Below are 57,671 nucleotides of genomic sequence, written 5' to 3' on the forward strand. Positions count from 1 at the left end.
CCGCCGCGTTCGCAGCCGACCCGAAGGGTTTCGCGAACAAACCGGTCGGGGCCGGCCCCTTCGTGCTCGAGGAATGGGTGCGCGACGACCATATGACGCTGGCCCGGAATCGGGCCTACTACGCTCCGGATCTGCCCTATCTGGACCGCTTGACGTTCCTTGTCGTCGCCGATCCGATCCAGCGGGTAAACCTGGTGGCCGGCGACCAGGCCCAGGCCGCGGTGCCCGGTTCCGATCTCGGTTACCGCCGGCGAGCCGCACAGAGCAGGCTCTCCGTGACCGAGGCTCCCGCGGGTGGCGGTCCCATGTTCGTCTTCAATACCCGGCAGGGGCCCTTCGCCGACGTCCGAGCGCGGCGCGCCGTCGCGGCCGCCTTGGACCTCGCGGACCTCGCGGCCGTGATCGACCCGGGCTCGTCGGCCCCGGCAGGGCTCTATGGTCAGAACTCACCGTTCACTATGCGCGGCGACGCCCCGCTGGTGCCCTACGATCGCGCAGCCGCGCAAACGCTTTTCGACGAACTGGCAGGCGAGGGCAAGCCGCTGTCGTTCACCATCACCACCGCCCAGAGTGGATTGTTCCGGCGGACAGCCGAGTATCTGCAGAGCAGGCTGGGCACCTTCCGCAACGTCACCGTGACGATAGATATCGTGGACAACGCAACCATGGACCAGCGCGTTTTTCGCAATCGCGACTACGACCTGACCGCCCAGATCGTGCCGGTCGCCGACCCCGAGCCGAATCTCTACAACCTGCTGTACACGAACGGCCAAACCAACTACTCGGGTATCAGCGAGCCGGCCCTCGACGCGGCCCTCGACGCGGCCCGCGCGGCAACCGGCCAACAGGGGCGTGCCGACGCCTACCGAACCGTAGAGACCATCGTCGCGGACCTGCTGCCGGTCCTGCCCTTCCGTGAGCAGGCGGCCTATACCGTCCATCGCCCGGAGTTGATCGGCCTCGAACTCGGCGGCGACGGCACCCTGCTGTACGACAAGATCGGGAACGCGGCCTCATGACAATTCGAAGCACCGTCCCGTCCGTGGCGTCGGCGGAGGTCTCGGGGCCGCGCCGGATACGACTACGCGGCCGCCTCGGCCGGCTCCCCCACTTCGGTGCGGTCCTGCTGCTGGTGACCTTCGGCGCGACCCTGCTCACCAGCCTGCTCCCGGGATCACCGGCCGCGGCCATCCTCGGCCCGACCGCCACCGCGGAGGATATTGCCGCGCTGGAAGCCGAAAACGGTTGGGACCAGCCGCTTCCGCTCCGCTACGTCCGCTGGCTGTTCGGTGCCGTACAGGGCGATTTCGGTACGTCCACGCAATCCGGTGAGCCGGTGCTGGGGGAGATCCTCGCCCGGGTACCGGTGACGCTGGAGCTGAGTCTGCTGGCGCTGGCGATATCACTGCTCATCGCCGTACCCGCGGCCATGTACTCGGCGTCCAAAGAAGGTGCCGCGCTGGACCGGGTGAGCTCGGGCGCCGCCTCGCTGCTCATGTCGACACCGGTCTTCGTCGCCGGTGTCCTGCTGATCTACCTGCTGGCGGTCACCACGGGCTGGTTTCCGATCGCCGGCTGGTCACCGATCGCCGACGGCCTCGGTACCAACCTGATGTTCGCGTTCCTCCCCGCCCTGGCGCTCGCGCTCGGCGAAGCGCCCGCGTTCTTCCGGCTGCTGCGGGCCGATATGATCACCACCCTCAACGAGGACTTCGTCACGACGGCGACAGCGCGGGGCCTGCCGCGCTGGTACATCCTGACCCGGCACGTCATGCGACCTTCATCGTTCTCCTTGCTGACCGTGGCTGCCGTGACATTCGGCCGCCTGCTCGCCGGATCGGTCGTGGTGGAAAGCCTTTTCGCACTACCGGGCGTGGGCAGCCTCGTCCTGCAGGCCATCCCGGCCCGCGACGTCACCCTCGTACAGGGCGTCGTCGTATTCATCGCACTCGTATACGTCCTGATCAATATGGCAGTGGACGGGTTGTACGCATTGCTGGACCCGAGAGTGAGGACCCGATGAACGGTATCGGCTCCATCCCGAAGAGCTCGCGCAAGCGGCCGTTCGTTGCCTATCTCGCACTCGCCTGGCTCACGCTCCTGCTCTGCTGCGCGATATTCGTTCCGCTCCTACCGCTCCCCGATCCGACCGCGCCGGTCGGATCGCCCAGCCTGCCTCCGTTCTCACCGGACGGCCCCCTGCTCGGTACCGACTCCGTGGGGCGATCCGTCGCGGCCCGTTTGATCCACGGCGCGCGGATCTCCCTCGCCATCGGCGTCGGTGCGACCACGCTGGCCTGTGTGGCCGGCGCGTCGCTCGGATTGTGGGCGGCCTATCGACGCGGGCGCGCGGAACGCGGCGTGGCCCTGCTGACCGATACGCTCATGGCTTTTCCGCCGCTGCTGGTATTGCTCGCGCTCGCCGTCGTCACCACGCCGGGCACCGCGACACTGGTCATCGCCCTGGGCATTCTTTTCATTCCGCCCTTTTCGCGGATCGGCAAGGCTGCCGCGCTGGCGGAAATGGGTAAGGAGTACATTCTCGCCGCGCGGGTGCTCGGTGCCACACATTTCCGGGTGATGACGCGGGACCTGCTCCCGAACTGCATGCCCGCCCTGGCGTCGTATTCCGTGGTGGTCATGGCGAATGTGATCGTCATCGAGGGATCGCTGAGCTTTCTCGGGGTCGGCATTCCCCCACCCGCGCCGAGCTGGGGATCGATGATCGCCGCGGGCGAGGACAACCTCACCGAAACTCCCTTCTTGATCGCGCTGCCCTGCCTGGCGATTTTCGCCACCGTCTTCGCGCTGAACAGCCTCGGCGATCGGGTACGCACGCGTCTGTCGGCCGAAAGGTGAACGAGAAAATGACCCCGACACTGCAGGTCGAATCGCTGTCCTGCACGATTCCCACCGCCCGTGGTGACCTGCGTACGCTGCGCGATGTCTCGCTCGTCGTGGAACCGGGCCAGATCCTCGGCCTCGTCGGCGAATCGGGCTGCGGTAAGTCCACTGTGGCGAAGGCGATATCCGGGTCGCTGCCGAAGAAGGTTCGCTGTGACGGCCGTATCCGGTTCCGCGGCACCGATCTGGCGACGCTGAGTGCGCGGCACCGACAGCAACTGCGCGGGCGCCATATCGGCGTCGTATTCCAGGACCCGATGATGGCGTTGAATCCCGTGGTGCCGATCGGCCGCCAGATCGTCGAAGTCATCCGGCACCACCTACCGCTGAACCGCCGCGCGGCCATCGACCGCGCGATCGAGCTGCTGACCCAGGTCGGTGTCGCGGATGCGGCCGCCCGCCTGCGCCTGTATCCGCACCAGTTCTCCGGTGGGCTCCGGCAGCGGATCACCATCGCCGCGGCGCTGGCCTGCGACCCGGAGTTGCTCATCGCCGACGAGGCGACGACCGCACTCGATGTCACGGTACAACGCCAGATCCTCGAGCTGCTCACCGAACTCGCGCTCGCGCGCGGTATGGCGATGATCCTGGTCAGCCACGATCTGGGCGTGGTCGCCCGGCATACGCACGATACCGCCGTCATGTATGCCGGTGAGATCATCGAGCAGGCGCCGACGAAGCAGCTGTTCGCCGCCCCCCGGCACCGGTACACCCAGGCGCTGCTGGCCAGTATTCCGCGAGTGGACCGCGATCCGACCGGACGGCTGCAGGTTATCGAGGGAACACCACCCGACCCGGGGCGGCTCCCGCCCGGCTGCGCCTTCGCGGCGCGGTGCCGGGCGGCGCAACCGGATTGCGCCCAGCCGCTGCCACCGATGAACCACCCGATCACCCGTCGGCACCGATGTGTACATCCCGCGTCCGCTGCCGGGAAGGATATGCGATGACTCTGCTCGAAGTCCGCGATCTCATCAAGAACCACACAGTCGGCGGCCGTACCCTGCAAGCCGTCTCCGGGGTCGGCTTCACGATCGCCGCCGGGGAAACCCTCTCGCTGGTCGGCGAATCCGGGTGCGGAAAGTCCACCGTGGGGCGCTCGATCCTGCAATTGCCCGGGCCGGATTCCGGCAGTGTGCTGTTCGACGGGACCGACCTGACCACGCTCGACGAACGGGCGATGCGGCAGTTCCGGCCCAAACTGCAGATGGTGCTGCAGGACCCGAAAGCAGCCCTCAATCCACGCCGGCGGGTGCGGGACCTGGTGGCGGAGGGACTCGTCATCGCGGGCCGTACGGGCGACCTCGAGGCCGAGATCGACTCCGCGCTGGCGGCGGTCGGGCTGGCCGCCGAGCAGGTCGGTGATCGCAAACCGCGCGAGTTCTCCGGTGGCCAGTGTCAACGCATCGCCATTGCCCGCGCTATCGCGCTCGACCCGGATCTGATCGTCTGCGACGAACCTGTCGCCTCGCTCGATGTGTCCATGAAGGCCCAGGTCATCAATCTCCTCGAAGATCTCAAGTCGCGGCGCAGCCTGGCACTGCTGTTCATCTCGCACGACCTTTCGGTGGTCCGCGCGATCAGCGACCGGGTGGCGGTGATGTACCTGGGACGCATCGTGGAAATCGGCCCGGTCACCGATGTCTACGAGCGGCCGGCCCACCCGTACACCCGGGCACTGCTCGACTCGAGCCCCCTACCCGATCCCGAAGCCCGGCCGCTGGGACCGCCCCTGGCCGGGGAGATACCGTCCCCGCTCGACCCGCCGAGCGGTTGCCGCTTCCGTACCAGATGCCCGCTGGTCCAGGACATCTGTGCGCGGGAAGTGCCCATACCGAGAACGATCGGCAGCGGACATACGGCGGTGTGCCATTTCGCTTCCGGGGCAGCCGCATGAGGCAGGTGACCCGGGAACTGGCCGATTTCGCCGCGACCTGGCACCGCCGCGATATACCGGCGGCCGTATCCGAGCGTGTGCACGCCCATCTCATCGATACCGTCGCCGCCGTCGTCGTGGGTTCCGACCGGCCGTGGACCGGCGCCGTCCGGTCCTACGCGCTGGCGGAATCCGCGGCGGGCCGAAGTAGCGCCGCCGGCGTGCCGACCGGTCTGCGTCCCGAATTCGCGGCCACGGTCAACGCGACCGCGGCACACGGTTTCGAAATAGACGACTACGCGCTCCCCGCACTGTCGCACCCCGGCTGCGTGGTGGTTCCTGCCGCCCTGGCGGTAGCCGAGGAGGTCGGCGCGTCGACCGGCGAGTTCCACACAGCGATAACCATCGGGTACGAAGTCGTGCTGCGCTTGGCGGCGGTCACCACCCCCGCACTGACCAGCGACCGGGGTTTTCATGTGACCAGCGTGCTCGGTGTTATGGGCGCGGCAGCGGCGGCCGGCCGGTTGTGGGGGCTCGATACCGAACGCATGATCCATGCCCTCGGCCTGGCGGCCGCCCAGGCGAGCGGGACCGCCGAGTTCACCCGCAGTGGCGGTGACGTCAAACGCGTGCACGCCGGGATCGCCGCGGCCGGCGGAATACGGGCCGCCGCACTGGCGAGCCACGGTTGTACGGCGCCGGCCCGCTCGATCGAGGGGGAACGCGGCTATCTCCGGGCGTTCTCGGTGGACGCGGACCCGGCGAAAGTCAGTGCCGACCTGGGCCGTACTTGGCTCACCGACCAACTCGCCGTCAAAGTCTACTGCGTATGCGGCGGGCTACAGGCCCCGCTGGCCGGAGTCGGCGCCGTACTGGACTCCGGTGTCACCGCCGCCGATATCGACCACATCCATATCGGACTCGACCGTGCGACCCTCGCCCACGTCGGATCGATCGGACCCCGCCCGGACACCCTGACCTCCGCGCAGCTGAGCGTGCATCACGCGGTGGCCACGATGATCGTGCTGGGCGGAAACGATCCGCACCACTACGCGGAACTGTCCGGCTCGGCCGCGCTGCAGCAGCAGGTGCACCGGCTCGCCGAGCGCGTCAGCGCCTACATCGACGACCGCGCCGAACGGAGCTTCCCCCATCGCTTGATCGCCCAGGTGCGCGTGGATTCCCACACCATGCCGGGTACGACCGTCACGGCCGAAGCACCGGGCACCCCCGCCACCCCCATGACATTCGACGAGATCCGCTCCAAATTCCGTCGCCTGACCACCCCCGTCCTCGGCGCGGAATTCGGTGCCGATCTCCTCGACACGATCGACGGGCCCGCCGGCGACACCTCGACAGGTATCGGTCCGCTCTTGCGGCGCATCCAGGAAGTGAAGGGGCTTTCATGACCGAAATCGAATTGATCGCCGTCGGCGACGTCGGCGCCGAACGCGATAATCCCGCGGAACTGTTCGACTCGGTACGTCACGATATCGCCGCCGCCGATATCGCGTTCTGCCAGCTGGAGATCGCACTGACCGAGCGCGGCACCCGGGTCCCCCATGTCCGCCACACCGCGCGCAGCAGTCCGGCGACCGCGAAGATACTGCGCGAAGCGGGGTTCGGCGTGGTTTCCTGGGCGAGCAACCACTGTATGGACTGGGGCCCCGACGGCTTCTACGACACCATCGACGCCTTGGAAGGACAGGGCACGACGGTGATCGGTGTCGGGCACGACCTCGCGAGCGCACGGCGCATCCGGGTGGTCGAGAGCAGCGGAGTCCGCACCGCGTTCCTGGCGTACTGCAGCATCCTCCCCGAAGGTTACCGGGCCACGGATCGCCGCCCGGGTTGCGCGCCGCTGCGCGCCCACACCGTGTACGAACAGATCGAACGCGATCAACCGGGGACCGGCTGCACAATCCACACCTTCCCCTTCCCCGAAGACCTCGACAATATGGCGGCCGATATCGCCGCGGCCCGCGCGGCGGCCGATGCCGTCGTCGTATCCATGCACTGGGGGCTGCACTTCGTACCCGCCACCCTCGCGCAATACCAGCGAACCGCGGCCCACCGTGCCATCGATGCCGGCGCGGACCTGATCATCGGCCACCACGCCCATATCCTCAAACCGATCGAAATCTACCGGGGCAAGGCGATCTTCTACAGCATCGGCAATTTCGCCATGGACCTGCCCATGACCGAGGAGCACGCGACCCGGCCGAGTTTTCTCGAGATCAAGGCGTTGCATCCGGGCTGGGAGGTCGATTTCGACAGTACATACAACTTTCCGTTCGACTCGCGGAAAACCATCGCCGTGACCGCCGAGATCTCCGAGGAGGGAATCGTGCGGTGCGGTTTCCGACCGGCCTATATCAGCAAGAATTCCGTGCCGGAATTCCTCGGGCCCGAGGACCCGAGGTTCGGGGAAGTCGTCGGATACCTCTCGGAGATCTGTGCGTCGCAGGGTCTGCCGCTCGAGTATTCGGTCCACGGCGATCGCGTGGTGCTGACCGGGTGAACGAATGAAGGTCGCCCACCTGCCGGGGGCCGAACGGCCGGATCTCGATATGAGGGGAGATCCGGCCGTTCGCGTTGTCCGGTCAGAGATTCTTGGTCCGCACCGTCCAGGTGGGGCGGGTGCACAGGCCGCAGGACTCGCCCACGAACTGCGCCCGGGCCTCATCGTTGCCGTGGAGGGTGTAATCGAACCAGTCGGTGACCATCGTGTAGCCCGCGATCAGCATCGGCCCGCTGCTGTCACCCGCGTCCAGGCCGTAGGTCAGACCGTTGTGCCCGGCGGTCTCCTGGGCGACCAGCACCGTCGGCACATCCAGCAGTTCGAAGTTGTCGATACTGTTCTGGCGCGCCTGGTCCTCGGTTCCACCGTTGAACAACAGTGTCGGAACCTCGATCTCGGCCAGCTCGGCACGCTCGAACCCGAAACGCCGGTGCGGGAAGAAACCGGTGTTCAGGCCCGCCACCGAATCGACCCGGGGATCGGCGGCGGCCAGCAGTGCCTCCACGCCGCCACACGATGTGCCCATCACGCCGATCTTGCCGGTATCGACCTTACCGTCGAGCTGGGCACCACCGGTATCGGAGTCGGTGGCCCAGTCGATCGCCTCGGTCAGCCGGTCCGGGCGGGCGAGGGTGTCGTCGGGTAGCTGGTCGATGGGTTGCTCGTCGGGGGCCCCGTTCGCGATCACGATGTAGCCCTGGGCGGCGATACCGGTCAGGAAGCTGGTGGTCGAGATATTGCTGGTGCGGCAGCCGCCGTTGGCCCAGGCCAGGATTGGGACGCTGCCGTCGGGAAAGGCGTCCAGTTCCGCGGGGCGGAACACGGTGTGCCCGGCCAGGCCGGCGGTCGCCTCGCGGACGGTGGGGTGATAGTCGTCTCGGGCATCGGCGACCAGTGTGGGACCGGGCGTACTCGGCTCGGTGCCGCAGGCGGTCGCGAGCCCGCCGGCCACGGCGAATACGCACAGTAGCGCGGCGCTTCGGGAAAATTTCACGGTTCGATCTTCTGGCGAGGACGGGACGATGATCAGGGCTTCACGACGGGCAGCTGGACCAGCGATGGCTGTGCCGGATCGGTGACGACCTCGATGGTCGACCCGTGGGCATCGGCCAGTGGGATGCTCTCCCGGTGGTCGTAGCCGGTGACGGTGATCTGCATCCGATGTCCTTCGCGGAACACATATGACAGGGGGAGGATGTCGAAACGCAGGCGCGCGGCCACCCCGGGAGTCAGCGGCCGAGCGTCCTCCCGGTAGGACCGGTGATACGGAACCCCGGGCGGAAGCGCGTACGGGGCCTCACCTTCCGCGCGCAACGCGGCGGTGAGCCGGCCCTCGGTGACCACCGATACCGTGCCGTCCGGTGCCACATCTTCGACGTAGGCGAAGATATGGGCGTCGGGACGGTCGACCCGGACGGTCAGATCCGCCAGCGGGGTACCGGTCACCTCGGTATCCCGGGTGAGGAGCGCGCTCGTGTACGACGTTCCCTCCCCACCGGTATGACATGGTTGAACCGTCGATCCCGAGCCGGCCTCGGGGCATTCGACCGCGGTGTTCACGGTGAACTTCCGGCTGCCGGTGGCCTGCGAGCCGAGTACCCCGTCGCCGCCGAGCACGAAATCGGTGCGGCCGGAATCGGTGGGCGGCCAGGCCTGCGCCTCCCGCCAGTCGATCGCGCCGGTGGGATTGCCGATATCGGAGACGGTGGCGTAGCGGATGGGCGGAGCTTCGTCGAGTCCCGTATCGATACCTTTGAGGTGTTCGTCGAAGAAACGGTGCGCCTCCTGGACGAGGGCGAGCCCGGGATTTTCGCAGTGCAGCCACGGACCGATCAACAGTTTCGATCCGGAGGTGTTCAGTGCAGTGACGATTCCTTGGTCCCGGAACTCGTCGCGCCAGCCGCCCACGATGTAGAGCGGGACCTGGGATTCCCGGATCTGGGCCGCGTAGGTGCTCAGGCTGCCCTCCGCCCAGAATCGGGAGCCGACCAGCGGGGAGAAGTCGTCCCGATAGGGCATCCCGGCCCACATCTGCGCCAGCGGGGTCGACTTCTGGTGTTCTTCGGCGGCCTGGCGCAGCAGCGTCTTGTCCTCGTCGCCGTCCACGGGCGTGACCTTGATATCGTCGGCCACCGTCCGAGTAGGTCCGTAGCCCCACTGGGCCGCGATCCCGCCCCGCCGCATCGCGTCGAACTTGTTCCAGGAGAAGCAGCCGGCGAAGGCGGCCTTCAGGTGCGGGGGCCGCATCGAGACCGCGTGCATGGCCGCGTCGCCGGTGTTCGAACATCCGTAGATGCCGACCTGTCCGTTGGACCAGGGCTGGGTGGCCAGCCATTCGGTGACGTCGTAGGCGTCCTGCGCCTCGACCCGGTCGTGGTAGCCGCGCCGGACACCGAACGATTGACCGTTACCGCGCCGCGCGACCTGGGCGATCACGTAGCCGTGTTCGGTCAGGGCGGTGAGATTCGAATAGCCGGCCTCCCGCGGTCCCACACCGTCTTTGGGGCTGGGGTAGATATCGAGCTTGTGATGCCAGATCACCGGGAACCGGCCATCGACCGACCGCCCGTCGGTGGCGGGTCGCGACAGCAGGACCGCCAGGCGCGTTCCGTCGGTCATCGGTAGATAGAAGGTTTCGGTGATCGCCTCGGTGTACTGCTTGCCGGGTGCGTAATCGGCGAAACCCGCCTGTACGGTATCGGTTTCCTCCGCGCGCGTGACCACTGCGAACAGCGCGCCCGCGACAACCAGCAGGCCGACGAGACCTGCGATAGGCCAGCGAAATCTGGACATACTCATCTCCTTGAATTGTCATGACGACAACGGTTCTCGCCTCGACGCGGCGGCTAGCGAAGAAGCGGAGTGTGTTCGGGCGCGGCATGCGGCTTCCGGTTGCCGCCCCACGCCAGCACGGCACCGCACACCAGACAGGCGACCGTCCCGACGAGCAGGGCCACGCGCGCCGACGTGCTGTCGATGATCGAGCCGGCGATCAGGGCTCCGATGGGGGCGACACCGACACTGCTCATCGTGAGCAGCCCGGCGGACCGCCCGAGCAGGCCGGGGGGACTCAGCAGTTGCACCGTGCTGTTCAGCGAACTCTGGAACGCGCCCAGGCCGAGGCCGATGAGCGGCGAGATCAGCAGGAACACCGCCGCATTCGGCGAGAGGGCGGCCGATCCCAGCGAGATTCCGAGCACGGCCGTGGCCAGAGCCACCACTCGGGTTCCCTGGTGCGCGGTCGCCGAGACGATCAGTCCACCGACCACCGCACCCACGGCGTTCAGTGTGTGCGCGGCGCCCAGCTGGGCCGGAGCGCCGGCGAGAGTGATGGTGACCATGGCGGTGACCACGACCATGAAGTTCATCGCCAGGACCGTGACGGCGATATTGGTGCCGAACAGCCTGCGCAGCACCGGGTCGCCGAGCAGCGTCCGCACCGCTCCCTTGTCCCCGCCGCGGGAACGGATTCGTCTCTCCGCGAGGGCTTTCGGGTCCACGATGCACAATGCGAGCAGTACACCGGAGTAGGTGAGCGCATTGACCGTGAAACAGATCACCGCGCCCCCGATGGCATAGGTCAGGCCCGCCAGTCCAGGGCCCAGTGAGCGGGCGGCGGACAGCGCGACGGTGTTCAGCGATACCGCCGGGCCCAGCTCCCGAGCGCCGACGAGTTCGTAGAGGAACGCCTGCCCCGCGGTGCGGTCGAAGGCCTGCACGATCCCGCTCAGCGCCACGAGTCCGAGCAGCGTCACGAGTTCGTCGTGACCCGAGGCGGCGGCGCCGGCCAACGCTCCGGCGCACAGCGCCATGAGCGGCGTGGTGACGAAGAGTATCGTGCGCGGCCGGAAGCGGTCGGCCACCGCACCGGCCGGCGCCGAGAGCACCAGCATCGGGGTGAACTGGCATACCGCGACCAGCGACAGTGCCAGCGCGCTCTCGGTGGTTTGCACGATCCACAGGCTCAACGCCAGATTCTGGAACCACACACCGGTGTTGGCGAAGATCTGGCCGCAGAAGTACAGCACGAAGTTCCGCCGACGCAGCGGTGGCGGTAGGAAGCGAGACATGGGCTCAGTCGAGAACGCGGTGCTTCAGGAAATCGCCGATGGCGGTTTCCAGCGCCGCCGCGGCGGCACCCCGGGAATCGGCATTGTTGGTGCGGATCTCCAGGACGGGAATACCGGCGCGCTCCAGCGCCTCGGTGGTGAACGACGATCCCGGGACATCGTCGGCCACCAGGTGCACCACTGCGTCGACACCGTGACTCTGCGCTTCCTTGACATACCACTGCGATGACCACGGTGGCGTGTAGAGCTGGTCGGTGAAGCCGGTGAAGCGGGCCGCGAGGGCGCGCATCGGATCTCCCCCGTAGCGGGCGTAGCCGTCGGCCGCGATCGCGAGGTACATCGACCAGACGAACACCGCGCCGTATTTCTCCTGGAAGCGCTGGTACAGACCGAGATCGAACCAGAGACCGCGGCCGATCCACATCAACCGCACCCGCTCCCCCGGACATACCGCGCGACCGTCGCGCACCGCCGCCTCCACCTCGTGGAACAGCTCGCGAGCCGCGTCCCGGGCCCAGACGCTCCCGCGATGCCACTGCGGGATCATCACGGCGGGAATACTGTCGTTGATGGAGACCGGGGTGGGCCGGGTGGCGGCGATCAGGTCCCGGGTCCGCTTGTTCCATTCGGCCTGCTCGTTGACCAGCGTCATCACCTCGGCGAGCCGGTCGATATCGAACGTGCGCCCGGTGCGCGCGGTGAGGAATTCGACGAGCTGCCAGTTCTCGCTGGTCATCAGGTCGAGGCGATCGCTCGCATAGACCCGTTCCCAGTCGTGCCCGACGAGCTCCCACCAATTGTCCGGAGTCGTGGTGGCCGATGAACGCTCGAACGGGAAGAACTCCGTATCGGGATGTTCGGCCCACAGGTCGAACACCTTGCGGGTGGCGTCGCCGCTGCATTCGGCGATGACGAACCGGGGCCTGGGCAGGCCGCCCCACGGTGCGTCCGCGCCGAGCAGGTCCATGGACCCGAGACCGATCGCGTCGTATTGCAGGGAATCGTCCGGGTAACCCCGCACGGCGATATTGTGCAGGGCCGTCGGCCCCATCCGCTTGGCCGACACCACCGAGGCCCACCACTGGTTCACCACATACGGGATCCCCATGGCACGCAATATTTCCTGCGGCGCGTCGGCGTTCACCAGAGCCAGCGGGGCGCCCGCGGCGACCTCCGCGCGCATCCGGGCAAACCACTGCTTCTGGTACGCGGTCGCGGCCGTGGCCGCGGCCAGTCGGTCCGGCGAGGCGGTATGCGGTGCGTTCATGGTGCCGTAGCCTCACAATCTTCACGGATGAGCAACTCGACGGCGGTGCCGAGCTCGTCCGCCGACCAGATGTGGGCGGCGACCGGCAGCCTCACCACGCGGGCGTGCGAACCCAGTTCCCGGATCAGCCCCGGCCGGTCCCATCCGGGCGCCGGATCGTGGTCGCGGCCGACCGAGAGCACCACCGAGGCGCCGCAGCGGCGGACGCGGTCCGCGCTGTAGCGCGCACGCTCGGCCAGGCCCGAGGTCTGGGCCATGGGCCCGGCGTGCAGGCGGTGGCCGGCGATCTCGGCGTAGGCGGTGGGCAGGTCGGTGACTTCGGCGGGCGTATCCCAGAGATCGGCCACCGGGTCACCCCAGTTGTGGTCCTCACCGGCCACGAACAGTCCGGCGGCTTCCAGCCGGTCGTACACCGAAACCTGGTCGACTGTGCTTCCGGTGAGGAAAACCCGGCACCGGCCCTCGGCCGGTCCTTCGGATGCGGAGTCGGGGTCCGGCCGGGAGCGGGTCGCACCGAGTCCCGCGTCCATCGACGCCAGGCAGCCGGCCGGTGTCCGGGTCTGGGCGAGTGTGTACACGCGCAGCGCGGTCGCACCGGTCACGGCGCCCGCGGCCCGGCGGGCGCGCACCGTACGCAGCGCTGCGGCGAGTTCGGCCCGGAGCTTCCGAGCGGTGTACAGGTTCTGCGGGGTGAGGCCGGTACCGGTCCAGCCGGCGACGGTATCGGCCATCTCGGCGAGCTGACCGGCGTTGTAGTCGCGGGTCGATGCCCGCGGTAGGTGCAGCAGGTCGACGAGGTGTACGTCCGGCACCGCGCGGCCCTGTTGTGCGAGCATCCGCAGCACGTAGAACAGGCGCAGTGCGGCCTGCGAGTCGCGGGAGACCACCAGCCCGCGCAGGAAGCCCGCTTCGCCGGTGAGGATACTGTCGAGAATCGAGTGGGCGACCGAATCCACGGCGGCCCCCAGTAATCGGACGGCCTCCGCACCGGCCGGGCGGTCGGCACCGGACAGCCGGAAGGCGTGCCCCCCGGCAGCCTCGATGATCTCGACCGGCACATCGCCGCCGACCACACCGATCACCGGGCGATCGGAACCGGCGGAGTCGGGCACAAGCAAACCGGAGGCCGAACCAAAGGCACCGCCGGCGGGCTGCTCCTGGTGCCCCGGCTCCGGCGGATCCGCGCTCACAGCACCTTGCTTTCCGACAAGGTGGCGATGCGCGCGGCGTCGTACCCGAGCAGCCCGGCGAGTACCTCGTGATTGTGCGCGCCCAGGGCGGGCGCGGGCCGGTCGAGACCGGTATCGCTGTCGGACATGGTGATCGGCAGACCGCTGCCCCAGAGCTCGACGATATCGCCGTAGCTGGGGTGGCGCAGCGGCACCACCTCACCGCGCTGTCGCACGAGCGGATCGCGGACCGCGGCGTGCGGTGCACGAACCTCCGCGCACGGTGCGCCGTGGTGCTCGAGTTCCGCGATAACCTTCGCCACCGGCTTGTCCGCCGCCCATTGCGCGATCATCGCGTGCAGTTCGTCGGCGTGGTGCACCCGGCCGTCCCGCTTCTCGAACCGCGGATCGGTGATCAGATCGGGGCGACCGATCGCGGTGAGCACGCCGTGGGCGAACGGGTCGGTGGGTCCGCAGATCGCGAAGTGCCCGTCCACGGCGGCGAAGATACCGAACGGCGCCAGCCGCGGCACCATATCGCCGGTGCGGATGGGGAGACCGATCATCTCGAAGGCGTCGAAGGGTTCGGCGGCGACCAGCGAGGTGAGCGCGCCCAGCATGGAGACATCGACATGCTGGCCCCGTCCGGTCTGTCCGGCCTGGATCACCGCCGACAGCGTGCCGATCACCGCGAACAGCGGGGCGAGCAGATCGCCGATCGGCAGGCCGAACCGGACAGGAGGATCGCCGGGGCCCCCGGCCGTCATCATGACCCCGCTGAGGGCCTGGATGATCGTATCCATCGCCTTGCCGGTGCCCGGACCACCTTGGCTGCCGAACCCACTGATGGAGGTGTAGACCACCGCCGGATTCACCGCGGCGACGGCAGCATGATCGATACCCAGGCGCGCGGTGACACCGGCGCTGTAGTTCTCGACAACGATATCCGCGTGCGCGACCAGATCGAAGAACACCTCCCGGCCGGCCGGATTCTTCAAATCGAGGGTGATCGACTCCTTGTTGCGGCCGCGCGCGAGCATCGACACCGACATGTCCTCATCGGAGGTGCGCCGCACCGAAAGTCCGTCGCGGGTGACATACGGGGAGTTGTTACGCGCGGCGTCCCCGCCCCGCTCCGGGTTCTCGATTTTGATCACCCGGGCGCCGAGTCCCGCGAGCAGCAGCGTCGCGTAAGGGCCCGCCAGCGCCGTCGTCAGGTCGAGCACGATCTTGCCGTCGAGGGGCCGCTGAGCCATCAGGGTGTCCTTTGCTGTGCGTCGGGCTCGGCCACGGTCACCAGATCGCCGCCGCGCTGGAAATCGGTATCGAAACCTGCTGCCCGGGTGATGTTTTCGATGTAGTCCACGACCTCGGCGCCGCGAGGATCGTCCGGCGTCAACGGGACCGGACGGGCGTCGTCGTCGATCCAGCAGGGCACGAATCCCGCACGGACCATGCCCTGCGGGCCGAAGGTGCACGACGCGATCGCGGTGTTGCGGCTTTCCGGGTGGAACGGATAGGCCGGCATGGCCGGATCCGGAACAAAACCGAACATCTGCTGCCGGCGCGCGGCCCAGGCGCGGCGCTCCGCGGAGTCACCACCGACCGGAGTCAGCGCATGCGTCACAGTGACGAAGTTGCCGAGACCGTGGAAGATCGGCTTACCCCGGTACATTTCGATACCGCGCATGATGTGTGCGTGATGCCCGATCACCATATCGGCGCCCGCGTCGACCGCGGCCTGGGCGAGCGGTGATTCGTAATCGGCGAGGACCGCGGGAGTATGACCGATCCCCTTGTGCAGAGCGACGACCACGATATCCACTTCCGCCCGCAACGCCCGGATATCGAACTTCATCTGCGCGAGACTGTCCGGTGCCACGAAGGTGTAGACCGTGGGCGGCCCACCGGGAGTCGCCGATTCGAGTTCGTAGTGGGTGAGCACTTTGACGTAGGCCGCGCCGGCTTTCTGTGATGCCGCCCATGAATCGCGCGGGCCCACGCAGTTGAAGCTGAGCACACCGATGCGCAGCATGCCCGTCTCGTGCACGGCGGGTTCGCGGGCGGCGGCGAGGTTCGCTCCCCCACCCGCGGTTTTCAGCCCGGCCGCCCGGGAGTGCCGGATAGTGTCGAGGACGCCGTCGGTGCCTACGTCGTAGAGATGGTTCCCGGCGAGGGTGACGATCGCGAAACCGGCATCGGCGACGGCATCGAGCGCTGCCGGATCGGCCGGCGGCGCCGGCACATCGGTGCTGGCCTGGACGGTGCTGGTCGAATGCGGGACCTCGATATGACCGATCGCGAGATCGGCGGCCCGCAGTACCTCCGTGCTCGGCGCGAAATAGGATGCGGGATCCGGCTCGTCGAGGACGAGGTCGCCGACGGCGAGGATCGTGCAGGTGCCGCTCATCGGGCCTCCTCGGCGAGTTCGATTACCTGTCCGGCCCCGCGGGATTCGTTGAAGCGGCTGAGGAACCGTTGCAGCCGCTCGGTCTGTGGTCGTTCGAAGAACTCTGCGGCAGCGTTCTGCTCGACGACCTTCCCGTCGACCATGAACACGCAACGGTCGGCGACCTGGCGGGCGAATTCCATTTCGTGGGTGACCACGACCATGGTCAAACCCGAACGGGCGAGATCTTTGATCACGGTCAGCACCTCCTCGACCAACTCGGGGTCCAAGGCGCTGGTCGGCTCGTCGAACAACAGCACCCGCGGCCGGGTGGCCACCGAGCGGGCGATCGCGACACGCTGCTGCTGGCCGCCGGACAGTTGCCGCGGATAGGCGTTCGCCTTGTCGGGCAGGCCTACTTTCTGCAGGAGGGTTTCGGCTCGCTCGCGGGCGGCGTCCTTCGACATCCCGTGCACCGCCACCGCGGCCTCGGTGATATTGCGCAGCACGGTCCAGTGCGGGAACAGGTTGAACTGCTGGAAAACCATGCCCATCCGGCGCCGCTGTGCGGCGATATCGTCCTCGGACAGCGGCCGCAGGGCACCGTGTTTATGCGCGAAGCCCAGGAGTTCGCCATCGAGATGGATAGACCCGCCGTCGATCTTCTCCAACTGGTCGATACAGCGCACCAGCGTGGACTTGCCCGATCCGGAGGGGCCGAGGATGACGACCACCTCCCCTTCGGCGACGGTGAGGTCCACACCGTCCAGCGCCGGACGGCCGTGATAGACCTTGCGCAGGTTCGACACCTGCACCACAGGCGTGGCGGCCTGATCGCTCATCGAACGTTCCTTCCACGATTCAGCGCGCTGCGCCACAAACCCGGCCGGTTATCGTCGCGCCGTTCACCGCGGCCGTAACGGCGTTCGAGCCGGCGCTGGAAAACCGTGAGCAGCGAAACCACGGCCAGATACCAGAGACAGGCGACTATCAGCAGCGGCACCACCTGGTAGGTGCGGTTGTAGATGAGCTGCACCGAGAACAGGAGATCGGTCATGGCGATCACCGAGACCAGCGAGGTGCCTTTGAGCAGCGAGATGAACTGGTTGCCGGTCGGCGGGACGATCACCCGCATCGCCTGCGGCAGGATGATGCGCGAGAACGTCCGCCAGCGGCTGAAACCCATGGCCATCGCCGCGTCCCGCTGGCCGGCGTCGACCGCACCGATACCGGAGCGGATGATCTCCGACATATAGGCGGCTTCGTGCAGGCTCAACCCGATCAATGCGGCGGTGAGCGGACTGATCAACTCGGTCGACGACCACGAGGCGAAGGTCGGACCGAACGGTATGCCGATCGACAGCTGCGGCAGCAGGTACGCCAGGTTGAACCAGAAGATCAACTGAACCAGCGGCGGGATACCCCGGAAAATCGCCACATACCCTTGGCACACCAGGCGTACCGGCCAGAAGTCATTGTTCTGGCCCGCGGCCAGCGCCACGCCCAGCAGCGAACCGACCACCATGCCGATCACGGTGATGAACACCGACATGGCCAGCCCCTTCAGGACCGTAGGGTAGAAAAGGTAGCCCCAGACGATATCCCAGCCGAACCGCTCGTTCGTCACGATGAAATTCACGAGCTGCGCGGCAAGCACCAGCAGGACCACCGAGACGATCCACCGCAGGGGGCGCAGGCGGGGCCTGGCCGCGGAAACATCGTCGGCGACGGATACGGTCGCCGGGGGCCGCTCGGTCAGGGATGCGGTCATCGCGTTTCCTTGTTCGTCGGACATGGGAGGGCTCGAAGTTGCCGGCTCATGCCGGCGCGGTGGGGTTCAGCACCGGCTCGGGGATGGCGATGTCTTCGAGGTTCCATTTCGCGACCAGCTCGTCGTACTGCCCACCGGAGAACAGCAGTTCGAAGGCCTCGAGGAACACCGGGCCCAGAGCATTGGTCTTGGGTGAGAGCAGCACCAGCTGGTCGGCGAGAGCACCCTGCTCCTCGGTCTGCGCGACGGCACGCCAGGTATCGGGCTGCGCGGCGGCGGTATCGATGGCACCACTCTGGGTCAGCGCGGCGGAATCGGCGCGGCCGGACTGTACGGCCAGCAGGGTCGCATTGGTATCGGCCAGGCCGACGAACTCGAGGGGCTGCTTACCGTTGCTCGCACACCAGTCCGACAGCTTGGCGGCCTGTTCCTCGGTGATCGACCCGATCACGCCCGCGGTGCGGGTTCCACACAACTCGCCCGTGCTCTGCGCGCCGATACCTCCGTTGATCGGCAGCAGATAGGAGGTGCGGCTGGTCAGCCACTGCACCCCGTCGAATTCGGCCAGACGCTGTGGTGTGGCCTTGACCGGTCCGTTGAACGCGTCGTAGCGACCGGACAGCATCCCGGACAGCATCGCCGGAAGACCACTGGAAACCTCCATGCGGATCGGGACCCCGAGCACGCCGGACAGTGCCTGCTGGATATCGGGATCCATTCCGGTGATCGTCTTCCCGTCGGCGGCGACCGTACGGTAGGGCGGATGCGAATCGCCGACGAAGACGATCTCGCCCTTGTCCTTGATCGCTTGCGGCAGCCGGTCGTACAGCACGCCGGCGTTCTCGCCCGGACCGGACAACTGTTCGGTCTCGGCTGTCTTCTCGTCGATCGACGTACATCCGGCGAGCGCCAGGGTGAACAGCGCAACGATGGCGACGAACGCCTGTGTTCGGGTCGGTCTCATCGAGTCCCTCACGTGGTGAGTGTCGAGTGGGTCTGTGCACGCTTCGGGCCTGTGACGGAAACCGCCATGGAGCAGCCGATGTGACCTGGCGAACATTAGCCGTATTCTTTGCCCCCGTCAACAAAATGACTAAGATCATTCCGGGGCAAGCGGTTCGAGCGATCGCAACTCCAACCTGCGCGCGGCCTCCGCCCTGGCGACCGTGTCCAGCCGGTCGTGCAGATCGTGGAACGCGCGCTGCGCCGGCGCCGCGGGCCAGTCCGCGGGCAGATGCTCGACGGGCAGGCGAGGATCCTGGCGGATGACATCCAGCCACTCCGTCACCAGCAGGAGCTGCACCGCCAGCGCATCGTGCGATCGAGAGCGGTCGGCGTCCCCCCAGCGCCCGAGGAAATCGCAGTACAGCGCCGCGATACCCGCGACGTCCCAGGCGTCGTGCAGCATGGCGGGAATATCGGTCTCGGCATCGGCGCGACTGCGGAAGACGCGGATTCGGTCGGCGCCCTCCACACCTTCCAGGACCTCCCGCACATTCGTCGTCGACGGCGCGATCCACAGGCCACCCTGCAACGATCCGAATCCGGCCCACTGCAACCGGGCTCGCAGATCATGCCGCTGCCGCTGCCAGGACTCCGGAAAGCTGAAGGTCAGCATGGTCCACGAACCGTCCCAGTTCGCCTCGACCGCGCCGGTCCGCCAGATACGCACATGACCATCCCGCAGGATCTCGGTCAGCCGGGCGGTCAGCACCATGTAGGTGTGGCGACCCACGCGATACCGGTCCAGCAGACCGCGTTTGACCATGCGGTTGAGCGTGGAGCGGGTAGCGTGCTCACCGATACCCAGCGAGGCCAGCACATCGATCAGGCCGGTCGTACTCACCATCACATCGCGATCGAGGACATAACGCCCCAAAACAGTCAGCAGAACGCTCTGCGGTTTCACCGACGACGCGATATCATCAGTCAAAATCTCTGCATTCGTCACGAATATGACCATATAGATGTCGGTCCGTCGGCGATAGCCCGCCGCGACCCGGGCCTACCATCCGACAACGAACCGAACGCCCGGGCCTGCTGGAGCGGGCGTCCGGCCGGCCTCACCTATCGTCCGAAGTCGACGACGCCCGGTGACAGCGGCAACGGTAGGTACGCACCCCGAGGTCCGATACCGACAGCCCACGCCTGACCAGCTCGAGGTTCACCCAGCGCAGTCGTCGAAGCCGAGCCGCCGGTTCATGGCTATCGCTGCCATGTTGTCGGATGTAGTGAAGTTGCACCCATACCCTGGCGCACTTCGAGTCGTCGAACTTGTCGATGTCCAGCCGCCGCCGCACCTCGGCCGGTTGTCGATTATTTCCGGGAGACAGCGATCAGGAACCCGTCCGTAGCTCGGACACGGTGGGCACGATCGCCGACAGTTCGCGCCATTCCCGCAACGGCACAGTGGCAGGATCGGTGCCCACAACCTGCAGACAGACATGGTCGGCGCCCGCCGACAGATGTCGGCGCACACGGTCCTCGATCGCATTCAGATCGCCATAGGCCATGATCGCATCGACCAGCCGGCCGCTGGGACCGGCGATATCGTCGTCACCGAAACCCAGCCTGCGCAAATTCGCCGCCTGATGCGGGGCGCCGGACGCGTATGCGGCGACATAGGATCGGGCAAGCTCACGAGCGCGGCCGATATCGGGGTCGAATACGATCGGTTGCTCCACGCCGAGAAACGACTCCGGCCCCATCACTTCCCTGGCATGAGCCGTATGTTCGACCGGAACGAAGTAGGGGTGCGCTCCCCAGGTCCGCTGCGCCGCCAGTGCCAGCATCTTCGGCCCCAGAGCTCCTACCACCCGCCGAACCGGAAGAGCCGGGACCGGCCCGTGCGAGGGCACCGCGTCCATCGCGTCCAGATACCCACCCATCAGGGCCAGGGGCCGACCACCGGCAGGAATCGTGAATCCACCGGCCGTGATCGGCCGGCCCCCGACGCGATGCCCTCCGAGGCCCAGGAGATAACGACCGGGGAATGCTTCACCGAGCGCCCGCTCGGCCGTGGCCATCGAGATCGGGTCCCGCAGTGCGACATTGGCGATCCCCGAGGCCACCACGATCCTTCGGGTGGCCGACAGCAACAGCCATGCCTGCCCGACGGCGTCCCGGCCGAGCCCTTCGCCATACCAGAGCGCGCCGAAACCCAGTTCCTCGATCTCCGCGGCGGCATCGCGCACCACTGCCGCCGGCTGCCGGTCGAAGGCCCACGTCCATACCCCGACGACGCCCGGGTCCTGTTGATTCATCCGATCCTCCAGAAGTCATACCGGAGAATCTCTCCGGTATTGTCCGGATAGAATATGGAGAACTTCTCCGGTTCACAAGAGGTATGGATGAGATCGCACGCACGGCGCAACTACGACCAGATCTTGCAGGCAGCGACCATGGTGTTCGCCGACTCCGGCCCCGACGCATCCCTCAACGAGATCGCCCGCCGGGCGGGTGTAGGGCCGGGAACTCTGTACCGGCACTTCCCGAATCGCCAATCTCTGCAAACCGCCGTGTTGAGAGAACGCGTCGAGAAGCTGTGCGGGGAGGGCGCCGATCTCCTGCGCCTGCCCGACGCCGACCTCGCCCTGATGCGGTGGTTGTCTTCGCTACTACTGCACGCGCGTAGCGATAAAGGGCTTGGAGCAGCGGCACTCACCGGCACCACCGAGCAGGGCGCGCAGTGCCGGACAGCCATCGTGGAAACCGCCGCCCACTTGGTCGCGCGCGCGAAGGACAGCGGCACAGTCCGAAGCGACACCTCCGCCGACGACCTCGTACACCTCGTAGCCGGTATAGGCCTGACCACCGAGCATCAGTCCGACTCCGCCCAGGCCGAACGCCTCCTCGATACCGTCCTCAAAGGAATCGGCATGTTGGCAATATCGGGCCGGGGAAGCGAGTCTCCACGGCAGGCCGGGGCGGCTACCGAGCGTTCTGCATGCGGCTCAGCGCCTCGAGTGCCGCGGTGAGGTGCCTGATGTGGCGTGGGTCGCTCGACCGCGATTCCAGGAATTCGCGATCCTCGCTCGCACCCACGACCCTCACTCCAGCGACGGCCTCGGGCGGTCCTCACCCGCTCACACGCCCGCGACCGGCACGACACCCACGCAGGTTTTCCTCCCGACGAACGCCGCGAGTGCCCACGCCATGGTCGGGCCGTAGGCGGCCCCCGGATCGGTCGGCAGCGGCGAACTGTCGATCACTGCGACGCGGGCGGGATGCTCTGCTCGTACTGGAAGACGTTGCAGGGGTCGTACTTCGCCTTGATCCTCCGCAGCCGCTCGAACCCCTGCCTCCCCCAATAGGCGGTCTCCCACTGCTGCATTCCGACATTCGGCACGTTGACGTAGGCACCATCCGCATAGGGCCGCAATGCCTGGCTGAACTCAGCGGTCCAGGCCTGGGCCTGCGAGGTCAGCGGGTTGTCGACGCCCGGTTGTGTTGAACGAGTCCCCCAGCCGGCGCCGATCTCGCCGTAGAAAAGCGCGTCGCGATGCGCGAACGCCGTGCCGCCGGGGGGCTCCTTCCGGATCGCCCCGCCGAAGGCATCGACGAAGTAGTTGCTCTGCTCGGTAGGAGCGTTTCGCATGAAGTCGCCGATGATGTCGATCGCCTTCTCCGGGAACGGCTCTTTGACGAACTGCGAGAAGAACTTCCAGTTCGCGGGTTCTTGCTCGAGCGGGACCTGGGCTCCCGCGAAGATGTCGCCCCAGTTACCGACCTGCACCGTGACATCGGGCGCGCCGGCCGACAGGATCGGAGCCAGCATCTCTGTGGCCGGTGCCGCTGTCCCCTCCACAAGCCACGCGGACAGCAGGATCTGAGACCTGTGGATCTCGAGCTCGGATCCCAGACGGCTGTCGGCGGACGGTACCGTGCGCTGCCATGCCTCGAAGACCCGGTGCAGGTCACCGAGTCCGTCCCAGGTCGCCTGCACATAGGCCAGACGTGCGAGCGGATGCACCTGGTAGGTGAGTTGGGTGACGATCCCGAAGTTACCGTTGCCCGCCCCGCGCAGCGCCCAGAGCAGGTCCGAGTGGTGCTCCGAGTCCGCGTTGATCACCTCGGCGCAGTCGTGACCCGACGGGATGACGACTTCGGCGGCCACCAGGCTGTCGCAGGCCATGCCGAGCCGGCGATTGAGGGGCCCGAGGCCGCCGCCGAGCGTCGCACCGCACACGCTGACGCTGCCCTCACTTCCGGTCGTGACCGCAAGGTTCTGCTTCGCGAGCGTCGTCACCGCTTCCAGCTGGGTCAGCCCGGCGCCGACCGTCACGATACGAGCGCCGGGGTCGATCCGGACCGACTTCAACCGGCTGACGTCGATCACAATGCCGTTGTCGACGTTCGACCAGCCTTCGAGGGCGTGGCGGCCGCTGCGCACCCGCAGCGCGACGTCGTGCTGCCGCGCCCAGGTGAGGGCGTTCACCACATCCTGGGTTTCCTGTGCGAAGACGACGGCCAGCGGATAGTGGGAGAAGAGCTGGTCCCAGCCGAGTCGCGCCTCCGTGTACGCCGCGTCACCGGGGCGGACGATGTGGCCGGTCAGCGTTGCCGGTGGGCACCCCGGGCTATCCTCCGGGCGGCCCGCGGCCACAACTCCCGGGGCGCTCGTGCTCGTAGTATCCGGCGTGTCCGCGGCCGTGAGGCCCGCACCACCGATCGCTCCGACGCCGGCGGCGGCCGATGTCCTGAGCAGGTCACGGCGAGAAAGTTCGCTCAAGTTCGAATCCTCTCGATCGGGCTACGCGGTGCCCGGCTGCCGAGGAAACTCGTACCCGCGGCCGCCGGGGCAGTCCTATGTGGTCGACCTCCGCACGGTAACGGGGTGACGTGGCGTGGCCTATCGCGACACCGATCTTCGGCGCCGGGCACTCCGTTTCCTCGCCTCGCGGCTGCTGAACGGGCGTCGCCGCACCGATCAGGTGCGGGTCGGCGCACCCGTAGCCGGATGCCGCATCCCGGATCGTAGTGATGGGTGGATGGACGGGACTTGATGCCGGTCGCGGTCTTCGTAGTACCCGTGGCCGACGTCGAGCTGCCGATGTGTCTTTTCTACCTATCCGGCGATTCTCGATTCGTCGGTGGTCAGCGGCTACGACGCAGCGGGATCGAGGGGTTCTCGCCGAGTGCGGTCGCGAACCGCGCCACGGAAGGCGTGGTGAGCCGGCGAGAACCCGGCCGGCCGCCCCGGCCGGGACTCGGAAGATCGAAGGCCGGCCTCCGCGCGGTAGGGAGATCGGTGGAAAGGGTTGCCGTCGGTCGCGGCAGAAGCTGTTCTGAGCCGGCCGACACGAACAGAAACGGTGTCTGCGATGACCGAAGTACTGCCCCTGGCCTACGGGTACCTGCGCGACGATCTGCTCAGCGAACGCGGCTCGGCGGAAGGCATGCTCCAAGCTGCGGCGAACGCGCTCGGCTACGAGCTGGGCACAGTGTTCCACGAGCCGCGGCCGTGGAACGCGGGGCTTCCCCCCGCGTTCGTCGATCTGCTCATGGAATGCCGACGGGCTGCCGCGGACGCGGTGATCACACCGCACGGCCATCTGTCCGAGACGTTGTCCCGATCCGTCCTGCAGACGGCCCTGGTAGCGCATGGCGAATTGGTCGTGCACGAGGTCGGTTCCTGATGCCGGCTGCCTGCAATGGCTGAGTTACCGATCCCACCGGCTTCGGGTGCGGTCTGGCCGGTCGGTCATGCTGTCACGTTGCTGCGAGATCCGCTGGCATTTCTGTCGTCTCTGGCGAATGACGGTAGTGAACTCGTGAGAATACGGATCGGTCCCGGGTCCGCCGTCGTGGTGTGCGACCCGGACCTCGCCGATCAGGTCCTGCGTGATGATCGCACTTTCGACAAGGGCGGCCCGCTGTTCGACACAGCGCGGAAGGTGGTGGGTGACAACGTGATCACCTGTCCGCACCGTATGCATCGTCGGCAGCGATCGTTGATCCGGCCGACGTTCGGCCGCGCACGACTCGCGAATTACGGCCGAGCGATGACGGCCGAGGCCGATGCCATGACCGCCGCCTGGAGCGACGGTGAGGTCGTGGATATGCTGGCCGAGACATTGCGCCTGGCCACACACACGGTGATGGCGACCATGTTCTCCGGCGCGTTGGCGCCGCACGTCCGCGATCGAGCGTTGGCCGATGTGACGGTTATCGTCAACGGGTTGTACCGGCGGATGCTGGCGCCGCCGTTACTGAATCGGTTACCAACGCCCGGCAGTCGCCGGTATGGGCGAGCGCACGCACGTCTTCGCGAGTTGATGGCGCATATTGTCGCGCAGCGGCGGATCGACGGCACCGACCATGGGGACCTGGTTTCGGCCATGCTCGCGGCCCGGCTCCCCACCGACACAGCCGCGCCCGTCGACATCGGCGGCGGCATGACCGACAGCCAGATCTGCGATCAGCTCATGGCTTTCTTCATCGCCGGATCGGAGACCACCGCGAGCGCGCTCGCGTGGGCGTTGCATCTACTCGTGGCCCATCCCGAGATCGAGGAACGTCTGCATCAGGAGACGGCCCGAGTCCTCGAGGGCGCTCCGGCCCGCTTCCGGGACCTGCCCGACCTGCCGCTGACGGGCCACATCATCACCGAAGCACTGCGGCTCTACCCGCCCGGCTGGCTGTTCACCAGAACAGTCACCACCGATACCCGACTGGGCGGCTACGACCTTCCGGCGGGAACCTCTATGGTGTACAGCCCCTATATCCTGCACCGTCGCAACGATCTCTATCAGAACCCGGATCGCTTCGATCCCGACCGATGGGACACCCCGCAACCACCGATTCGGCGGAAGGCGTTCGTGGCATTCGGCGCCGGCCCGCGGCGTTGCCCGGGCGAGGCCTTCGCCATCACCGAACTGTCCCTGGCCCTGGCCACGATCGCCGGCAGGTGGCGGATTCGCCATCGAGTCGGCACCCGCGTCGGTCCTGCGGTGGCGATGGCTCTGCACCCACGCGACCTGCGGATCCGCGTCCGTTCCGCCAGGTATGGCGGTGCTCCGCCGCCGTCGGGAGACCACCCATGACGGTTCTCGACCAGCCTGCTCGGCCGGGGATCTTCTGCCCTATAGAACCCGATATTCATCCTGCGGTCGAGACGATCGAAAACCGGTCGATCGAGTGGTTGAGGGCCGGCACGTTCCTCGATGATCACGACCGGGGGCGCGCGCTGGTCGCGACCAAGTCGGCCGAGTTCATGGCGAGAATGGCGCCCCACGGCTGTGCCGATCGTCTGCAGATCGCTTCGGATTGGGCCTATTGGGGATTCGCATTCGACGATCGCTTCGACCGTGGCCCACTGTCGAAGGAACTCGGTAGGTTCGTAGCCTATGCCACCGAGATCGTACGCGTGCTGGAGGCGCCGGGATCAGTGTTGCTGGAGAACGATTCGCTGGTGAGCGGCCTCATCGATATCTCGGCACGGTTCACCGAATGTGTGACACCGGTTCAGCATCGTCGATGGGTTCAGGCCCACCGGGCCTGGTTGTTCGGGGTCTGCGCCGAGATGAGTGCGACCACGACGCCGAGCGTGGACGAGTACCTCGCGATCCGGATCAACAACGCGGCGGGCGAGATCGTCACCGTCAGCACCGAACTGGTGAACCAGTACGAACCTCCGGCGGCGGAGTTGGAGCTGCCTCGGGTTCGGGCACTCACCGAGATGGCACGGGTGCTCGCGGCCCTGGACAACGACCTGCACTCCCACCCCAAGACAGTGGCGTTGCACGAGACCAACCAACACGATCTGCTGACGGTGATCGCAGCGCGCCATGCCTGCGGGCCGGAGGAGGCCATCACACGCGCGGTGCGGTTGCGCGACCGGATCATGTGCCGGTTCCTTGTCGCAGGCACACAGACGAGCGGGCTGAGCACAGACACCCGTCAGTATCTCCAGGGCCTGCGGCACGTGGTCCGCGGCAACCTCGATTGGGCACTCGACGTCGAACGTTACCGAGTCGACGGTCGATCGGTGGCCGACTGTTTCACCATCGACGACTCCCCGACCGATGCGTCGCCCGATCCCCCGGGGATTTCGTCGATCGACTGGTGGTGGCAGCATTGACGCACTGTCCGGGCAAACGGCTCGCGGCGTGTACTCGGGTACCGTCGACCACAGCGTTCTTTCGGTTATCTCCGGGTCCTGACTCCGCTAGGCTACCCGTGTGTCGGCAGGACGAACGTCTGTCAGCGGATTTCCGCCCGCGGCTGCCAGCGATTTCGTGGGCCGCGATCGGGAGCTGGAAAAAATCGGGATGGCGTTGCTGGGCAGCACTCGCCTGGTGACCTTGATCGGTGCGGGTGGCATCGGAAAGACCCGATTGGCGACCGAGGCCGTCCAGCGCTTCCAACGGGCGCGGCGCGTCCCGGTGCACTGGGTGCGGTTGGCCGTACTGCCGCGGGGCGCGGCCGCGACAGCGGTGGAGGAACAGGTCGCGGGCTCGGTGATCGAGGCCGATTTCTCCGGGAGGTCGGCATGGGACGCGGTACTGGACACACTGCGCCGCCGTGACGCGGCCGGGCGGAATGCGCAGACGATCCTGGTCATGGACAACTGCGAACATGTGCTCGACGGTGCGGGCGCAGTGATCGCCGGCCTACTCGACGCGGCACCCGGGCTCACCGTGCTGGCCACCAGCCGCGAGGCGATCGGGTGGGTCGACGAACAGCTGGTGCCGGTGCCCGCGCTGTCGCACGAGCAGGCGCTGGCCTTGTTCTGTGCCCGCGCCGACCTCGTCGGGCATACGCTCGCCGATGAGGAGAGCGACCTGGCTGCCGCGATCTGCCGGCGTGTACACAATCACCCGCTCTATATCCGGCTGGCGGCCGCACGACTGTCGCGTCAACCGCTGCCGATGATCCTGCGTGATCTCAGCGGTGTGGCGGGCGACCGGCGATTGCAGTGGCAGAACGGCCCCAGAGTCGGAGCGGACGTCCGGCATCGGGGCATCCGCGATGTCATCGCCTGGTCCTACGATCTCTGCCGGGACAAGGAACAGCTGTTGTTCGACCGCCTGTCGGTGTTCGCGGCCGGGTACGACATCGGCACCGACAGCGCCGACGCGGCCGGACAGGACGTCGGCGCCGAACTGGAAGCCATCGAAGCGGTCTGCGCCGACGACGACACCGGCCGCGCGGACGGATTGGCCCGTGCCGAGATCGAAGACCTGCTGCTGCGGTTGGTGGATCAGTCCCTGGTGTCGATCCACCTGACCGAGACCACGGTGCGATATTCGATGGCCGAAACCATTCGGCTCTTCGCCCAGCAACGCCTGCGAGACCACGGTGCGGAGGCCGACCGGCTGGCGCGCAGGCACCACCGCTACTACCGCGACAAGGTGGCCGCGGCCCGGGCCGGCTGGTTCGGGCCCGACGAGCAGGCGCTGCTCGATTGGGCCCGGGCGGCCTGGGACAACCTGCAGTCGGCCCTGGAGAGCAGTATCGCCACGCCGGGCGAGGCGGCGGTCGGACTCGAGATCGCCGCCGGGCTCATCGCCTTGCGCATCCCGTTCTTCACCGGCTCGTTGCGGGAACCACGCCGGTGGGCCGAGCGCGCACTCGCGGCAACCCGGGACCTCGACCCTGAGCCGGTGCCGCTGCAGGTCGGGGCGATGTCACTGATCGCCTGGATCAGCCTGTGCCAGGGATTGCCCCGCGAGGCCGCACGGATGCTCGACGAATGCGTCGCCCGCTGCGTGCCCGACGCCGCGGACCGAGTGCGCTGGCGCGCGGAACCCGAGGTGGATCTCGGGCTCCCCGCCGCGGTCGAATTCGCCCGCGGTGCCGAGCTGATGCTGATCCGCCGCGATCCGCGGGCGATCGCCGTCCTGGCCCGGTCGCGGGCGCGTTTCACCGCCGAGGGAGACGAGGGCGGTGCCGCGATGAGCGAACTGTTCGAAGCGCTGGCCGCCGCGTTCTTCGGCACCGCCGAACAAGCGCTGGAAACCTGCCGCGCCCACCTCCGCAACGCCGAGCGCTCCGGTGCCCAGTGGGCGATCTGCTGGGCGCGGCTGGCATGGGCGATCGCGTCGAGTAAACACGGCGACACGGGCGAGGCGCTCGCCGTGGGGCGCGCGACATTGTCCGATCAGGTCGCGATGCGCGACCGGTGGGGCGCGGTGTGGGCCGTGCACATCCAGGCGTGGACGCTGGCCCGCCTGGTCGGCGCCGCCGACGATGAGCCCGCCGCCGCCGTAACGGCCCGGGCACGCGATATCGCACGCCTGCTCGGCGGCGGGGCCACGCTCCGCGAAGGGCTCGGCGTGGATATCGCCCACCTCGGCCCGTTCGCCACCGAAACCGAACTCGCCGCGGACACCGCCCGGACTGTACTGGACGACGACGCCTTCACGGAGGCGGAGCGGGAAGGTGCGCTGTTGCGGCCGGAGTTCGGCGAAGTGGCGCAACTGGCCCTGGGCAACCTGTCCATGGACAGGTTGCCCGTCGAACATCCGGTCCGGCGCAGCCGCCCCTCACCGTGGCAGCAACTGTCGGCGGCCGAGCAGGAGGTCGCCGTACTCGCCGCGGCGGGGTGGACCAACACGGCCATCGCGGTCCGGCGCGGCAGCTCCTCCAAGACCGTCGACGCTCAAATGGCCGCTGTACTCCACAAATTGATGATCGGCTCCCGAGCAGCTATCCGCTCCCTCGTCCCTGCCGATCGACAGGAGCAGGTGAACGAGGAAGCCGCACGCAAGCCACAGCGCGGCCGTTCGAATCCTCGTCTTCGCTGACCGGATGAAGAAGCCCGCTCCCGCACGCGGGACTGCGCCGGAGCGCCGAGTGTCGTGGATATGCTCTGATTCCAGCGGATGCCACGCCTCCCGCAATCGGTTTCGGGCGCATATGCCTTGCGCGAAAGATGATTTCGCCTTCCTCCTGCCGGTTCGTTGATAGCATGCGTGCGGCGAACCGGCCACTACGTCGGCGGAAGGCAAGGGGCGTTGATGGAAGTGGAGGACGTCCACCATTCGTACGGCAGGCGGTCGGTGTTGCGCGGCATCGACATCGTGTTGCCCGCCGGGGCGCTGGTAGGAATCGTCGGCGAGAACGGCGTCGGCAAGTCGACTTTGTTGAAGGTGCTCTCCGGAGAGTTGCGACCGGACCGCGGGGTGGTCCGGCACCGTGGGCGGTTCGGCTACTGCCCCCAGCAGGTGGTTCTGAACGATGCGTTCACAGTTCGCCAGCACCTGGACTTCTTCGCCGCGGCCTACGCCGTCCCGGACCTGCGGCGGGCCGAGGAAACCATGGAAATCCTGCGCTTCTCCGAATATTCCGGTGAGCGGGTCGCCACGCTGAGCGGCGGCACCCGGCAGAAGCTCAACCTCACGCTCGCGGTGATGCACGATCCGCAGGTCCTGTTGCTCGACGAGCCGTATCAGGGTTTCGACTGGGAGACGTATCTGCGTTTCTGGGACCTGGTCGCGGAATTTCGGGATACCGGCCGGTCGGTGCTGGTCGTCTCGCATCTGGCCCACGACACCGACAAGCTGGATCAGGTGTGGCGGTTGCAGGAGGGTGTTCTCCGGAGCAGCAAGGAGGCAGCCGGATGAGCGACGGAGTGCGACTGTTCCTGATCGCTACGCGCTACGGCCTCGTCGAGCACGCGCGTAACCGGTTCGCCATGGTGTTGGTGGCCGTATTCGTTCCCGTGCTGATCACTCTGGTGCGCGTGGCCGTCACGGATATCGAGGTACCGTTCCGGCTCCGGGACACCGGTCTCGTACTGCGGGCCGATGGCAATGAGCTCGCCCAGATCAGCGGCGCCCTCACCGCGGTCTCGCTGATCATCGGGTTCATGATGTTCGCGGCGACTTTCAGCAGCGGAGCTTTCGACCGGCGTCTGTCGATGGCCGGATTTCCCCGGGTGGCACTGGCTCTCGCGAAAATCGCCTGCCTGGTGGTGGCCTCGTTGGGGGTCTGCGCCTATGCCACCGCTGTCATCTGCTGCTACTGGTCGCCGCAACGGCCTGTGCAGCTCGCCGCGGCACTGTTCTGCGCGGCGATGACCTACGGGGCGCTGGGTGTCGCTCTCGGCGCACTGCTGCGCCGCGAAGTGGAGGGCATGTTCGCCATAGCGATGATCAGCTGTTTCGACATGGCCGTGCAGAACCCCATCGCCAGTAGCGGCGCGGACAGCGAATTCGTACGCTGGCTGCCCTCCTACGGTGCGATGCAGGCCTCCACCGCAGCCGGTTTCGCCGACACCATGCCCTTCGCGGGTTTCGCCGTGCAACTGGTCTGGTTCACCGCGAGCGCCCTCGCCGGACTGGTCGCTTTCCATCTGCGCACCCGCTCGTCCCTCGGACCCACGCGGTGGATTCACCTCTCCGGATTCCGCACCCCGGGGTCGGCGAAGTCCGGACAGCCGGCGAAACACTGAGCGCGTATCCCGGGCTGTCCGCACTGGCGGACAGCCCGGGACAGACGCGCCCTTGCTTTGCCGGCTGCGCGAGCTACAGCACGGCAGGAGCCGGTTCGGCGGTCCGGTAGTAGACCTCACGGCGCAAGCGTTCCAGGTCCGGCGCCGCAGACGTCACGGAAGTCGAGGTCGGCGTGTACCTATCGCTCTCGCGTCCCCAGAGCCCCATTCTCGCCATACTTCCGTACATCTCCGCGTAGTCCGTCCCGCGGCCCGACAGGCCGGGAAGTACGCGGAAGAGCGTGGGAACGTAGCGGATCGCTGCCTCGAACTGGGCGCGATGCTCGGCGACCTGGCGCCGCACCTGCTCGACGGCTTCGCCGCGGGTGCAGCCCGTCTCGTGACGGACCGCCCTGACCAGGTTGTAGGGGACTCGGTCGGCCTCGTCCTGCGCCAACCCCACCAGGTCGTTCTCCACGAAGGTCACCCAGAAGCCGAGTTCCTCGAGACGGCGGATGACGGGATGGTTGCGCAGTTTCGCGGGCAGTTCCCGGTCGTGATACATCTCCATGACGGCGATGGCGGTTTCCAGCCCACTGGTCGACATCCGCAGTGGCAGGTAGTCGGCGGTGGCGGGAATATAGCCGTTGATGCGATGGTGTGCTTCGCGTTCGGCGGCCTCGAACCACTTCTCGATGCCGTCGAGGAACCGCTCCTGCCAGCGGGCGGTGCGGCCCTCGCGCAAGCGCGGCCACAAGCTCGCCCATGCCGTCGGAATCGCGCCCGACCGCCACGGTGCCTCCGGATCCTGGCGCAGTGTCGCCACCATGCCACGCCGCAGCGCGGTCACGTCTTCCGGATCGGTCAGCTGCGGATCCTCGAAGAGGTCGTCCCACATGAGGGCCAGCACGGCCATGCCGTAGGCGGTCTGTTCGCGGGCCGCGTCCGCCGCCGGGGCCAGAATTCGTGCCCGGCTCCGGATCGCTCCTGTCCACCGGTGGTAGTCGGCCTCGGCCGCGGAGGTAGCGAGGCCGGTATCGACCAACCAGCTCGTCAACCATTCCGCGACTCGCGGTGGGAGGTCGCCGACCGGGGCTTCGGGGGCCCGCGTCAGTGGCCGGGAGGCCGCGAGGTGAGAAGGGCGCCGGTCGAGGATCGACCGGATGTAGGCGGTCATCGCTCGGCGGGCGTCCGCGGCGGCGGGCAGGTCGGCGAGCCGACCTGCGGCCTTGTCGATGAATTCGTCGGCCACCGCCCGGGCTTCGTCGACCGCGCCGGAGGCGATGACCAGTTCCCGGGCCCGCGCGACTTGCTCCCCCGTCATTCTGCCGCGCAGCAGGCGGGCCAGGTCCCGGTCGTGGGCGGCCGCGCGGATCACCGGAAGTGTGTAGATGCCCTCGGGCAGATCCGCATTGACGGGCTTGCCCATCTCCGCGGCGGTCGAGGTCAGATCGAGGATGTCGTCGTACAGCTGGTAGGCCAGTCCGAAGTGCCGGCCGAACAGCGCCAACGCCTCTTCTTCGTCCTCGGAGCGGCCGGCCTGCATCGCGCCCACCCGGCATGCCAGCGACAGCACTGCCGCCGTCTTACCGTCGATCGTGTCCAGATAGGACTGCTCGGTGCGGGAGGGCACGTAGAGGTCGGCGGCCTCGATCACCATGCCCGCGCACATCTGCTCGCCCGCGATCGTCGCCGCGAGAACCTCGCGCGGGCCGAGTTCGGCCAGCATGCGCAGGCCCGAGAACGTCACCGCGTCCCCACCCAGTACGGCCATATGCGATCCCCACACCGCGTTGGCACTGGGGTGGCCGCGGCGCTGGTCCGCGTGATCGACGACATCGTCGTGGTAGAGCGACCCCAGATGCATCATCTCCACGGCGGCAGCGGCGTGCACCGCCCGGTCGGCGGCCGGCGCATCGGGATCGGTGAGCAGGTAGTACGACAGTAGGGTCAGAGTCGGGCGGACCAGACGGCGCGAGGTACCCGGCCCTTCGTCTGTGAGTGCGGTCAGTTCCGGTCTGCTCTCCAGTCGAACAGGTCCGAGAAGGCCGCGGACGCGGTCCAGATCCGCCTCCAGATGCGGGAAGACAGCCGAGTCGATTTCACGTGGCACGAGGGCACTCCTGACTTGCTGGATCGGACATCTACTAACACCGCCGGTCAGTCTGTCACCACCCGCCCGCAAAAGTGTTGGTATCGAACGACTTCGACGTTCACCGCACCTGGCCGGCGACCGCCACGCGGTGGTGGTGCGCACCGCGCCACGGGAACGGCCGCCGGTCCGGTCATTCTGGTGCGGCCCGATACGTCCCCGCTCGATATGCACGGCCTCGCCGGCTGCGGGGAATGCGGTGATGCCGACGGCCATACGGTGGGTGTCACGCAGTGATTTCGCACCGGGCCGCGACCCGCAACCGCCGTGGTGGGTGCGGGCCTGACCGTCGGCGTAGAGCCGGCGGTCCCCACTCGGAATGCCGAATCGCGCTGTCACCGAGTGGCCGAGTGGCCGGCCGCCGTCGAGCCGGCTCAGCCGGCAGTGGAGGCGCGCTCGACCAGATATGGGCGGAAACAGACGTGCTCCGGTTGCGCTCCCCCATCCGCCGCGGTGACCAGCAGGTCGACGGCGACGGAGCCGATATCGGCCCGAGGTTGACGAATGGAGGTGAGCGGGACGACCGCGGACTGGGCGAAGTCGATATCGTCGTAGCCGACCAGCGCGACGTCGCCGGGTACCTCGACGCCGTGCAGTGTGAGGGCCTGCAGCACACCGATCGCGAGCAGGTCGTTGACGCAGAACACGGCGTCGGGCCGGTCGCCGGGGGGCCGGGCGGCGAGACGCTCGCCGGCGGCGCGACCGGCGAGCACGGTCATGGCCGGGGTGTCGACGACAGTGAGCGTGACACCGGGATATTCGGCCGCGGCGCGTTGGGCGCCGGCCCGGCGATCCGCCACCTGCGTCAGCGAGGCCGGACCGCCGATCACGGCGATGTGCCGGCGGCCGCCGGCACAGAGGTGCCGCACGGCCAGCTCACCGCCGGCGATATCGTCCACGGCGACCGACGAGAACGGCGTGCCGTGCCCGTCACGGTCCACCAGTACCACCGGCACACCGCGGTTGTGCAGAGCGACGAGCCGGTGCTGATCCTCTCCGGACGGTGAGATGAGGAGCCCGAAAACGCGCTGTTCGTCGAAAGTTTCGAGGTAGCGACGTTCACGGTGCGGGTCGTCGTCGCTGGAGCCCAGCAGCACGACGAGGTCGTGTTCGGCGGCGCGCTGCTGGGCGGCGCGGGCCACGTCGGAGAAGAAGGGGTTGCCGATATCGAGCACCACCAGGCCGACGCAGCGGGAGCGGCCCGCCTTGAGCTGACGAGCGGCATCGTTGCGGACGAAACCCAGCCGATCGATGGCGGCGAGAACCCGGTCGACGGTGGCGGGCGCGACCTTGTCGGGCGCGTTGAGCACATTGGAGACGGTGCCGACCGATACCGACGCCGCGGCGGCGACCTCCCGCATGCTCACCACCGGCGCCGGCACCTCCTCTGTCCGCGCAGGCATCGCCGCGGCCTGCTCACACTCGATCTTGGCCGGGTATCGGGCGCGGGGCAAGCCTGGTCAGCTGGGTCACATGCTGTGGTGTCAGTTCCTCCAGGCAGGTGACGCCGAGCAACCGCATGGTGCGCTCGACCTGTCCGGTGAGGATTTTCACCGCTCGGTTCACCCCGGCTTCGCCGCCGGCCATCAGGCCGTACAGGTAGGCGCGGCCGATGAGAGTGAAACGGGCGCCGAGCGCTATCGAGGCCACGATATCGGCGCCGGACATGATGCCGGTGTCGAGGACGATCTCGGTATCCCGCCCGAGCTCCCGGGCGACCTCGGGCAGCAGGTGGAACGGTACGGGCGCCCGGTCCAGTTGGCGGCCGCCGTGGTTGGAGAGCACGAGGCCGTCGACGCCGGTGTCCACCGCGGCCCGGGCGTCGGCGAGGGTCTGGATGCCCTTGACGACCACCTTGCCGGGCCACTGGTCGCGAATCCACGCCAGATCCTCGAAGTTCACCGTCGGGTCGAACATGGAGTCGAGCAGCTCTGCCACGGTGCCCGACCAGCGGTCCAGCGAGGCGAAGGCCAGCGGTTCGGTGGTGAGGAAGTCGATCCACCAGCGCGGCCGGGGTAGTGCGTCGAGCACGGTGGACGGGGTGAGTGCGGGAGGGATCGACATTCCGTTGCGGGTGTCGCGCAAACGGGCACCGGCCACGGGGACATCCACCGTGACCAGCAGGGTGTCGAAGCCCGCGGCGGCGGCGCGCTCGACCAGCGCCATGGAGCGGTCGCGGTCCTTCCACATGTAGAGCTGGAACCAGTTGCGGCCGCGCGGGTTCGCCGCGGCCACATCCTCGATGGAGGCGGTGCCCATGGTGGAGAGGGAGAACGGGATTCCGGCGCGGCCCGCCACCCGGGCGCCCGCGTACTCGCCCTCGGTCTGCATCATCCGGGTGAAGCCGGTGGGGGCGATACCGAACGGCAGCGATACCGGTCCGCCGAGGACTTCCCAGCCGGTGGTGACCTTGGAGACGTCGCGCAGGATCGCCGGGTGGAATTCGATATCGAGGAACGCCTGCCGCGCACGGTCCAGGGAGATCTCACCTTCCGCGGCGCCGTCGGTGTAGTCGAAGGCGGCGCGCGGGGTGCGCCTTTTGGCGATACGGCGGAGGTCCTCGATGGTGAGCGCGGCGTCGAGCCGCCGCTGCACGCCTATGCGCGGCTTCTCGAGCCGCATCAGCGGCGCGAGATCACGGGGTTTGGGTAGCTGTCGTTTCATCAGCCTGCTTTCCTGACGGGTTCGGTGCGTGGCTCGTAGCGCCGCGGCGGGAATGCGGCGGTCACCTCGGCGCGCAACGCGTCCACATCGCCGTGCAGCAGACCGTGTGTGCGGGCCTGCACCAGAATATTTCCGAGCGAGGTCGCCTCCACGGGGCCGGCCAGTACCGGTACACCGGCGTGCCCGGCCAGCAACCGGCACAGCAGTGGGTTGCGCGCGCCGCCGCCCACGAGGTGGATCGTCCGCACCGGGATGCCGGTGAGCTCGTGGGCGGTCCGCACTCCGGCGGCGAAGGCGGCGGCCAGGCTCTCCACAATGGCACGCACCATCGGGACGGGACCGTCCGGCGCCGGAAGTGCCCGGGTCGTATACCAGCCGGCGATCCGGGCGGGCATATCGCCGGGGGTGAGGAACACCGGGTCGTCCACGTCGAAGACGGCCGCCGGAGCGGGGGCGTCGGCCGCCGCGGCGAGCAGTCGGGCGAGGTCCACTGCGGTATCGGTGCGCTGCCAGTGCCGTACCGACTCACTGAGCAGCCACAAACCCATGACATTGCGCAGGTAGCGGGTACGCCCGTCGAGTCCGGCCTCGTTGGTGAAGTTGGCCTCCCGTCCGGGCGCCGAGATCAGCGGCGCGGGCAGTTCCACTCCGACCAGCCCCCAGGTGCCGCAGGAGATATAGGCGGCGGCGTCGGGCGTCATCGGTACCGCGGCCACGGCGGATGCCGTGTCGTGCGAGGCGACGGTGCTCAGCGTCAACGCCCGGTCCAGCCCGAAAGCCGCCGCAACCGAGGGCAATACCGGGCCCAGCGTCGTGCCGGGTTGGACCACGTCCGGGAACAGGTCCGGCAGACCCAGCCGGGTCCGTACCTCGTCGTCCCAGTGGCCGGCCGGCCCGAGCAGTCCGGTGGTGGAGGCGTTGGTGCGTTCGGTGACCCGGACACCGGTCAGCCAGTAGCCCAGCAGGTCCGGGATGAGCAGTGCCTCGTCCGCGGAGTCGAGTGCGCCCCGGAGTCGATCGGTGGCGAGCTGGTAGATCGTGGTGAAGGGCAGGAACTGCAGTCCGTTCCGGCGGTACAGCTCGTGCGGGTCCACGACCGCGTGTACTGCCGCCACACCGGCGGCCGAACGGGTGTCGCGGTAGTGGTAGGGCAGCCCGAGTGGCGCGCCGTGCCGGAGCAGACCGTAATCGATCGCCCACGAGTCGATCCCGGCGCCCAGCAGGCCCGGCGCCAACCGGGCGGCCTCGGCCAGGCCGCGTCCGATATGCCGGTACAGACCGGGGAGATCCCAGTGCAGCGCCTCTCGATCGCCGTGCCACAGCGGCAGCGGGTCGTTGGCGAACCGGGCGACCTGCCGCATGGCGATGCGGCCGGGACCGACCCGGGCCAGCATGACCCGGCCGCTGGTGGCGCCGAGATCGACGGCGGCGACCGCGCCGGTGGCGCTCATCGCAGGAACGCCGCGGCGACCCCGGCGTCGACCGGCACGTGCAGACCGGTGGTGTGCGAGAAATCCGGACCGCACAGCGCGAACGCGGCATTGGCGATGTGTTCGGGCAGCACTTCCCGCTTGAGCAGGGTGCGCTGGGCGTAAAAGGCGCCCAGTTCGGACTCCGCCACGCCGTACACGGCGGCGCGCTGCGCACCCCAGCCGCCGGCGAAGATTCCGGAGCCGCGCACCACGCCGTCGGGGTTGATGCCGTTCACCTTGACACCGTGCTCACCGAGTTCGGCGGCCAGCAGCCGCACCTGGTGCGCCTGATCGGCCTTGGCGGCGGAGTAGGCGATATTGTTCGGTCCGGCGAAGACCGAGTTCTTCGACGAGATGTAGAGAATGTCGCCGCCCATGCGCTGATCGATCAGCGCCCGCGCCGCCGCCTTGGACACCAGGAACGAGCCCTTTGCCATGACGTCGTGCTGAAGGTCCCAGTCCGCCTCGGTGGTCTCCAGCAGCGTTTTCGACAACGAGAGACCGGCATTGTTGACCACCAGGTCCAGGCCGCCGAACGCGAGCACCGCGGCATCCACCGCGGCACGGACCTGTCCCTCATCGGTGACATCGGCGCCGATACCGACCGCCACGTCGGCGGCGCCGATCTCGGCCGCGACCTCGACAGCCTTCGCTTCGTCGCGGTCCGCGACCACCACGCAGGCGCCCTCGGCGGCCAGCCGCTGCGCGATGGCCTTGCCGATTCCGGACGCCGCGCCGGTGACCAGCGCGATCCGGGTGGCGAGCGGTTTGGGCTGCGGTCGCCGGGCCAGCTTGGCTTCCTCCAGTGCCCAATATTCGATGCGGAATTTCTCCGACTCGTCGATCGGCCGGTACCGGGACACCGACTCGGCACCGCGCATGACATTGATGGCGTTCAGGTAGAACTCACCGGCCACCCGCGCGGTCTGCTTGTCCGCGCCGTAGCTGAACATGCCGACGCCCGGAACGAGCACGATCGCCGGGTCGGCACCGCGCATGGCCGGCGAATCCGGGTCGGCGTGCCGCTCGTAGTAGGCGCGATATTCCGCCCGGTAGGTCTCGTGCAGCTCGGTGAGCCGCTGCGTGCACTGCTCGATCGAGGCGTCGGCGGGGAGGTCCAGCACCAGCGGCGCGACCTTGGTGCGCAGGAAATGGTCCGGGCAGCTGGTGCCCAGGGCGGCCAGTCGCGGATGCTCGGCGCGGGAGAGGAATTCGAGCACCGGCGCGGTATCGGTGAAATGCCCGACCTGGCGGCGGTCGGTGGAGGCCAGCCCGCGCAGGAACGGCGCCAGCGCCGCCGCCTTCGCCCGGCGCTGCGACTCCGGCAGCGCCTCGTATCCGGGCAGCACCGGCCCGAATGGCTCCGCCTTCCCATTCGCCGCCAGGAAGCGCTCGATGGTGTCGATGATCTCCCGCGAGTGCGCCTCGGCCTCGTCGGAGGTATCGCCCCAGGCGGTGATGCCGTGCCCGCCGAGGATCGTGCCGACGGCCTGCGGGTTGCGCCGGCGGATCTCGGCGATATCGAGGCCGAGCTGGAAACCGGGGCGCCGCCACGGCACCCACACCACCCGGTCGCCGAAGATCTTCTCGGTCAGCTCCGGGCCGTCGGCGGCGGTGGCCAGCGCGATCCCGGAGTCGGGGTGCAGATGATCCACGTGCGCCGCCTCCACCAGGCCGTGCATGGCGGTATCGATGGAGGGGGCGGCGCCGCCGCGGCCGTGCAGGGTGTAGTCGAACGCGGCGACCATCTCGTCCTCACGGTCCACACCCGGGTAGACGCCGGTCAGGGCGCGCAGGCGGTCCAGCCGCAGCACCGCCAGGCCGGCCTCGGTGAGTGTGCCGAGGTCGCCGCCGGAGCCCTTGACCCACATCAGCTCGACGGGCTCGCCGGTCACCGGGTCGGTGTCGGTGCCCTTGGCGGAGGTGTTGCCGCCCGCGTAGTTGGTGTTCTTCGGGTCGGCGCCGAGCCGGTTGGACCGGGCGACGAGTTCCGCGACCGTGGGGTGGGTCATGACAGATATGTCCTCTTTCTGGTGGTCGGTGTGGTCAGGCGCCCCAGGAGGCGGCGGGCCCGGTGCGTTCGGCGGCGAGCCGCTGCTGCTGTCCGGACCGGGCGTAGGCGGCCATCGGGTCCTCCGGCAGCCCGCGCTCGGCGCGGCGCGCCGCCAGTCGCGGCCGGACATCGGTGTAGAACGCGTCCATGAACACGGCGTTGGCGCCGAGCACATCGCCCGACTCCTGCGCGGCGGTGAGTACGTCGAGATCGACGAGCGCGGCCCGCGCGGTCATCTCCTCGACATTGAGCACCGAGCGGAGCTGGCCGGGGATCTTGTCCTCGATGTTGTGGCACTGGTCCAGCATCAGGGCCACCCCGTTCTCCGGCGCCAGCCCGCCGCCGCGCAACACCTCGAACAGGATGCGGAACAGCTGGAACGGGTCGGCGGAGCCCACGATGAGGTCGTCGTCGGCGTAGAAGCGGGAGTTGAAGTCGAACGACCCCAGCTTCCGCAGCCGCAGCAGCTGCGCCACAATGAACTCGATATTGGTGCCCGGTGCGTGATGGCCGGTGTCCAGGCATACCACCGCCCGCTCCCCCAACGCGCTGACCTGGGCGTAGGCGGTACCCCAGTCCGGCACATCGGTCATGTACATGGCCGGTTCGAAGAATTTGTACTCGAGCACCAGCCGCTGGTCCGGGCCGACGTGTTCGTAGATGGTCGACAGCGATTCCGCGAGCCGGTCCTGGCGGCCCCGGATATCGCCCTGCCCCGGATAGTTGGTGCCGTCGGCCAGCCAGATCTTCAGGTCCCGGGAGCCGGTCTGCGCCATGACCTCCAGGCAGGCCAGGTGATGGTCGATCGCCTTCTGGCGGATGCGCTTGTCGGTGTGGGTCAGGCTGCCGAGCTTGTAGTCGTCGTCCTGGAAGGTGTTGGAGTTGATCGTGCCCAGCCGCACGCCGAGGTCCGCGGCGTACCGGCCGAGTGCGGCATAGTCGTCGACCGTGTCCCACGGGATATGCAACGCCACGGCGGGCGCGAGACCGGTGAGCCGGTGCACGGTGGCCGCGTCGGCGATCTTCTCCTGGACTGTGCGGGCGGTGCCGGGGGTGCCGAACACTTTGAACCGGGTACCGGAATTGCCGAAGGCCCAGGACGGCAGTTCGATCGCGAGGGATTCCAGGGCGGTGTCGAGGGACACGGGCGACAGTCCTTTCGCAACGGACGGGTTCGGCATCTCAGCGGCCTCCCACCGGAGCACCCGCGCGACCGTGACCGAGCCCGGTTTCGGGGAGCACCCCGGCGCTCGCGGATCCGGTGACCGGGCTGCCGTAGCGCTCCTCCTCGATCTCGCGCAGCGTCTTGCCCTGGGTTCGCGGGGCGAAGATCGCGCCGATCGCCAGGGCCACGGTGAGCAGGCCGATGAGCAGCAGACCGACCACGGTGAGCCCGGTGGCGGCCAGCATGGTCGGGAAGAAGTAACTCAGCAGGCCGGTCGCCGAGCGCACCACGAAGAACATGAACCCCTGCGCGCTGGCGCGGTAGGGAGTAGCGAAGAGTTCGCTGGTCCACAGGCTGTAGAAGGCCTGCGCCCCGATACCGCTGGAGACGCCCCACAAGACCGCGAAGATCAGCAGCGTCGGCATCCCGGCGTCGGTGAAGAACACCAGTACGCACCAGGCCAGTACACCGAGCGCCGCGCCGATCACATACAGCAGTCGCTGGGAGATCCGGTCGGCGTAGGCCATGAACCCGAAGTAGGTCGCCCCGACGGTGCAGCCCCACACCAGCACCTGCAGCAGGTTCTGCTGAACAGCGCTGTCTACCCCCGCGCTGTCGTAGACCCGCGGCATGAAGATACCGGCCTGACCGGCGACGGTGTTCCAGAAACCGTAGATGCCCATCAGCACGAGCAACGCGGTGATATTGATCCGGCGCGAGAAGAGCCCACGCAATCCCTGTCCGCCGGTGGCCGACCGCACCGGCGCCCCCGCACCGGATCCCGCTTCGTCCTGCCAGATCTTGGATTCGGTCAGACCCTGCCGGATCCACCAGACCACCGCCGCCACCACGAACAGGTGCAGGAAGATCAACCGCGACCCGAGCAACCCCATCGGCGCCAGCGCGGCGGCCAGCGCGAAACCGACCAACGGCCCGACCGACCAGGCCAGCTGCGCGGTGCCGACATGGCGGGCACGGTCGGTGGTGGGCGCCTGCTCGGCGATATAGGTCCAGGAGGCCGGCACCCCCGCCCCCACCGCGATACCGGTGATCACGAAGGCGGCCAGCAGCATCCCGAAGTTCATCGCGAATGTCGCGAGCAGCACGCCCGCCATGTACACCAGCAGGTCGTAGGTGTAGATCGCCTTACGTCCGAAGCGGTCGCAGAGCGGCCCGCCGATACCCGCGCCGATCGCCGCGCCGAAGGCATTGGCGCTCAATGCGGCCAGCAGTCCGACGGCGAAATTGCTGATGCCGAACGCGTCCTGCCAGAAGGTCAGGCTCGTGGCGATGGCGATGATGGAACCCGCCTCGATGTAATTGGACATCGCGACGGAAATCGTCGCTTTCCACCCGGTGGTGGTTCGTGCGCCTACCTTCATGGTCTTCCTCAGGGTCTAGCGGGTTCTCAGGGGGAAGTCGGGGCGAGCCGTCGGCTCAGTCCAGGTGGAAGTACTCGGTGAGGCGGTGCATCGTCTCGTCCGGCCGCGCACCCGGCTTCCCCGGCGCGACCGCGGGCGCCTGGAAGTACTCGGTCATCGTCGCCTGCCAGCGCGCGTTGACCTCGGTGGCCGCCATCGCGGCCCGGGCCCGCGCGAAGTCCGGCGTCTCCAGGTAGCCCACGACCAGGCCATCTTCCGGCCGAAGGAACAGCGAGTAGTTCGTCCAGCCCGCCGCGCGCAGCGCATCCAGCATGTCCGGCCACACCGTGGCGTGGGCGGCCAGATAGTCGCCGGTCCGTTCCGGACGCAACGTCAGCAGGAAACAGACTCGTTCGATGGTATCGGGCATCGGGGTTCCGCCTCATCGTTGAAACGTTTCAATATGTGATTGGGCCCACCGTACGGCCTGGATGGTGACGTAGTCAACCCTCTCCCGGTCACCGACCGGGGACCGGGTACGAGCTGCTTCCATACGCCGCCGTGAAAGCATTCTGGCCGCGGTACGGGCGGCGGTCTCGCAGCGGGAGCCCTACGGGCCGGCGGGGGCTTCCGGCGGCGGTGCGGGTGGATAGGGGCAAGGATTTCTTCTCACGGCCGACCTCGCTCGCTCCTCAGCAGAGCGTCGAACGAAGCCCGTAGTTCGCGGACGAACAGCTGTGGCTGTTCGAAGGCGGCGAAGTGGCCGCCGCGTTCGGGTTCGCTCCAATACCTGATATTCGTGAACCGGCGCTCGGCCCAGCGCCGCGACGGACGCGGTGTATCGCGGAAGATCGCCGCGCCCGTCGGCACGGTGATCGAGTCGGTGGTTCCCTCGGTGAACCACGCGTCCACGGTCGCAAAACTCTCCCAGTACAGTCGCGTAGCGGATGCGCCGGTTCTGGTCAGCCAGTAGAGCGTGATGTTGTCGAGAACCCGGTCACGGTCCAGTACCGAGAAGACGTCACCGCTGTGATCCGCCCAGGCCCACAGTTTCTCGAAGATCCACGCGGCTTGGCCCACGGGCGAGTCCGCCAGCGAGTAGCCCAGCGTCTGCGGGCGAGTGGAATGCATTGCCGCGTATCCGGACCCGTCTGCGGCGTTGTCCAGCACCTCCAGGCCCGCGCGTTCGGACTCGGTCAGCGAATCGAATGTCGCGGTATCCGGAGCCACCAGCGGAGGCGTCAGATGGATGCCACAGACATGCTCGCGATCCTGGACCCCGAGCAGCGTGCTGATGCTCGTGCCCCAATCGCCGCCGGCCGCACCGTAGCGGGGGTATCCCAGGATCTCCATCAATCGCGCCCACGTCCTCGCGATCCTCTCGATTCCCCAACCGGGAACGGCAGGGCGAGAGCTGAACCCGTAGCCGGGCACCGACGGCACCACGAGGTGAAAGGCCCGTGCGCCGTCCGGCGGGTTCGTCAGAGGCTCGAGAATTTCGAGGAACTCCACGAACGAGCCGGGCCAGCCATGGGTGATGACAAGAGGCAACGCGTCGCGGTGTGATGATCGGAGGTGCAGGAAGTGGATGTCCAGGCCGTCGATGCGCGCAAGGTACTGCGGGATCTGTGCCATCTGTCGCTCGAAGCGCCGCCAGTCGTATTCTTCCGCCCAGTAACCGGCGAGATCACGCATCACCTGCAGCGGCACCCCCTGGGACCAGTCCGCGACCGTCTCCCGGTCCGGCCACCGTGTCGCGCGTATCCGCGCGCGGAGATCGGTGAGTTCGTGCTCGGGGATATCGATGGTGAACGGTGCGAGCTCGGCGGGCACGCGCGACTCCTCGTGATCCGGTTTGCGGCCACCGCCGCCCATATCGCGAACCCACCGATAATACGACCGGACGCGCGGTCCGCTATCGGGAAGATGACTGCCCGGCCGACCTGGAACTCGGTGCGGTGGACCGAGGGCGGCGCATCTGCTGATTCGCCGGTTTCCGACGACGCGGTAGTCACCCACGCTCTGCCGGAGGCCGAAACCCACTGACACCCAGCGAGAAAACACCAGATCAACAAGCTGACATCCTGCTGGGAGCTCTCAGCGGAGGACGCCCGCGATCTCACGGGCGGTGACTTTCGCGAGGTCGACGAAGAACGGAACCCGCTCGTCGATCATCAGCTCGACCGGCCCACGCAGCCCGAGGGCGAACCGGACCTGTCCCGACTCGTCACCTACCGGCACACCGATGGTCCGGAATCCGTGCACCAGCTCTTCGTCGTTGAACGCGTAGCCGCGTTCCCGTGTATGAGCGAGTTCCTTGCCGAGCTCCACCGGCCCGGAAATCGACCGTGCGGTACCGCGGTCGTACGGCAACCGGGTCAACTCGTCCTCGCCGGTCTGCGCCCAGGCCAAGAGCACTTTGCCGAGTGCGCTGGCGTGGAGGGGAAGCCGGAGGCCTTGCAGTTCATGGCCGTCCGCCTCGCGCCAGCTGCTGGTCCCCAGCAGCACGGCATCGTTACCGTGCCGCGCGGCGATGGACGCTTTGGCGCCGGTGATCCTCGCCAGCTCCTCGAGGTGCGGTTCCGCCAGGTGGATGCGGTGCTGCCGATAGGCGATCTGACCGTATTCGGCCAGCGCGGTCCCCAATCGGTACCGGGTGGGCGAATCTATCTTGTCGAGGAAGCCTGCCTCGACAAGCGCGGAGAGCAGGCGATGGGTAGTGCTCACCGGCAGGTCCAGCCGCCGGGCGATCTCGGAGACGCCGAGGTCTTCGCCGTTGCGGAAGCAGGCGAGGACGGCCAGAGCGCGTGTGACGGACTGGAGTTGGCCGTTGGCTGAGGATCTGGACTCCACATGGTGAAGCTAGCACGGAAGGCGAGCATTTCGGTCATCGAATTTTCCGGATTGTGGAAAAGCATTGATACACCTGCAGCAATTACCGAGTACCCGCCGTGACTCGTATCCGGGCTTTTTCGCGGAATTTGCGCGCTGGGGCGAATAAACACATATCCGGTACTCGAGTCAAGCTTTCCGGTCAACGGAAAGGTAAGGGTGGGCACCTGCCTGACCGCCGCATAGCTTCCTCGAGTACCAGCCCTCGCCCGACTAGGAGCCGATTCCGATGCGCCCCCACCGCCGACCACCTCGAGTGCGCGCCGCTCTCGCGATCCTCCCCGTCGTTGCGCTGGTTGCCGCCGCGTGTGGCTCCGGCGGAGCGGGGTCGGACGATTCCGCAGCGGACGGCGCACCCACCTTTGTCCTCAAGGTCACAGACGAAGGCAATTCCGGTCCGCTCGCCGTCGCCAAGCGAGACGGCACTTTCGACGAAGCGCTCGCTCCGCTGGGCGCGAAGATCGAGTGGGTCAACGCTCCGCCTTCGTTCAGCGCGAACCTCAAGTTGTTCAACGCCGGCGAGCTCGATGTCTCCGGTGGCGCCTACAGCCCGGTTGTCGGCGCGCTGTCCAAAGATGTCGGCGTGCGGATCATCGCGGTCGCCGACCCGGTGGATCAGGATCAGGCCGGCATCATCGCCTCGCCGGACTCGGGGATCCGGGAGGTGAAAGACCTCGTCGGTAAGCGAATCGCGGTCAATCCGGCGGGCAAGGGTGAATACATCACGCTGAAGGCGTTGGAGCAGGCCGGGATTCCGTTCGACCGGGTCGAACGGGTTCCGCTGCAGATATCGGACGCCGCCTCCGCCTTCTCCACCGGGCAGGTCGACGCGTGGGCATCGTTCAATGATCCGTACGCGGAAGCCAAGGCCCGCGGGGCCGTCGAGATCGCCACCGAGGCCACCGTCGGCTCGACGGACAATACGATCGTCGCGTTCCGCACCGAGGTGCTCGACAAGCGGCCCGACGTCGCCGCGAAGTATCTCGAGACCTTGCAGCATCTGGTCGAACGTCAGCGGGCCCACCCCGAGGACTTCGAGAACGTGTTCGAGAAGGCCGGACCGCGCGCGCTGTCCGGTGAACGGCTCGAACGCGCGATCGACCTCGGGCGGCGGGCGTCGGTGCCGCACTACCCGACCGCCGAGGACGCAGCCGACCTGCAGGGAGTGGCGGATCTGTTCTACGAGAACGGTGTGATCACCCGGGCCGTCACCGCGGCGGACGTCTTCTATCCGCTCGAGGAAAAACTCGCCGCCGCCGGGAATCGGCCCGCACCGACCACGGGGAAATGAGATGGCCGTCGTGACCACACCGCGCGCGAAGGGAGAACCCGGTCGGAGCCGCGGGGAACCCGGCCTCGAGGTGCCGCGATACCGGGCCGGCCGGCCGCGGCCCCGGTGGGTGTCGATTCCGCTGCGTTTCCTGGTGCCCGCCCTGCTCGTCGCGGTGTGGTGGATCGGTTCGGCGACCGGTGTGATTCCCGAGGAGATCCTGGCCGGGCCACCGAAGGTATGGACGGCTTTCGTGGAGTTGTACGAGACGGGACAGCTCGTCGATTTCTCGATCGCCTCGTTCAATCGTGCCGCTCTCGGAGTGTTGTTCGGGGTCGCGGCCGGGTTGATTCTCGGTGTCCTCTCCGGATTGTCCGGTCTCGGTGAGGAACTCGTGGACTCCACGATGCAGATCAACCGAGCGGTTCCGTTCCTCGCGCTGGTTCCCCTCTTCATCGCCTGGTTCGGTATCGACGAGACGTTCAAGGTACTGCTGATCGCGTTCGCCACGGTCGGACCCATGTACGCCTACACCTATCTCGGCGTCCGCAATGTCGATCGCAAGATGGTCGAAGCGGCGCGGAGCTTCGGATCGAGAGGCCCGCGCCTGGTGTTCGAGGTGATCCTCCCCTCGGCGCTGCCCGGGGTGCTGATGGCACTGCGGATATGCCTGTCCATTGCGATCACCGGCCTGATCGCGGCAGAGCAGGTGGGCACCAGGGAAGGGATCGGCTATCTGGTGACCCTCGCCCAGGAGTACAACCGCACCGATTACATGGTGCTCTGTGTAGTGCTGTACGCGGTACTGGGGCTGATCTTCGACGGAGTGGTCCGGATCATCGAACGGTTCGCGATGCCGTGGCGCGGACAGGTGGCTACCCGATGAGCGCCGAAGCGCCCTTGCCTCCGCTGTCCACTCGCACCCGGAGCCCGGCGTCGGCCACCGCCCGCAGAGCAGGTGAACCGGTGGCGGTGTCGATCGCGGGCCTGCGCAAGACGTTCGGTGCCACCACCGTTCTCGACGGGATCGACCTGGAGATCCGCCGGGGCGAGTTCGTCGTCCTGCTCGGTCCGTCCGGAACCGGAAAGACCACCCTGCTGCGGCTGCTGACCGGTCTCGAGAAACCGGACGGAGGACAGGTTCTCGTACCGGCACGCCGGACGACCGTCTACCAGGAGCCGCGGCTGATCCCGTCGAAACGGGTTCTCGGCAATGTCACGATCGGTCAGCGCCGCACCGCCGACACCAAGGAGCGCGCTACCCGGGCGCTGGCCGAGGTCAACCTCGAGGGCAAGGCGCGCCAGTGGCCGGCGACTCTGTCGGGTGGCGAGGCACAGCGGGTGGCGCTGGCCCGGGCTCTGGTTCGCGAGCCGGAACTGCTGCTGCTCGACGAGCCGTTCGCGGCGCTCGACGCGCTGACCCGGCTCCAGATGCAGGATCTGGTCGGCGACCTCGTCGCGCGGCACCGGCCCGCGGTGCTCCTGGTGACCCACGACGTCGACGAAGCGGTCCGGCTGGCCGACCGGGTACTGATCCTCAATGAAGGCCGGTTCGCGGTCGATATCGATATCGACCTCGCCCGCCCCCGGGACCGCACCGATCCGGAGTCCCTCCGCTACCGCGCGGCATTCCTGGCCGAGCTGGGTGTCGGCCGCACCTCTTCCCCCACGACCACCTGAAGGAGCACGCGATGACCGCTGCCGCCGACCCTGTTCTCGACACTCTCTGGTACACGCGGTGCCCCGTGCCCACCGCGAGCGGCTTGGCCCACAGTCTCGGCTGGCTGGGCGAGACCGCCGCCGCGGCCGGGATCGGTCTGGGCGTATTGCAGGATGCCGGTCCCGACCTGGCGTCACGGCACTTCGACCATCAGCTGCTGGGCCTGATCCGCGAGGGCGGCAATGTGCCCGCACTCGCGGCGCGGGCCGAGGGTTCACCCACCAGACTGATCGGCCTGACCTGGATCGACGAGGCACAAGCGATTCTGGTGGCACCCGATTCACCCGCTTCCGGACCGGGTGATCTGGCCGGGCTGCGGGTCGCGGTCCCCGCCTGGGCGCGGGACCGGGCCCGCAGTTTCCCCCGGGCGATGGCTCTGCACGGGTTCGCGAGTGCGCTGGCCCTCGGTGGGCTCTCCTTCGCCGACGTCCGGCCCGTCGAGGTCGCGGTCGAGCGCAACCCGCAGGTACGGGGTGAGAAGGCAACGGGTCGCAGAATCACCACCTGGGGCGTGGAAGCGCTGCTCGCCGGTGACGTCGATGCGATCTACGTCAAGGGCGCCCGCGCTCAGGAGGTCGCCCGCGAACACGGCCTGCGTACCGCGGTCGATCTCGATACCACCGCATCGAAGCGCTCGCGCGTCAACAACGGCACCCCGCGCCCGATCACCGTGCACGCGGACCTGCTGGAGTCGCGCCCCGATCTGGTGGTCGGGTTCCTCACGCAGACGCTGCGGGCCGCGAACTGGGCCGCCGGCAATCTCGACGAGGTCCGCGCCGTACTGGCCCGGGAGACCTTCTCCGGCGCGGCGGGCGTCCAGGCCGCATACGGCGACACTTTCCACCGCGGTCTGCACCCGACGCTGTCCGACGAGCGGATCGAACTGCTCGACGTGCAGAAACAGTTCCTCTACACCCACGGCTTCCTCGCCACGGACTTCGATCTCGCCGCATGGGTCGCCCCGGAACCGCTGCAGCAGGCGAGCGCCCGGCTGGCCGCCGAAAGCGAGGCCTCGTCGTGACCGAGTTCCGGTGGGAGCTTCCGGTGCGCGGGGACGGCCGCCATGTCGGTTCCGTCTCCGCACACCGCGGCGGATTCGACTTCCTCGACCAGGTCGTCCTCGCCGCCGAACTGTCCGGACTCGACGGTGTCGTCGCTCCCTACGACCCGGAGGGTGAGGAATCGTGGGTGGTCGCCGGCTCCGCCCTGCGGCAGACCCGGCACCTGCGGGTCGGCGTCGAATTCCATCCGGCGTTCGGGACACCCGTGTACGCGGCCAAGCTGTCGGCCACCCTGCAACGACTCTCGAACGGCCGGCTCGACTGGCGGTTGCGCATCGACACCGACGCCGGCGACGCCGCGGCTCGCGGTGATCGGGTCACCGGTGCCGATCGTTACCGGCGGGCAGCCGAATTCCTCACCGTCGCACGGGGCGTGTGGAACGAGGAGCAGGTGTTGCCCGGACGGTTCGGGGGTACCGGGTTCGAATTCGCCGGCGAATACTACGACGTCGTCGATGGCGGATTTCGTGGCATCCTGTCGGGTCTGCCATTTCCCCGCGTCCACCTGTCCGGCAATTCGGCCGAGGCGATCGAACTGTCGGCCGAGCACGGCGACGTGCACATTTTCACCGAGACCGCGGACGGCGTCGACGATGCGGTGGCGTCCTTGCGGGATGCGGCGAGCGGATCCGGGCGCACCGTGCGCGCGGCACTCGCCCTGCCTGTCATCGCCCGGGAGACCGAGGACGAGGCGTGGGCGCGCGTCCTGCGCCAGTGGCGCGAGGTTGCCCCGGAGGCGGACGACGCCGAGGTCCGGGCACTCGCACGCGACGACTTCCGCTGGCCGGGCTTCGATCGCATCGGTTACACCCGGTCGATCGGCCTGGTCGGTAGTTACGACCAGGTGGCGCAGGCGCTCTCGGACTACCGCACGCGCGGCATCGAGATATTCGAACTGACCGGGCATCCGCATATCGAGGAACTGCACCGGGCCGGAGAACACCTGCTACACCTCGCCGACCCGGCCGGCCGCACTCTCGCAGGACAGGAGAACCACGCGTGAGCACGGACTTCTACTGGCGCATCGGGATGGAGGGCGACCATGCGTCGTTGCGCACGCCACGTCGCTACAACCGGGGGCATGCCGGCGGCCACGGGCCGGGCAATATCGCGCCCGCGATCCGGGGCGGCAGATTGGACGGATACAGCTATATCGACCATATGGCCGCGGTGGTGAAGGCGTCGGAGTCCGCGGGCTTCGTCGGTGGGCTGTTGCCCTCCTTCCCGATCACCGAGGACCCGTGGGCCACCGCGTCCGCACTCGCCCGGGAAACCGATACCTACCGCTTCATGGTGGCGTTCCAGCCCGGGTTCCTGCACCCGCTGCAGGCCGCCCGGATGTCGGCGAGCCTGCAGCGCGCCACCGGGGGGCGCCTGGTCTACAACATCATCAGCGGCGGCGGTGGGGCACCGCAGTTGTGGTGGGGCGACAAGGTGGCGCACGACGACCGCTACGCGCGCACCTCGGAGTTCCTCGACGTGCTGCGCGGCGTATGGGACGGAACGCCGTTCGACTACGCGGGGCGGTTCTTCCGGACCGCGGGCGCGGCGCTGCCGCCTTTGCTGGCGGGGCAGTCGTTCCCCGAGGTGTACTTCTCCGGGTCGTCCGGGGCCGCCGTGGACGCCGCGGGCCGGCACTCCGACTACTACCTGTCGTGGCTCGAACCGTTCGACGACCTGCGGGCGAAATTCGACGGGGTCCGCGCACATTCCGAGAAATCGGGCCGCACACCGAAGTTCGCGGTCCGCATCGACATCGTTGCCCGGCATACCGAAGAGGCTGCGTGGACGGAGATCGAGAAGGGGTGGGCGTCCGTCGACCGTGCGGCAGCCGACCGGGCCGCCCAGGGCGACTCCGTCGGTGCCGCCCGGATCAAAGGCTGGGTGCCGCAGCACATCACCGGATACCGCGACCTCGAAGTCCAGCCCAACGTGTGGTGCGGGTTCAGCCTCATCCGCGGCGGGCCGGCGTTCGGGCTCGTGGGCAGCTACGAGCAGATCGCCGAACGCCTCGACCAATTGATCGATCTCGGCGTGGACGCGTTCATCCTCGCCGGCAATCCCCACCTCGAAGAGGCCTACCGCGTGGGCGAAGAAGTGCTGCCACTCCTCCGGCGCACCACTCCCACCCCGGTGCGCACCCTTTCCCCCCGATAGGAGAATCATCATGACCGGCATCGAAACTCGCGTCACCCCCGCCGTCGAGGCCTTCGTCGACGACGCTCGCCGCGCTGCCGACACCGCTTTCCGCGTGTTCCGCGAGACCGGGACCGTTTCCGCCAACGGCACCGTGAACTTCGTCGAGCGGGTCCCCGGCGAAGAACTGGCGGTCGCGCTCAACGAACCCGGACCGTGGGCGCAGGACCGGAGCGCGAAGCCGATCCTCGCGTCGTTCGACGGAGAGGTGCTGGCCGGCGACGGTCCCGCCGGATTCGTCACCGGTTACGCCCGGGTGTTCCTCAAACATCCCGAGATCACCTCGATCGTGCACGTGCACACGCCCTGGCTGGGCGGATGGGCCCAGACCCACCGGACCCTGCGCATCAAGTACGCGGCCTCGCAGCGCCTGACCCTCTCCCGCGATATCCCCGCACATATCGACCGCAGCCAGGCCCCCGCTGACTTCATTCTCGACCGCCTCGTCGACGACCCGGACCTCGTCGCGATCTTCGAGGCCAACGGCGGGGTCAACGTGATCGGCCGGTCGGGCCTGCTCGACCTCGCCAAATTCGTGGTCCTGCTCGAAGAGGGCGCCCAGTATCAAGCGCTCGGTGAACTCGTCGGCGGCGCTGTCGATTTCGATCCGACGAACCTCGTGGCCCAGTGGGGACGCAGTGGACTACTCGACGAAGCCCGCCGCCGCGGTCTCGTCTGACATTCAGCCGGCAAAGGAGACCTCTCATGACTACTCGTATCGGCTACTTCCCGAACAACAACTCCTTGTTCGTACTGCGCCACAACGGCCTGCTCGAACCCCACCTCCGTGATGTCGAGTGGGTTGACCTACGCGAACTCCCGGCCCCGCCTCGGACCGATCCCCGTACCGGGCTGCCGACACTGCACTCGGACTGGTTGTTCGAGGAGGGCGGGTACGACTTCATCGGCACCGGGTTCACCCCGCCGATCACCGGCCTGGGGCAGGGACGCGATCTGGTGTATGTCGGGATCTCCGGCCCGCGCGTCGACAACGGGCGAGTGGTGAGCCTCGCGAACTCCGGTATCCGCACCGTCGCCGACCTGCCCGGCAAGCGGGTCGGGATCGCACACGGTTCGTGGCAGACCACGCTGGCCCTGCTGGCGCTCGACCGTGCGGGCAAGCGCTGGTCCGATATCGTCCCGGTCGATATCGACGTGAACGACGGGGGCACGGCCCTGTTGCGCGGCGATATCGACGCGTGGGTCGGTGCCTACCCGGCGCTGGCGGAGGTCGAAGCCGCCGCGCAGGTACACACGCTCATCGACACCGACGGTCTCTTCAGCCACCCGTCGTTGTGGTTCGTCCGGCGCGAGTTCGCCGACAATCATCGCCCGGAACTCGAAGCCATCATCACGGCCCTGCAGGAATCGGATGCGTGGATTGTCGCCAACCCGCGCGAAGCGGCGCGGTTCTTCGTCGACGATGCGCAGCGGCGCGGCGGTACCGCCGATCTCGATCGCTGGGAGGCGGCGTTGCGCGGACGCCCCTTCGGGATCGGCCCGGTCACCGATGAATTCCTCGATGAGCAGCAGCGTTCGGCAGACCTCCTGCACGCCAACGGTCTTCTCCCCCGAACGGTCGATGTCCGCGCCGCGGTCCTACCGTGGATCGCAGAGGTCGTCGCGACCGGTCGTCCGGTCACCGCGGGCTGAGGCTCGGCCGGTCACCACCCCGAGCCAGGTAGGCAGACCAGCCGTGGGTGGTTGCCGGCATCCTTCGGCTTCCACCCCGGCGGGCGGCCGGTGGAATCGTGCGTGCCCGAGCTCGGTGGACCCTGAGAACTAGTAGCCCTTCGGAGACCGGTTGGTCGCTGCCCGGCGTTCGGCCTCCTTGGCCTGGACCCGTTCGTCCTCGGCACGCACGGCGGCATAGCTCTCGCGTTCGCGGATCAGCCACTCCGGCGGATCCGCGAGGAGAGCGGCGATCGCGTCGGCGGTGAGCGAATCGGACACTCCCGCCCGGGTCAGGCCACTGTTGGAGACACCGAGCTTACGGGCCACGACGTCGCGCGGGAACGGTCCGGTGCGGCGCAGCTCGGTGAGCCACTGCGGCGGGTTCGTCCGGAGCTCGTCCAGCTCGCTGCGGGAAATCGGGTTGTTCCGGAACTGTTCGGGAGCCGCCGGAAGATAGATGCCGAGCTTGTTCGCCGCCGTCAGCGGCTTCATCATCTGCGGTTTCTTGTCCAGGCTCACCGGAACAGGGTATCGGGCCGCCGAGCCGGTCCGGACTCCGCGGTGCCATACGCTTGCCGGTATGAGCCGGTTCCCCTCGATCGATGTGCAGCGCCTGCGCTGGTTTGCCGCAGTCGCGGAGGAGCTGCACTTCGCCCGCGCCGCGAAGGCATTGCACATCTCCCGCCAGAAGCTCAGCCACACGGTCATCGATCTGGAGACCGAGCTCGGCACGAAGCTGTTCGTACCGGGGGCACAGCCCACCCGGCTGACCGATGCGGGACAGGAGCTGCTGCGGGAGGCGCGCGACATCATCGCGCGTTCCGAGGACGAGGCGGGCACCGCGGCGGACGCTGCCCCGGCCACGCTGCGGGTCGGGTTCGTGCCCGGCGTCACCGTCACCAAGTGGGAGCGGATCTGGGGGCGGCGGTTCCCGGATACCCCGCTCCAGCTGGTCGCTGTGGCTCAGGCCGACCAGGAGCCGGCGCTGCGCGAGGGCCGGGTCGACATGTGCTTCGTCCGGTTGCCGATCGACCGCGGCAATATGAACGCGATCCCGCTCTACCGTGAGTTGCCCGTCGTCGTGGTACCCAAGGACCACGAGATTTCACTGCTCGACGAGGTCGGCATGGCCGATCTCGCGGGCGAGCGCCTGCAGGACACCGCCGATATCGACGCCGCCGGAGCCGCCATCGAACTGGTCGCCGCCGGAGTCGGCGTCGCCATCGTTCCGCATTCGATCGCCCGCCTGCACCACCGGCGCGACGTCGTCTACCGCACGGTGACCGATACCGACGAGACCGAAATCGCCCTGGTCTGGCCGCAGGCCCGGACCACCGATCTGGTCGAGGAGTTCATCGGCGTAGTGCGCGGCCGTTCGGAACACAGCTCCCGCTCCCCCGCCGGAAAAAGCACCGAACCAGAACCGCGGAAGCCGCACGCCCCGGCGAAGCGACCGCGTCCCGCGAGGAAACCGGTCCCGTCCAGGAAGAAGCCGGCACGGGGGCGCAAACGCTAGCGCGAGTGCGACGACCCTGGCAGCGCCACCGGCCCGCGTGCGTCGCGCACTGAATCGCCCCCGCAGAACTACTTCGCGTGCTGAACACGTCGTCCGGCCGGTGCCGTGGTCCGTGCACCGAACGGCTCATTACACGGGTGTGTAGGTGATGTGTAGATCACGCAATCCCCGCAGGAGAAACGTCGGTTCGTAGTGGTAGCTGCGATTGTCCGGCGAGCCGTGCCTGCTGTCGTCGATGGCGAGGTCACGCAGACGGTCCAGCATCCGATTCACGGTGACCTGTCCCTCGGTGCGGGCCAGCGGCGCACCGGCACAGGTGTGGATGCCCCGGCCGAAGGCGATGTGCTCGCGGGCGTTTCGGCGATCGACCCGGAATTCATCGGGGTTCTCGAATTTGCGCGGGTCCCGGTTGGCGGCGCCGATGCACAACATCACCACCGTGCCGGCGGGGATATCGACACCACCCAGTTGCGTGCTCTTACGGGCGAGCCGGAAGTCGACCTTGGTGGGGCTTTCGATACGGAGCGATTCTTCGATCAGCGGACCGACCAGACTGCGGTCCGCGCGGATCAGTTGCTGGAGCTCCGGTCGTTCGGCGAGCACCCGGACCGCGGAACTGAGCAGTTTGGTGACGGTCTCCTGTCCGGCCGCGAAGAGAAAGGTCGCCGGGCGCACGATATCAATGATCTCGGGTACCGATCCGTCGGGGTAGGTCGTGGACGCGAGTATTCCCAGAATGTCCTCGCGCGGAGAGGCGCGACGTTCGGCGATGTACTCACCGAAGGTTTCCTCCAGCCATTCCAAGGGATTGCTTCCCACCGGCTCATGGTCCAGGGCCCCCACCCTGGTGCCGGGGTCCTTGTGGCCGGCCAGCCGGGCGCGGAATTTGTCCCGGTCGGCGTCGGGAACGCCGAGCAGGTCGGCGATGACGAGTGTGGCGAACGGCTTCGCGTAGTCGTCGAGGAACTCACATCGGTCGCCTGTGAGAACCTCGTCGAGTTGGCGATCGGCCAGCCGCCACATGTACTCCTCGTTCTCCTTGAGCCTCTTGGGGGTGAGCAGCCGGCTCAACAGGGTACGGGTGCGGGTGTGCTCCGGGGGGTCCATGGTGACCATGTGCTCGTAGATCGGGAACTGGTGCCGATGTGCCTCGATCTGCGCGCCGATGTCGTCGCCGACAGGGACGAACGGCAGTGGTGGAAACGGTCCGCCGATCGCGACGCAGGCGGAGAAGGCATCGGTATTCCGGAATGCCTCGTTGGTTTCCTGGTAGCCGGTGACCGCGACAACTCCGTAGTGCGGTTCCCGGAACACCGGGTTCCGGCTACGCAGATAGGCCAGATATTCGTAGGGGTCCTGGGCGACCAGTGCATCGGAGAAGTAGTCGACAGACGCCGGATCGGTCATTGTCAGCCTTTCGTGACACGGGGCGGCGGGCTGATCCGTCGCTCCCCGCGAGATCTACCAAGACACCGCTGGTTTGATCGATCGATCAGAATTAGTGAGCGATTCATGAGTACCACGACCCGCAGACCGGGGTCAAGAAGACAAATGACCCGGAGCTCGCACCCCGGGCCGCGCGGCCCAGCCTTGAAAACCCCCGAAAGCGCCCAGCTCAGCCGCTGCCATAACGCAGCACAGCGCCGGCCCGGCCGATGAGCGCAACACCCATGGACATCACTGCCGGCCGCCACGATCAGGCAGTCGCATTCCCGGGCGAGCCATTGACAGCAGCCCGCACCCAGTGCACGATTTGATCGATCGATCAAACGATCGAATATTATTGGATATCGGGCGTTCCCTCGCCCGATCGCGAGGAACGAGGTGCTTCATGGTCGGTCGAGTCGAAGGCAAGGTCGCCTTCATCACAGGTGCGGCACGGGGCCAGGGACGTAGCCACGCGGTGCGGTTGGCGCAGGAGGGCGCAGACATCATCGCGGTCGATGTGTGCAAACCGGTCAGTGGCACCGACCAGATTCCGCCGTCCACACCGGACGACCTCGCCGAAACCGCCGACCTGGTGAAAGGATTGGGTAGACGGATCGTCACCGCGCAGGTCGACGTCCGCGACTTCGACGCCTTGCACGCCGCGGTGGGTAGCGGGGTCGAGCAGCTGGGCCGGCTGGATATCGTTGTCGCCAACGCCGGGATCGGCAACGGCGGCGAGACCTTGGACAAGCTCGGCGAGCAGGACTGGAACACGATGATCGACATCAACCTCTCCAGTGTCTGGAAGACCGTGAAAGCCGCTGTCCCGCATCTGCTGTCCGGAGGCGCGGGCGGATCCATCATCTTGACGAGCTCGGTGGGTGGACTGAAGGCCTATCCGCATACGGGCCACTACATCGCCGCCAAGCACGGTGTAGTGGGCCTGATGCGGACATTCGCGGTCGAATTGGGCCAACATTCGATCCGGGTCAACTCGGTGCATCCGACCAATGTGAATACACCGATGTTCATGAACGAGGGCACCATGAAAATGTTCCGCCCCGATCTGGAGAATCCGGGTGTGGCGGACTTCGAGCCGGTCGCACAGTTCATGCATGTACTGCCGGTCGGCTGGGTCGAACCGGTGGACATCAGCAACGCTGTACTGTTCCTCGCCTCCGACGAAGCCCGCTACGTCACCGGACTTCCCATGACCGTCGACGCGGGCAGCACACTGAAATAGCCGACGGCCCGCCGAATGATTCCGGCGGGCCCTCCCACCACGCGGTGCGCTCGACCGGGCCGATCATCGGCCGAGTGCACCTATAGCCGGCCCACAGAAGCGGAATGGCCGGCCGACGCGCGGTGGCCGGCGGGCCGGGCGTCGCGATACGCCCCCGCAGCGAGACGTGCCGACGCGGAGTCCGGATCGACCCACCGGCTCCCGCGCGATCGACGGCCATCCGGTCGGGCGTTCGCCGCCCCTGATCGGCCGTAGTTCAGCCCATTCCGATTCGAATGTTCTTCACCTGCATGAACTCGTAGAGGCCGTCGAGCCCCCGGTGCGGCCGAAGCCGCTGTGTTTGTATCCGCCGTAGGGCCCCTGCGGTGAGATATCACTGACCTGGTTGATCCATATGGATCCGGCGTGCAGAGACCGCGCGACACGGTGCGCGCGGGCCAGGTCTGTGGTCTGGATGAAGGC

50 protein-coding genes (2 of these 50 cut by a window edge) are annotated in these 57,671 nt (G+C 67.8%); 24 read left to right on the forward strand and 26 right to left on the reverse strand.

Annotated features, from left to right (window positions below):
- The 7 genes in view from AB0H42_RS09080 to AB0H42_RS09110 are tightly spaced (at most 8 nt apart) and all read left to right on the forward strand, a layout consistent with a single transcriptional unit that may run on beyond the window.
- Positions 1-1,019 carry the 3' portion of an ABC transporter substrate-binding protein gene (locus AB0H42_RS09080; protein ID WP_357052105.1) on the forward strand. 562 nt of this gene lie to the left of the window's left edge, so 1,019 of the gene's 1,581 nt are visible here — the last part of the coding sequence; its start codon lies off the left edge, out of view; its stop codon occupies positions 1,017-1,019.
- Positions 1,016-2,023, forward strand: coding sequence for an ABC transporter permease (locus tag AB0H42_RS09085; protein ID WP_357052108.1), 1,008 nt, complete (start codon positions 1,016-1,018; stop codon positions 2,021-2,023). The genes AB0H42_RS09080 and AB0H42_RS09085 overlap by 4 nt, the downstream gene beginning before the upstream one ends.
- Positions 2,020-2,859 carry an ABC transporter permease gene (locus tag AB0H42_RS09090; RefSeq protein WP_357052111.1) on the forward strand — a complete coding sequence of 280 codons (840 nt, stop codon included), beginning with the start codon at positions 2,020-2,022 and terminating at the stop codon, positions 2,857-2,859. Before AB0H42_RS09085 ends, AB0H42_RS09090 begins: the two co-directional genes overlap by 4 nt.
- An 8-nt stretch (positions 2,860-2,867) precedes the next feature.
- The gene (locus AB0H42_RS09095) at positions 2,868-3,851 is read left to right on the forward strand and encodes an ABC transporter ATP-binding protein (RefSeq protein WP_357052115.1); all 984 of its coding nucleotides are present in this window, start codon (positions 2,868-2,870) and stop codon (positions 3,849-3,851) included.
- A complete protein-coding gene (locus AB0H42_RS09100; RefSeq protein WP_357052118.1) occupies positions 3,848-4,798 on the forward strand; it encodes an ABC transporter ATP-binding protein in 951 nt (316 codons plus the stop codon). The genes AB0H42_RS09095 and AB0H42_RS09100 overlap by 4 nt, the downstream gene beginning before the upstream one ends.
- Entirely contained in the window at positions 4,795-6,186 is a 1,392-nt protein-coding gene (locus AB0H42_RS09105) for an MmgE/PrpD family protein (protein WP_357052121.1), read from the forward strand. Before AB0H42_RS09100 ends, AB0H42_RS09105 begins: the two co-directional genes overlap by 4 nt.
- Entirely contained in the window at positions 6,183-7,298 is a 1,116-nt protein-coding gene (locus AB0H42_RS09110) for a CapA family protein (protein WP_357052124.1), read from the forward strand. Before AB0H42_RS09105 ends, AB0H42_RS09110 begins: the two co-directional genes overlap by 4 nt.
- Positions 7,299-7,380: 82 nt before the next feature.
- On the opposite strand, the gene AB0H42_RS09115 is transcribed toward AB0H42_RS09110, so the two are convergent.
- The 12 genes from AB0H42_RS09115 to AB0H42_RS09170 all read right to left on the reverse strand — a co-directional run bounded on the left by AB0H42_RS09115 (position 7,381) and on the right by AB0H42_RS09170 (position 21,227).
- Positions 7,381-8,292, reverse strand: coding sequence for a hypothetical protein (locus AB0H42_RS09115; protein WP_357052127.1), 912 nt, complete (start codon positions 8,290-8,292; stop codon positions 7,381-7,383).
- A 32-nt stretch (positions 8,293-8,324) separates the two neighbouring features.
- Complete coding sequence (locus tag AB0H42_RS09120; protein WP_357052131.1) at positions 8,325-10,091, reverse strand: CocE/NonD family hydrolase; 1,767 nt, start codon at positions 10,089-10,091, stop codon at positions 8,325-8,327.
- Positions 10,092-10,144: 53 nt separating this feature from the next.
- The gene (locus AB0H42_RS09125) at positions 10,145-11,368 is read right to left on the reverse strand and encodes an MFS transporter (protein WP_357052134.1); all 1,224 of its coding nucleotides are present in this window, start codon (positions 11,366-11,368) and stop codon (positions 10,145-10,147) included.
- Positions 11,369-11,372: 4 nt separating this feature from the next.
- Positions 11,373-12,635 carry a 2-hydroxyacyl-CoA dehydratase family protein gene (locus tag AB0H42_RS09130; protein WP_357052137.1) on the reverse strand — a complete coding sequence of 421 codons (1,263 nt, stop codon included), beginning with the start codon at positions 12,633-12,635 and terminating at the stop codon, positions 11,373-11,375.
- Positions 12,632-13,747 (reverse strand): 2-hydroxyacyl-CoA dehydratase family protein, encoded by a 1,116-nt coding sequence (locus AB0H42_RS09135; protein WP_357052140.1) that lies wholly within the window; start codon positions 13,745-13,747, stop codon positions 12,632-12,634. Before AB0H42_RS09135 ends, AB0H42_RS09130 begins: the two co-directional genes overlap by 4 nt.
- Positions 13,748-13,821: 74 nt before the next feature.
- Complete coding sequence (locus tag AB0H42_RS09140) at positions 13,822-15,060, reverse strand: CoA transferase (protein ID WP_357052143.1); 1,239 nt, start codon at positions 15,058-15,060, stop codon at positions 13,822-13,824.
- A complete protein-coding gene (locus AB0H42_RS09145) occupies positions 15,060-16,214 on the reverse strand; it encodes a CapA family protein (protein ID WP_357052146.1) in 1,155 nt (384 codons plus the stop codon). The genes AB0H42_RS09140 and AB0H42_RS09145 overlap by 1 nt, the downstream gene beginning before the upstream one ends.
- Positions 16,211-17,035: an amino acid ABC transporter ATP-binding protein gene (locus AB0H42_RS09150; RefSeq protein ID WP_357052149.1), complete on the reverse strand. Its 825-nt coding sequence runs from the start codon at positions 17,033-17,035 to the stop codon at positions 16,211-16,213. The genes AB0H42_RS09145 and AB0H42_RS09150 overlap by 4 nt, the downstream gene beginning before the upstream one ends.
- Positions 17,032-17,964, reverse strand: a complete 933-nt coding sequence (locus tag AB0H42_RS09155; RefSeq protein ID WP_357052152.1) for an amino acid ABC transporter permease — start codon at positions 17,962-17,964, stop codon at positions 17,032-17,034. Before AB0H42_RS09155 ends, AB0H42_RS09150 begins: the two co-directional genes overlap by 4 nt.
- A gap of 46 nt (positions 17,965-18,010) precedes the next feature.
- On the reverse strand, positions 18,011-18,928 hold the full coding sequence (locus AB0H42_RS09160; protein ID WP_357052155.1) for a transporter substrate-binding domain-containing protein: 918 nt from the start codon (positions 18,926-18,928) through the stop codon (positions 18,011-18,013).
- A gap of 135 nt (positions 18,929-19,063) precedes the next feature.
- Positions 19,064-19,915, reverse strand: coding sequence for a PaaX family transcriptional regulator C-terminal domain-containing protein (locus tag AB0H42_RS09165; protein ID WP_357052158.1), 852 nt, complete (start codon positions 19,913-19,915; stop codon positions 19,064-19,066).
- Between the two features lie 385 nt (positions 19,916-20,300).
- Positions 20,301-21,227: a TIGR03620 family F420-dependent LLM class oxidoreductase gene (locus AB0H42_RS09170; RefSeq protein WP_357052161.1), complete on the reverse strand. Its 927-nt coding sequence runs from the start codon at positions 21,225-21,227 to the stop codon at positions 20,301-20,303.
- 87 nt (positions 21,228-21,314) lie between these two features.
- On the opposite strand from AB0H42_RS09170, the gene AB0H42_RS09175 reads away from it, so the two are divergent.
- Positions 21,315-21,941, forward strand: a complete 627-nt coding sequence (locus AB0H42_RS09175) for a helix-turn-helix domain-containing protein (protein ID WP_357052164.1) — start codon at positions 21,315-21,317, stop codon at positions 21,939-21,941.
- A 230-nt stretch (positions 21,942-22,171) separates the two neighbouring features.
- Here AB0H42_RS09175 and AB0H42_RS09180 read toward each other — a convergent pair whose 3' ends face one another.
- On the reverse strand, positions 22,172-23,569 hold the full coding sequence (locus AB0H42_RS09180; RefSeq protein ID WP_357052167.1) for an FAD-binding oxidoreductase: 1,398 nt from the start codon (positions 23,567-23,569) through the stop codon (positions 22,172-22,174).
- Positions 23,570-24,287: 718 nt separating this feature from the next.
- Here AB0H42_RS09180 and AB0H42_RS09185 point away from each other — a divergent pair.
- The 6 genes from AB0H42_RS09185 (at position 24,288) to AB0H42_RS09210 (ending at position 31,363) form a co-directional block, all read left to right on the forward strand.
- A complete protein-coding gene (locus tag AB0H42_RS09185) occupies positions 24,288-24,602 on the forward strand; it encodes a hypothetical protein (RefSeq protein ID WP_357052169.1) in 315 nt (104 codons plus the stop codon).
- A 15-nt stretch (positions 24,603-24,617) separates the two neighbouring features.
- Entirely contained in the window at positions 24,618-26,009 is a 1,392-nt protein-coding gene (locus AB0H42_RS09190) for a cytochrome P450 (RefSeq protein ID WP_357052172.1), read from the forward strand.
- A complete protein-coding gene (locus tag AB0H42_RS09195; protein ID WP_357052175.1) occupies positions 26,006-27,046 on the forward strand; it encodes a hypothetical protein in 1,041 nt (346 codons plus the stop codon). The genes AB0H42_RS09190 and AB0H42_RS09195 overlap by 4 nt, the downstream gene beginning before the upstream one ends.
- A 100-nt stretch (positions 27,047-27,146) precedes the next feature.
- Positions 27,147-29,714 (forward strand): AAA family ATPase, encoded by a 2,568-nt coding sequence (locus AB0H42_RS09200; protein WP_357052178.1) that lies wholly within the window; start codon positions 27,147-27,149, stop codon positions 29,712-29,714.
- A 213-nt stretch (positions 29,715-29,927) separates the two neighbouring features.
- On the forward strand, positions 29,928-30,533 hold the full coding sequence (locus tag AB0H42_RS09205; protein ID WP_357052181.1) for an ABC transporter ATP-binding protein: 606 nt from the start codon (positions 29,928-29,930) through the stop codon (positions 30,531-30,533).
- On the forward strand, positions 30,530-31,363 hold the full coding sequence (locus AB0H42_RS09210; RefSeq protein WP_357052184.1) for a hypothetical protein: 834 nt from the start codon (positions 30,530-30,532) through the stop codon (positions 31,361-31,363). Before AB0H42_RS09205 ends, AB0H42_RS09210 begins: the two co-directional genes overlap by 4 nt.
- A gap of 73 nt (positions 31,364-31,436) precedes the next feature.
- On the opposite strand, the gene AB0H42_RS09215 is transcribed toward AB0H42_RS09210, so the two are convergent.
- The 10 genes from AB0H42_RS09215 to AB0H42_RS09260 form a co-directional block, all read right to left on the reverse strand.
- Positions 31,437-33,455, reverse strand: coding sequence for a polyprenyl synthetase family protein (locus AB0H42_RS09215; protein WP_357052187.1), 2,019 nt, complete (start codon positions 33,453-33,455; stop codon positions 31,437-31,439).
- 413 nt (positions 33,456-33,868) lie between these two features.
- Positions 33,869-34,855, reverse strand: a complete 987-nt coding sequence (locus AB0H42_RS09220) for a LacI family DNA-binding transcriptional regulator (RefSeq protein ID WP_357052291.1) — start codon at positions 34,853-34,855, stop codon at positions 33,869-33,871.
- Between the two features lie 55 nt (positions 34,856-34,910).
- A complete protein-coding gene (locus tag AB0H42_RS09225; protein ID WP_357052190.1) occupies positions 34,911-36,158 on the reverse strand; it encodes an alpha-hydroxy acid oxidase in 1,248 nt (415 codons plus the stop codon).
- A complete protein-coding gene (locus AB0H42_RS09230; protein ID WP_357052193.1) occupies positions 36,158-37,609 on the reverse strand; it encodes a rhamnulokinase family protein in 1,452 nt (483 codons plus the stop codon). Before AB0H42_RS09230 ends, AB0H42_RS09225 begins: the two co-directional genes overlap by 1 nt.
- Positions 37,606-39,642 (reverse strand): bifunctional aldolase/short-chain dehydrogenase, encoded by a 2,037-nt coding sequence (locus AB0H42_RS09235; RefSeq protein ID WP_357052196.1) that lies wholly within the window; start codon positions 39,640-39,642, stop codon positions 37,606-37,608. The genes AB0H42_RS09230 and AB0H42_RS09235 overlap by 4 nt, the downstream gene beginning before the upstream one ends.
- Before the next feature lie 34 nt (positions 39,643-39,676).
- The gene (rhaI, locus tag AB0H42_RS09240; RefSeq protein WP_357052199.1) at positions 39,677-40,864 is read right to left on the reverse strand and encodes an L-rhamnose isomerase; all 1,188 of its coding nucleotides are present in this window, start codon (positions 40,862-40,864) and stop codon (positions 39,677-39,679) included.
- Position 40,865: 1 nt separating this feature from the next.
- Entirely contained in the window at positions 40,866-42,230 is a 1,365-nt protein-coding gene (locus AB0H42_RS09245) for an MFS transporter (RefSeq protein WP_357052202.1), read from the reverse strand.
- A 55-nt stretch (positions 42,231-42,285) separates the two neighbouring features.
- Positions 42,286-42,639, reverse strand: a complete 354-nt coding sequence (locus tag AB0H42_RS09250) for an L-rhamnose mutarotase (RefSeq protein WP_357052205.1) — start codon at positions 42,637-42,639, stop codon at positions 42,286-42,288.
- A gap of 239 nt (positions 42,640-42,878) precedes the next feature.
- Positions 42,879-44,084, reverse strand: coding sequence for an epoxide hydrolase family protein (locus tag AB0H42_RS09255; protein ID WP_357052208.1), 1,206 nt, complete (start codon positions 44,082-44,084; stop codon positions 42,879-42,881).
- Between the two features lie 222 nt (positions 44,085-44,306).
- Complete coding sequence (locus AB0H42_RS09260) at positions 44,307-45,062, reverse strand: IclR family transcriptional regulator (RefSeq protein WP_357052211.1); 756 nt, start codon at positions 45,060-45,062, stop codon at positions 44,307-44,309.
- Positions 45,063-45,330: 268 nt separating this feature from the next.
- On the opposite strand from AB0H42_RS09260, the gene AB0H42_RS09265 reads away from it, so the two are divergent.
- From AB0H42_RS09265 to AB0H42_RS09300, 8 genes are read left to right on the forward strand one after another with little or no spacing between them, the layout of a single operon-like run.
- A complete protein-coding gene (locus AB0H42_RS09265) occupies positions 45,331-46,392 on the forward strand; it encodes an NrtA/SsuA/CpmA family ABC transporter substrate-binding protein (RefSeq protein ID WP_357052215.1) in 1,062 nt (353 codons plus the stop codon).
- A 1-nt stretch (position 46,393) separates the two neighbouring features.
- The gene (locus AB0H42_RS09270; RefSeq protein ID WP_357052218.1) at positions 46,394-47,257 is read left to right on the forward strand and encodes an ABC transporter permease; all 864 of its coding nucleotides are present in this window, start codon (positions 46,394-46,396) and stop codon (positions 47,255-47,257) included.
- Positions 47,254-48,051, forward strand: a complete 798-nt coding sequence (locus AB0H42_RS09275) for an ABC transporter ATP-binding protein (RefSeq protein ID WP_357052221.1) — start codon at positions 47,254-47,256, stop codon at positions 48,049-48,051. Before AB0H42_RS09270 ends, AB0H42_RS09275 begins: the two co-directional genes overlap by 4 nt.
- 11 nt (positions 48,052-48,062) lie before the next feature.
- Positions 48,063-49,112 carry an ABC transporter substrate-binding protein gene (locus tag AB0H42_RS09280; RefSeq protein ID WP_357052224.1) on the forward strand — a complete coding sequence of 350 codons (1,050 nt, stop codon included), beginning with the start codon at positions 48,063-48,065 and terminating at the stop codon, positions 49,110-49,112.
- Complete coding sequence (locus AB0H42_RS09285; RefSeq protein WP_357052227.1) at positions 49,109-50,155, forward strand: LLM class flavin-dependent oxidoreductase; 1,047 nt, start codon at positions 49,109-49,111, stop codon at positions 50,153-50,155. Before AB0H42_RS09280 ends, AB0H42_RS09285 begins: the two co-directional genes overlap by 4 nt.
- A complete protein-coding gene (locus AB0H42_RS09290; RefSeq protein ID WP_357052230.1) occupies positions 50,152-51,309 on the forward strand; it encodes an LLM class flavin-dependent oxidoreductase in 1,158 nt (385 codons plus the stop codon). The genes AB0H42_RS09285 and AB0H42_RS09290 overlap by 4 nt, the downstream gene beginning before the upstream one ends.
- 10 nt (positions 51,310-51,319) lie before the next feature.
- Positions 51,320-52,027, forward strand: a complete 708-nt coding sequence (locus AB0H42_RS09295; protein ID WP_357052233.1) for a class II aldolase/adducin family protein — start codon at positions 51,320-51,322, stop codon at positions 52,025-52,027.
- 26 nt (positions 52,028-52,053) lie between these two features.
- A complete protein-coding gene (locus AB0H42_RS09300; protein WP_357052236.1) occupies positions 52,054-53,001 on the forward strand; it encodes an ABC transporter substrate-binding protein in 948 nt (315 codons plus the stop codon).
- Positions 53,002-53,130: 129 nt separating this feature from the next.
- Here the strand turns inward: AB0H42_RS09300 and AB0H42_RS09305 are convergent, their stop codons facing one another.
- Positions 53,131-53,541: a DUF5997 family protein gene (locus AB0H42_RS09305; RefSeq protein WP_357052239.1), complete on the reverse strand. Its 411-nt coding sequence runs from the start codon at positions 53,539-53,541 to the stop codon at positions 53,131-53,133.
- A 61-nt stretch (positions 53,542-53,602) separates the two neighbouring features.
- Here AB0H42_RS09305 and AB0H42_RS09310 point away from each other — a divergent pair, with 61 nt between their 5' ends.
- The gene (locus tag AB0H42_RS09310; protein ID WP_357052242.1) at positions 53,603-54,538 is read left to right on the forward strand and encodes a LysR substrate-binding domain-containing protein; all 936 of its coding nucleotides are present in this window, start codon (positions 53,603-53,605) and stop codon (positions 54,536-54,538) included.
- 129 nt (positions 54,539-54,667) lie between these two features.
- Here the strand turns inward: AB0H42_RS09310 and AB0H42_RS09315 are convergent, their stop codons facing one another.
- Complete coding sequence (locus tag AB0H42_RS09315; RefSeq protein ID WP_357052245.1) at positions 54,668-55,945, reverse strand: cytochrome P450; 1,278 nt, start codon at positions 55,943-55,945, stop codon at positions 54,668-54,670.
- Between the two features lie 424 nt (positions 55,946-56,369).
- On the opposite strand from AB0H42_RS09315, the gene AB0H42_RS09320 reads away from it, so the two are divergent.
- Positions 56,370-57,209, forward strand: a complete 840-nt coding sequence (locus tag AB0H42_RS09320; protein WP_357052248.1) for a mycofactocin-coupled SDR family oxidoreductase — start codon at positions 56,370-56,372, stop codon at positions 57,207-57,209.
- Between the two features lie 282 nt (positions 57,210-57,491).
- Here AB0H42_RS09320 and AB0H42_RS09325 read toward each other — a convergent pair whose 3' ends face one another.
- Positions 57,492-57,671, reverse strand: partial view of an aldehyde dehydrogenase family protein gene (locus AB0H42_RS09325; protein WP_357052293.1) — the 3' portion only. It continues 945 nt past the right edge of the window; only the last 180 of its 1,125 coding nucleotides appear in the window; the start codon falls outside the window, past its right edge; the stop codon is at positions 57,492-57,494.

The sequence above is a fragment of the Nocardia sp. NPDC050799 genome, assembly GCF_040654015.1.
GTDB lineage: Bacteria > Actinomycetota > Actinomycetes > Mycobacteriales > Mycobacteriaceae > Nocardia.

Bases quoted from the DNA above. Each gene is read 5' to 3' on its own strand.
- AB0H42_RS09085 (WP_357052108.1), top strand. From the start codon at position 1,016: ATGACAATTCGAAGCACCGTCCCGTCCGTGGCGTCGGCGGAGGTCTCG.
- AB0H42_RS09090 (WP_357052111.1), top strand. From the start codon at position 2,020: ATGAACGGTATCGGCTCCATCCCGAAGAGCTCGCGCAAGCGGCCGTTC.
- AB0H42_RS09095 (WP_357052115.1), top strand. From the start codon at position 2,868: ATGACCCCGACACTGCAGGTCGAATCGCTGTCCTGCACGATTCCCACC.
- AB0H42_RS09100 (WP_357052118.1), top strand. From the start codon at position 3,848: ATGACTCTGCTCGAAGTCCGCGATCTCATCAAGAACCACACAGTCGGC.
- AB0H42_RS09105 (WP_357052121.1), top strand. From the start codon at position 4,795: ATGAGGCAGGTGACCCGGGAACTGGCCGATTTCGCCGCGACCTGGCAC.
- AB0H42_RS09110 (WP_357052124.1), top strand. From the start codon at position 6,183: ATGACCGAAATCGAATTGATCGCCGTCGGCGACGTCGGCGCCGAACGC.
- AB0H42_RS09120 (WP_357052131.1), bottom strand. From the start codon at position 10,091: ATGTCCAGATTTCGCTGGCCTATCGCAGGTCTCGTCGGCCTGCTGGTT.
- AB0H42_RS09125 (WP_357052134.1), bottom strand. From the start codon at position 11,368: ATGTCTCGCTTCCTACCGCCACCGCTGCGTCGGCGGAACTTCGTGCTG.
- AB0H42_RS09130 (WP_357052137.1), bottom strand. From the start codon at position 12,635: ATGAACGCACCGCATACCGCCTCGCCGGACCGACTGGCCGCGGCCACG.
- AB0H42_RS09140 (WP_357052143.1), bottom strand. From the start codon at position 15,060: ATGGCTCAGCGGCCCCTCGACGGCAAGATCGTGCTCGACCTGACGACG.
- AB0H42_RS09145 (WP_357052146.1), bottom strand. From the start codon at position 16,214: ATGAGCGGCACCTGCACGATCCTCGCCGTCGGCGACCTCGTCCTCGAC.
- AB0H42_RS09150 (WP_357052149.1), bottom strand. From the start codon at position 17,035: ATGAGCGATCAGGCCGCCACGCCTGTGGTGCAGGTGTCGAACCTGCGC.
- AB0H42_RS09155 (WP_357052152.1), bottom strand. From the start codon at position 17,964: ATGACCGCATCCCTGACCGAGCGGCCCCCGGCGACCGTATCCGTCGCC.
- AB0H42_RS09160 (WP_357052155.1), bottom strand. From the start codon at position 18,928: ATGAGACCGACCCGAACACAGGCGTTCGTCGCCATCGTTGCGCTGTTC.
- AB0H42_RS09170 (WP_357052161.1), bottom strand. From the start codon at position 21,227: ATGAATCAACAGGACCCGGGCGTCGTCGGGGTATGGACGTGGGCCTTC.
- AB0H42_RS09175 (WP_357052164.1), top strand. From the start codon at position 21,315: ATGAGATCGCACGCACGGCGCAACTACGACCAGATCTTGCAGGCAGCG.
- AB0H42_RS09185 (WP_357052169.1), top strand. From the start codon at position 24,288: ATGACCGAAGTACTGCCCCTGGCCTACGGGTACCTGCGCGACGATCTG.
- AB0H42_RS09190 (WP_357052172.1), top strand. From the start codon at position 24,618: ATGGCTGAGTTACCGATCCCACCGGCTTCGGGTGCGGTCTGGCCGGTC.
- AB0H42_RS09195 (WP_357052175.1), top strand. From the start codon at position 26,006: ATGACGGTTCTCGACCAGCCTGCTCGGCCGGGGATCTTCTGCCCTATA.
- AB0H42_RS09205 (WP_357052181.1), top strand. From the start codon at position 29,928: ATGGAAGTGGAGGACGTCCACCATTCGTACGGCAGGCGGTCGGTGTTG.
- AB0H42_RS09210 (WP_357052184.1), top strand. From the start codon at position 30,530: ATGAGCGACGGAGTGCGACTGTTCCTGATCGCTACGCGCTACGGCCTC.
- AB0H42_RS09220 (WP_357052291.1), bottom strand. From the start codon at position 34,855: ATGCGGGAGGTCGCCGCCGCGGCGTCGGTATCGGTCGGCACCGTCTCC.
- AB0H42_RS09225 (WP_357052190.1), bottom strand. From the start codon at position 36,158: ATGAAACGACAGCTACCCAAACCCCGTGATCTCGCGCCGCTGATGCGG.
- AB0H42_RS09230 (WP_357052193.1), bottom strand. From the start codon at position 37,609: ATGAGCGCCACCGGCGCGGTCGCCGCCGTCGATCTCGGCGCCACCAGC.
- AB0H42_RS09235 (WP_357052196.1), bottom strand. From the start codon at position 39,642: ATGACCCACCCCACGGTCGCGGAACTCGTCGCCCGGTCCAACCGGCTC.
- rhaI (WP_357052199.1), bottom strand. From the start codon at position 40,864: ATGCCGAACCCGTCCGTTGCGAAAGGACTGTCGCCCGTGTCCCTCGAC.
- AB0H42_RS09245 (WP_357052202.1), bottom strand. From the start codon at position 42,230: ATGAAGGTAGGCGCACGAACCACCACCGGGTGGAAAGCGACGATTTCC.
- AB0H42_RS09250 (WP_357052205.1), bottom strand. From the start codon at position 42,639: ATGCCCGATACCATCGAACGAGTCTGTTTCCTGCTGACGTTGCGTCCG.
- AB0H42_RS09255 (WP_357052208.1), bottom strand. From the start codon at position 44,084: ATGGGCGGCGGTGGCCGCAAACCGGATCACGAGGAGTCGCGCGTGCCC.
- AB0H42_RS09265 (WP_357052215.1), top strand. From the start codon at position 45,331: ATGCGCCCCCACCGCCGACCACCTCGAGTGCGCGCCGCTCTCGCGATC.
- AB0H42_RS09270 (WP_357052218.1), top strand. From the start codon at position 46,394: ATGGCCGTCGTGACCACACCGCGCGCGAAGGGAGAACCCGGTCGGAGC.
- AB0H42_RS09275 (WP_357052221.1), top strand. From the start codon at position 47,254: ATGAGCGCCGAAGCGCCCTTGCCTCCGCTGTCCACTCGCACCCGGAGC.
- AB0H42_RS09280 (WP_357052224.1), top strand. From the start codon at position 48,063: ATGACCGCTGCCGCCGACCCTGTTCTCGACACTCTCTGGTACACGCGG.
- AB0H42_RS09295 (WP_357052233.1), top strand. From the start codon at position 51,320: ATGACCGGCATCGAAACTCGCGTCACCCCCGCCGTCGAGGCCTTCGTC.
- AB0H42_RS09300 (WP_357052236.1), top strand. From the start codon at position 52,054: ATGACTACTCGTATCGGCTACTTCCCGAACAACAACTCCTTGTTCGTA.
- AB0H42_RS09310 (WP_357052242.1), top strand. From the start codon at position 53,603: ATGAGCCGGTTCCCCTCGATCGATGTGCAGCGCCTGCGCTGGTTTGCC.
- AB0H42_RS09315 (WP_357052245.1), bottom strand. From the start codon at position 55,945: ATGACCGATCCGGCGTCTGTCGACTACTTCTCCGATGCACTGGTCGCC.
- AB0H42_RS09320 (WP_357052248.1), top strand. From the start codon at position 56,370: ATGGTCGGTCGAGTCGAAGGCAAGGTCGCCTTCATCACAGGTGCGGCA.